The sequence below is a fragment of the Candidatus Polarisedimenticolia bacterium genome, from assembly GCA_036004685.1.
In the GTDB taxonomy this organism is placed as follows: Bacteria; Acidobacteriota; Polarisedimenticolia; order Gp22-AA2; family AA152; genus DASYRE01.
On the sequence record DASYRE010000011.1, the window covers coordinates 1 to 57,671 of the forward strand.

At 66.6% G+C, this 57,671-nt stretch carries 50 protein-coding genes and 6 tRNA genes (1 of these 56 running past the window's edge); 24 read left to right on the forward strand and 32 right to left on the reverse strand.

Translation table 11 applies throughout. The features are described from left to right. Positions 1–846: 846 nt before the first annotated feature. From VGR67_02750 to VGR67_02760, 3 genes are all read right to left on the reverse strand, one after another. Positions 847–1,899 (reverse strand): hypothetical protein, encoded by a 1,053-nt coding sequence (locus VGR67_02750; GenBank protein ID HEV8335320.1) that lies wholly within the window; start codon positions 1,897–1,899, stop codon positions 847–849. A 186-nt stretch (positions 1,900–2,085) separates the two neighbouring features. Continuing rightward, positions 2,086–2,427 (reverse strand): transcription initiation protein, encoded by a 342-nt coding sequence (locus VGR67_02755; protein ID HEV8335321.1) that lies wholly within the window; start codon positions 2,425–2,427, stop codon positions 2,086–2,088. A 120-nt stretch (positions 2,428–2,547) separates the two neighbouring features. Continuing rightward, positions 2,548–3,369, reverse strand: coding sequence for a hypothetical protein (locus VGR67_02760; protein HEV8335322.1), 822 nt, complete (start codon positions 3,367–3,369; stop codon positions 2,548–2,550). Positions 3,370–3,995: 626 nt separating this feature from the next. Here VGR67_02760 and VGR67_02765 point away from each other — a divergent pair. Next, positions 3,996–5,102, forward strand: a complete 1,107-nt coding sequence (locus VGR67_02765) for a hypothetical protein (GenBank protein ID HEV8335323.1) — start codon at positions 3,996–3,998, stop codon at positions 5,100–5,102. A 132-nt stretch (positions 5,103–5,234) separates the two neighbouring features. Here VGR67_02765 and VGR67_02770 read toward each other — a convergent pair whose 3' ends face one another. The 12 genes from VGR67_02770 to VGR67_02825 all read right to left on the reverse strand — a co-directional run bounded on the left by VGR67_02770 (position 5,235) and on the right by VGR67_02825 (position 13,990). Next, the gene (locus tag VGR67_02770) at positions 5,235–6,986 is read right to left on the reverse strand and encodes a sulfatase-like hydrolase/transferase (GenBank protein HEV8335324.1); all 1,752 of its coding nucleotides are present in this window, start codon (positions 6,984–6,986) and stop codon (positions 5,235–5,237) included. Continuing rightward, the gene (locus VGR67_02775) at positions 6,983–7,912 is read right to left on the reverse strand and encodes a PLP-dependent cysteine synthase family protein (GenBank protein HEV8335325.1); all 930 of its coding nucleotides are present in this window, start codon (positions 7,910–7,912) and stop codon (positions 6,983–6,985) included. Before VGR67_02775 ends, VGR67_02770 begins: the two co-directional genes overlap by 4 nt. Before the next feature lie 14 nt (positions 7,913–7,926). Further along, positions 7,927–9,378, reverse strand: a complete 1,452-nt coding sequence (gene moeB, locus VGR67_02780; protein HEV8335326.1) for a molybdopterin-synthase adenylyltransferase MoeB — start codon at positions 9,376–9,378, stop codon at positions 7,927–7,929. 24 nt (positions 9,379–9,402) lie between these two features. After that, a complete protein-coding gene (locus VGR67_02785) occupies positions 9,403–9,867 on the reverse strand; it encodes a M67 family metallopeptidase (protein HEV8335327.1) in 465 nt (154 codons plus the stop codon). 124 nt (positions 9,868–9,991) lie between these two features. Beyond that, positions 9,992–10,067: transfer RNA gene (locus VGR67_02790), tRNA-Lys, on the reverse strand. Between the two features lie 87 nt (positions 10,068–10,154). Then, positions 10,155–10,229: transfer RNA gene (locus VGR67_02795), tRNA-His, on the reverse strand. A 23-nt stretch (positions 10,230–10,252) separates the two neighbouring features. Beyond that, positions 10,253–10,330, reverse strand: a tRNA-Arg gene (locus VGR67_02800). Between the two features lie 48 nt (positions 10,331–10,378). Further along, positions 10,379–11,068 (reverse strand): metal-dependent hydrolase, encoded by a 690-nt coding sequence (locus VGR67_02805; protein ID HEV8335328.1) that lies wholly within the window; start codon positions 11,066–11,068, stop codon positions 10,379–10,381. Between the two features lie 27 nt (positions 11,069–11,095). Then, positions 11,096–13,084 carry an ABC-F family ATP-binding cassette domain-containing protein gene (locus tag VGR67_02810; GenBank protein ID HEV8335329.1) on the reverse strand — a complete coding sequence of 663 codons (1,989 nt, stop codon included), beginning with the start codon at positions 13,082–13,084 and terminating at the stop codon, positions 11,096–11,098. A 48-nt stretch (positions 13,085–13,132) separates the two neighbouring features. Continuing rightward, positions 13,133–13,209, reverse strand: a tRNA-Arg gene (locus VGR67_02815). A 33-nt stretch (positions 13,210–13,242) separates the two neighbouring features. Then, positions 13,243–13,319: transfer RNA gene (locus VGR67_02820), tRNA-Pro, on the reverse strand. A 74-nt stretch (positions 13,320–13,393) separates the two neighbouring features. Next, positions 13,394–13,990, reverse strand: a complete 597-nt coding sequence (locus VGR67_02825) for a YqgE/AlgH family protein (protein HEV8335330.1) — start codon at positions 13,988–13,990, stop codon at positions 13,394–13,396. A 390-nt stretch (positions 13,991–14,380) separates the two neighbouring features. Between VGR67_02825 and ychF the strand changes: the two genes are divergently transcribed. Next, positions 14,381–15,466 carry a redox-regulated ATPase YchF gene (gene ychF / locus VGR67_02830; protein ID HEV8335331.1) on the forward strand — a complete coding sequence of 362 codons (1,086 nt, stop codon included), beginning with the start codon at positions 14,381–14,383 and terminating at the stop codon, positions 15,464–15,466. Here ychF and selA read toward each other — a convergent pair whose 3' ends face one another. Next, on the reverse strand, positions 15,467–16,891 hold the full coding sequence (gene selA / locus VGR67_02835) for an L-seryl-tRNA(Sec) selenium transferase (protein ID HEV8335332.1): 1,425 nt from the start codon (positions 16,889–16,891) through the stop codon (positions 15,467–15,469). It abuts the gene before it with no gap. Between the two features lie 180 nt (positions 16,892–17,071). Between selA and VGR67_02840 the strand changes: the two genes are divergently transcribed. The 5 genes from VGR67_02840 to VGR67_02860 all read left to right on the forward strand — a co-directional run bounded on the left by VGR67_02840 (position 17,072) and on the right by VGR67_02860 (position 22,286). Further along, entirely contained in the window at positions 17,072–17,728 is a 657-nt protein-coding gene (locus VGR67_02840; GenBank protein HEV8335333.1) for an MXAN_5187 C-terminal domain-containing protein, read from the forward strand. Next, positions 17,725–18,435 carry a tetratricopeptide repeat protein gene (locus VGR67_02845; protein ID HEV8335334.1) on the forward strand — a complete coding sequence of 237 codons (711 nt, stop codon included), beginning with the start codon at positions 17,725–17,727 and terminating at the stop codon, positions 18,433–18,435. Before VGR67_02840 ends, VGR67_02845 begins: the two co-directional genes overlap by 4 nt. A 69-nt stretch (positions 18,436–18,504) precedes the next feature. Further along, a complete protein-coding gene (locus tag VGR67_02850; protein HEV8335335.1) occupies positions 18,505–19,323 on the forward strand; it encodes a hypothetical protein in 819 nt (272 codons plus the stop codon). Further along, complete coding sequence (purH, locus tag VGR67_02855; protein ID HEV8335336.1) at positions 19,277–20,833, forward strand: bifunctional phosphoribosylaminoimidazolecarboxamide formyltransferase/IMP cyclohydrolase; 1,557 nt, start codon at positions 19,277–19,279, stop codon at positions 20,831–20,833. Before VGR67_02850 ends, purH begins: the two co-directional genes overlap by 47 nt. Positions 20,834–20,858: 25 nt before the next feature. Continuing rightward, complete coding sequence (locus tag VGR67_02860; GenBank protein ID HEV8335337.1) at positions 20,859–22,286, forward strand: Glu/Leu/Phe/Val dehydrogenase; 1,428 nt, start codon at positions 20,859–20,861, stop codon at positions 22,284–22,286. A gap of 18 nt (positions 22,287–22,304) precedes the next feature. On the opposite strand, the gene VGR67_02865 is transcribed toward VGR67_02860, so the two are convergent. The 6 genes from VGR67_02865 to VGR67_02890 form a co-directional block, all read right to left on the reverse strand. Continuing rightward, a complete protein-coding gene (locus tag VGR67_02865; protein ID HEV8335338.1) occupies positions 22,305–24,203 on the reverse strand; it encodes a hypothetical protein in 1,899 nt (632 codons plus the stop codon). Positions 24,204–24,331: 128 nt separating this feature from the next. Continuing rightward, a complete protein-coding gene (locus tag VGR67_02870) occupies positions 24,332–25,357 on the reverse strand; it encodes an alcohol dehydrogenase catalytic domain-containing protein (protein ID HEV8335339.1) in 1,026 nt (341 codons plus the stop codon). 3 nt (positions 25,358–25,360) lie between these two features. After that, positions 25,361–26,182 (reverse strand): 3-hydroxy-5-phosphonooxypentane-2,4-dione thiolase, encoded by an 822-nt coding sequence (gene lsrF / locus VGR67_02875; protein ID HEV8335340.1) that lies wholly within the window; start codon positions 26,180–26,182, stop codon positions 25,361–25,363. Between the two features lie 22 nt (positions 26,183–26,204). After that, a complete protein-coding gene (locus tag VGR67_02880; GenBank protein ID HEV8335341.1) occupies positions 26,205–27,932 on the reverse strand; it encodes a DUF885 domain-containing protein in 1,728 nt (575 codons plus the stop codon). Between the two features lie 137 nt (positions 27,933–28,069). After that, positions 28,070–29,605: a FumA C-terminus/TtdB family hydratase beta subunit gene (locus VGR67_02885; GenBank protein ID HEV8335342.1), complete on the reverse strand. Its 1,536-nt coding sequence runs from the start codon at positions 29,603–29,605 to the stop codon at positions 28,070–28,072. 14 nt (positions 29,606–29,619) lie between these two features. Next, complete coding sequence (locus VGR67_02890; protein ID HEV8335343.1) at positions 29,620–30,273, reverse strand: tetratricopeptide repeat protein; 654 nt, start codon at positions 30,271–30,273, stop codon at positions 29,620–29,622. A 145-nt stretch (positions 30,274–30,418) separates the two neighbouring features. On the opposite strand from VGR67_02890, the gene VGR67_02895 reads away from it, so the two are divergent. The 6 genes from VGR67_02895 (at position 30,419) to VGR67_02920 (ending at position 36,228) form a co-directional block, all read left to right on the forward strand. Further along, positions 30,419–31,303, forward strand: a complete 885-nt coding sequence (locus VGR67_02895; protein ID HEV8335344.1) for an ABC transporter permease — start codon at positions 30,419–30,421, stop codon at positions 31,301–31,303. Positions 31,304–31,343: 40 nt separating this feature from the next. Next, complete coding sequence (locus tag VGR67_02900) at positions 31,344–33,014, forward strand: ABC transporter substrate-binding protein (protein ID HEV8335345.1); 1,671 nt, start codon at positions 31,344–31,346, stop codon at positions 33,012–33,014. Further along, positions 33,011–33,982: an ABC transporter permease gene (locus tag VGR67_02905; protein ID HEV8335346.1), complete on the forward strand. Its 972-nt coding sequence runs from the start codon at positions 33,011–33,013 to the stop codon at positions 33,980–33,982. The genes VGR67_02900 and VGR67_02905 overlap by 4 nt, the downstream gene beginning before the upstream one ends. Before the next feature lie 12 nt (positions 33,983–33,994). Then, positions 33,995–35,065: a 23S rRNA (adenine(2503)-C(2))-methyltransferase RlmN gene (gene rlmN / locus VGR67_02910; protein ID HEV8335347.1), complete on the forward strand. Its 1,071-nt coding sequence runs from the start codon at positions 33,995–33,997 to the stop codon at positions 35,063–35,065. After that, entirely contained in the window at positions 35,062–35,817 is a 756-nt protein-coding gene (locus VGR67_02915) for a 3-oxoacyl-ACP reductase family protein (protein HEV8335348.1), read from the forward strand. The genes rlmN and VGR67_02915 overlap by 4 nt, the downstream gene beginning before the upstream one ends. A 99-nt stretch (positions 35,818–35,916) precedes the next feature. Then, entirely contained in the window at positions 35,917–36,228 is a 312-nt protein-coding gene (locus VGR67_02920; protein HEV8335349.1) for a ferredoxin family protein, read from the forward strand. Positions 36,229–36,273: 45 nt separating this feature from the next. Here the strand turns inward: VGR67_02920 and thiE are convergent, their stop codons facing one another. From thiE to VGR67_02935, 3 genes are read right to left on the reverse strand one after another with little or no spacing between them, the layout of a single operon-like run. Next, positions 36,274–36,885: a thiamine phosphate synthase gene (thiE, locus tag VGR67_02925; protein HEV8335350.1), complete on the reverse strand. Its 612-nt coding sequence runs from the start codon at positions 36,883–36,885 to the stop codon at positions 36,274–36,276. An 11-nt stretch (positions 36,886–36,896) separates the two neighbouring features. Further along, positions 36,897–37,136 carry a hypothetical protein gene (locus VGR67_02930; protein ID HEV8335351.1) on the reverse strand — a complete coding sequence of 80 codons (240 nt, stop codon included), beginning with the start codon at positions 37,134–37,136 and terminating at the stop codon, positions 36,897–36,899. Positions 37,137–37,147: 11 nt separating this feature from the next. Continuing rightward, positions 37,148–39,586, reverse strand: coding sequence for an ATP-binding protein (locus VGR67_02935; protein ID HEV8335352.1), 2,439 nt, complete (start codon positions 39,584–39,586; stop codon positions 37,148–37,150). A gap of 151 nt (positions 39,587–39,737) precedes the next feature. Here VGR67_02935 and VGR67_02940 point away from each other — a divergent pair, with 151 nt between their 5' ends. The 6 genes from VGR67_02940 (at position 39,738) to VGR67_02965 (ending at position 46,458) form a co-directional block, all read left to right on the forward strand. After that, entirely contained in the window at positions 39,738–40,571 is an 834-nt protein-coding gene (locus VGR67_02940; protein HEV8335353.1) for a menaquinone biosynthesis protein, read from the forward strand. Beyond that, entirely contained in the window at positions 40,568–41,740 is a 1,173-nt protein-coding gene (gene mqnC / locus VGR67_02945) for a cyclic dehypoxanthinyl futalosine synthase (protein ID HEV8335354.1), read from the forward strand. Before VGR67_02940 ends, mqnC begins: the two co-directional genes overlap by 4 nt. Positions 41,741–41,844: 104 nt before the next feature. Then, positions 41,845–43,278: an ATP-binding protein gene (locus VGR67_02950; GenBank protein ID HEV8335355.1), complete on the forward strand. Its 1,434-nt coding sequence runs from the start codon at positions 41,845–41,847 to the stop codon at positions 43,276–43,278. Positions 43,279–43,287: 9 nt separating this feature from the next. Next, a complete protein-coding gene (locus tag VGR67_02955) occupies positions 43,288–44,721 on the forward strand; it encodes a sigma-54 dependent transcriptional regulator (GenBank protein HEV8335356.1) in 1,434 nt (477 codons plus the stop codon). Positions 44,722–44,838: 117 nt separating this feature from the next. Beyond that, positions 44,839–45,216: a DUF5666 domain-containing protein gene (locus tag VGR67_02960; GenBank protein ID HEV8335357.1), complete on the forward strand. Its 378-nt coding sequence runs from the start codon at positions 44,839–44,841 to the stop codon at positions 45,214–45,216. 102 nt (positions 45,217–45,318) lie between these two features. After that, positions 45,319–46,458: a DegT/DnrJ/EryC1/StrS family aminotransferase gene (locus VGR67_02965; protein ID HEV8335358.1), complete on the forward strand. Its 1,140-nt coding sequence runs from the start codon at positions 45,319–45,321 to the stop codon at positions 46,456–46,458. 66 nt (positions 46,459–46,524) lie between these two features. On the opposite strand, the gene VGR67_02970 is transcribed toward VGR67_02965, so the two are convergent. Genes VGR67_02970 through VGR67_02985 form a run of 4 tightly spaced genes read right to left on the reverse strand, consistent with a single transcriptional unit; the run spans position 46,525 to position 50,953 of the window. Next, positions 46,525–47,850: a TldD/PmbA family protein gene (locus VGR67_02970; protein ID HEV8335359.1), complete on the reverse strand. Its 1,326-nt coding sequence runs from the start codon at positions 47,848–47,850 to the stop codon at positions 46,525–46,527. Further along, positions 47,847–49,301: a TldD/PmbA family protein gene (locus VGR67_02975; GenBank protein HEV8335360.1), complete on the reverse strand. Its 1,455-nt coding sequence runs from the start codon at positions 49,299–49,301 to the stop codon at positions 47,847–47,849. The genes VGR67_02970 and VGR67_02975 overlap by 4 nt, the downstream gene beginning before the upstream one ends. After that, a complete protein-coding gene (locus tag VGR67_02980) occupies positions 49,298–49,588 on the reverse strand; it encodes a hypothetical protein (protein HEV8335361.1) in 291 nt (96 codons plus the stop codon). The genes VGR67_02975 and VGR67_02980 overlap by 4 nt, the downstream gene beginning before the upstream one ends. Positions 49,589–49,636: 48 nt before the next feature. Continuing rightward, positions 49,637–50,953, reverse strand: a complete 1,317-nt coding sequence (locus VGR67_02985) for a cation:proton antiporter (GenBank protein HEV8335362.1) — start codon at positions 50,951–50,953, stop codon at positions 49,637–49,639. A 260-nt stretch (positions 50,954–51,213) separates the two neighbouring features. Here VGR67_02985 and VGR67_02990 point away from each other — a divergent pair, with 260 nt between their 5' ends. The 5 genes from VGR67_02990 to VGR67_03010 all read left to right on the forward strand — a co-directional run bounded on the left by VGR67_02990 (position 51,214) and on the right by VGR67_03010 (position 55,622). Next, positions 51,214–52,569, forward strand: a complete 1,356-nt coding sequence (locus VGR67_02990) for a glycosyltransferase (GenBank protein HEV8335363.1) — start codon at positions 51,214–51,216, stop codon at positions 52,567–52,569. Positions 52,570–52,683: 114 nt separating this feature from the next. After that, positions 52,684–53,280 (forward strand): sigma-70 family RNA polymerase sigma factor, encoded by a 597-nt coding sequence (locus VGR67_02995; GenBank protein HEV8335364.1) that lies wholly within the window; start codon positions 52,684–52,686, stop codon positions 53,278–53,280. Beyond that, positions 53,277–53,537: a zf-HC2 domain-containing protein gene (locus VGR67_03000; protein ID HEV8335365.1), complete on the forward strand. Its 261-nt coding sequence runs from the start codon at positions 53,277–53,279 to the stop codon at positions 53,535–53,537. The genes VGR67_02995 and VGR67_03000 overlap by 4 nt, the downstream gene beginning before the upstream one ends. A gap of 113 nt (positions 53,538–53,650) precedes the next feature. Next, positions 53,651–54,247, forward strand: a complete 597-nt coding sequence (locus VGR67_03005; protein HEV8335366.1) for a helix-turn-helix transcriptional regulator — start codon at positions 53,651–53,653, stop codon at positions 54,245–54,247. Between the two features lie 97 nt (positions 54,248–54,344). After that, positions 54,345–55,622 (forward strand): replication-associated recombination protein A, encoded by a 1,278-nt coding sequence (locus VGR67_03010; protein HEV8335367.1) that lies wholly within the window; start codon positions 54,345–54,347, stop codon positions 55,620–55,622. On the opposite strand, the gene VGR67_03015 is transcribed toward VGR67_03010, so the two are convergent. The 3 genes from VGR67_03015 to VGR67_03025 form a co-directional block, all read right to left on the reverse strand. Then, positions 55,606–55,791: a hypothetical protein gene (locus VGR67_03015; protein HEV8335368.1), complete on the reverse strand. Its 186-nt coding sequence runs from the start codon at positions 55,789–55,791 to the stop codon at positions 55,606–55,608. The two genes, VGR67_03010 and VGR67_03015, sit on opposite strands and share 17 nt — an antisense overlap. An 815-nt stretch (positions 55,792–56,606) precedes the next feature. Beyond that, positions 56,607–56,692: transfer RNA gene (locus tag VGR67_03020), tRNA-Leu, on the reverse strand. Positions 56,693–56,747: 55 nt separating this feature from the next. Continuing rightward, positions 56,748–57,671, reverse strand: the end of a protein-coding gene (locus VGR67_03025) for a carboxypeptidase regulatory-like domain-containing protein (GenBank protein HEV8335369.1). It continues 2,733 nt past the right edge of the window; only the last 924 of its 3,657 coding nucleotides appear in the window; its start codon lies beyond the right edge, outside the window; its stop codon occupies positions 56,748–56,750.

Consider the following 57,671-nt stretch of genomic DNA (forward strand, 5'->3'; position numbering starts at 1 on the left):
AGGCTTTGTCCCCCAGGATGCCGACGCGGTACACCTTCCCGGCCGGCTGCGCGCCGGCGGCGAGGGGCGCGGTGAGCATTAGGAGGGCGAGAACGGTGCTGAGCCTAGCGACACCTGGTTTCATATTGTCCTTTATGGACCGCCAGTAGTCTGCCCAACGACCCGCGGTTGAGCGGCCGGCGACCACCGCCGCTCGCATGAAGCAGCCCGGTTGCTCGCCGGTCCGCTCCAACCGCTTGTTAGGCGTCACGCCGATATCGTTGAGAGGGTCCAACGTAGCAGCGAGTCTGGATATCTCGCGATCATCGTCTCCATGACGTAAACGTCGTTCCTCAAGACTTCGCCGTTCCAGGTATCCGTATCTACGTACCGCCATTACTGGGCTCGAACGGACCCGGTTCGGCGAAGCCCTCGATCGATTCGACCTTTGCGTAGTTCTCGGCGATGCTCTCGGGTGTCAGACGTGCATCGTAGAAGCCAGGTCCCATGACGATAGCGATACGCTGGATTACGCCGGAAGGCTTCAACCGGTGGCGTAGCGCGTGCCAGCCCGACTGTCAGGACTCCGATCCGGACGGCCTTTGCTGGCGGCTGCGCATCCGAGGCGAGCGGCAGAGCGAACAGGAGGACTACGACGGCGGTAGCGAGCTTGGTCACGGCGAACCTCACAACCATCCCTCCCGGGGAAGCACTCTACCGAACACTACCTCAATGATCGCTTCAGTCCTCATCGGTGGTCGGCTCCACTTGTCTGCCGAACGTCGGCGCTGAGCGGTCGGGGCGAGCAACGCGAGCCCCGGTCCGCTCCAGCGGCTTGTTCGCCGCCTCACGAGCGCGCGGACGCGACTACTGTCGTGGGGTGACATTCGCGGCAACCAGACGCGGCCGGAACGTGAACACGTTCGGATCGCTGGCGTCAACCGTGACGTGGACCCAGTGGTGATACGGAGAACCAAACGTCTCGACGCGCGTAAAGTTTTCGAGTGCCGGAGTCACCACGGTGCCACGCACAGGTCTCGGACTCAGCGGCTTGTCAATCCTGAAGAAGTGGCTGTCCCCGTGGACCAGCACCACCGGCTTGCCGAAAGCCGCGGCCTCATTCTGAAGATTCAAACGGAGATCGGCATAGCCACTGGGATTCTGCGGCGTACCCGGAAATGGTGGAAACTCAGGAAAGGGGTTCGCCTGTTGCAGGATCATGATGGCTCGGCTGTGGCTAGCCCTTGCATGATCGAAACCCTGCCGCTGCCAGGCGACATTGGCCCGGGTGCGCTCGGCGTATTCCGCGTCGCCCTCGGGAGTGCGCCCGAGCCCGTTGTTGCTGCCTGTGACGTGCAACGTGAGAAAGGTCACGCCGCCCATATCCCAGCGGACGTTCTCTCGGTACTTGGCGAATGCGGCATCCGGACCCTGACTTTGTCGGGTCAGCGCGAACGTGCGTTGGCCGAGCGTGTGATTGCCGTCGAAGAAGACCGTCCTCAACTTGGCGAGGCGCTCGATCGGATCGCCGCCGGGGACAGCCGGCTCGTGGCAGTCGGTCCATTCGTTGTCGCCTGGGGTGTACACGAGTGGGTGGATCGACGCGCGGAACTGCGCCAAGCGTCGGGCCCAGAACTCATTCGTGCAGCTGTATCGCGGCGAGGACAGATCGCCAACATGAACGATGAACGCGAGCCCAGTGTTCCGATTCAGATCAGCGAACACGTTCTCGAGCCATGGTTCCTCCCGGGGGAAGTAGCCAAGGTCCCCGATGAGCGCGAACGTGAACCCAGGGCCAAGAGCGGCCGGAGCCTGGCTCCGCGCCAGCGTGGACGCCGTGACGACGAATCCGACGGCGACCGCGACCACGGCGACGACGAACAGAGTCGCTCGCACGCCTCCTGGCTTCAAGGTCTTCATGAGCCGTCTCCCGTACTTCGCAATCGGAATGGTCCTCGAACTGGGGTTGAGCGTTGCGACCTCGATAAGGGCTCCACGTATCAGACACTCCCCGGCGGCGAACGCCTGAATTAAGCCGCGCCGCGAAGCGGCGTCGGCTTGAATGAATTGTTAGGCCGCACTTGCCGCGCCATTTCAGTGTCGCCCTTAGGATTGTGGGTCGAACCCGAAGACGCGCAGTTCTTGGTCGCACCGACAGGCCTTGGCGATACGCGCCGCCCACGCGATGGCCTCGTCGCGCGAAGGCAGTTCCAACACGGTGAAGCCGCCGTCGAGCGTGGGCGCCCAAGGATAGCCACCCATTGCAACCGTGCCGTCAGCCGAGACGAGCACGGGCGGTACGTCTTCGTCGATTCCGCCGCCGAAGACGTAAACACCGGCGGCTTTCGCCTCATCAATCACAGCGTGCGCGTCGCGGCCTACCGCTCCCCATTCGCTATCGGGCACAACCATTGCCGCGCTTGGAAAAGAGATCAGGTATTTGGCCATGGTGCTCCTCCTGGGAATTGACGGCGGTCGTGAAACGTATGTGCGGCCTAACGCATAGCCGTTAACCCGCGGGCGCGCCCTTCGCGACCGTCGGGTTCAAGGGCTGGTTCGGCTGCGTGCTCATGGCGTGTCGCTGCTAATTCGAATTTCAAGTACAACTTTCGTCTCAGCCCCACGGTCAAACGACTTTTTCCGATGACGCTGGAGTACGTAGTCAATTTCGACCCGTCGTCCGGGAGCGTAATTGCGAGCGAGATTTACAGAATTGGCTTCGCGAGTCCATTGCGAAAGCTCACCCTCCCCAGACAGAACCTCGAACTCGGGCCAATCATTCATGCTGCCCATGTAAACGCGTTCGATAATGCCGGAGGTAGTGTGTACGGGAAGATCGCCGTTATCGATCTTGCCCCACCACTCAGCCGAGCCTATGAGTCCATGAGTGGGCTCGATCCCGAATTCCTGAGTGGTGAGCGTCGCCTGCCGAATCGTTCCCAGCCTGTCTGGATCGTCCTTCAGGCAGTAAATGGTCTTCATAGGGCCAGCTACCGGTCGCGGCAAGGGAAGATTTGTGACCGGGTCGATGGTTCCCATGAACGCCGGACCCGGATAGGCTGCCACGACGCGAATAGACCCGACGATACTCCCGTTGAGACCAAGAAGGTGTTCGGCCGGCACCCACAACTCCCGATGAGAACTTCCACCGACAGTGCGCACAGGATATTTCTGAGCGAACGTGTCCTTCAGCTCGAATTCAGTCACGAACCCCGCAAATCCTGAAAATTCGTCCCTCGTGTTCCAATCGCGGGCGATTTGCTCCGCGTACGATCGTTCTAGAACCGGGTAGAACACTTCCTGTCCGGCGAGGCGGGGCGGGAAAGCGCGAAACCTGCTCCCCATAATCAAATGAAGTTCTGATAGACCCACGGGTCTAAAGAGGATCACCTATTACCTCGTTCGCCGAACTAGTCTTGTGCCGATCTCCGATATTTTGTAGTCGCGCAAGCCTGCAGCATCTGCCGGGTATTCCACGGGACGGGTCCGGAGCCCAAGGGAATGATGATACAGGCGTTCGTGGGAAGGATGCGGCGATAAAAAAATAGGGACGGACGATAGAGCCTGTCTCGAATAGATTTTGGGGCTGACGGGCGTGTTGAAAAAGGCGAAGGGCATCGGGAGCGCGGAGGAGTGTCCAGTTCCCGGACTATGGCTGAACATGGGGGTAAATGGAGCCTCTCCAGTGAAGGCTGGGTGAACGGCTCCGATCCGTGGGTGCTGAGGAAACTATAGTCCGGGGAGGGGCGGGGCGCAAGAAGTGGTGCTGGAAGGGCGCAGCAGGCTTCAACAGGAGAGGCCGCGAATCCTCTCCCACATTAAAAGTCGCACGGCCGTATCCGCACCGGGCTCTCGCGGCTCCGCCGCCTGGCCCGGGGCACGGTGCCCTTGGGACACTTGGGACGTTCGGCTCCTACCTCGGCAGTGGCGGCTGGGGAAATGCGGGTTGGGACGGGTGCATTTACTACATCCCCGAAAGTGAGATCAGCTGCAGTGGACGCCCCGACCTCGGAGTCGTGGATTACGTGATCGCCGGAATCGATCCCGAGTCTCCCAACGTGGCCAGGATGGCGGCGGTCTCGGTGGACTTCAACGAGTTGTTGGATGCGTACGTTCTCGACAACGCCGGTGCGCAGCCGGTGGATGGAGACCCTTGCGGAGGGGACGCTGTGTCCAGCATCTCAGGTCCCGTGAACTGCATACCGATCCCGGTACCGGCCATCGTCGCATCGACCGGCGGCGAGGCGCCCACCCTCACGCTGGGAATCGGGGAGGTGTCTGGAATTCCGCTCCTCGATGACTGCCTCATCGCCGAGACCCGCGCCACGAACTGCCCGAGGAACCTCTATGCGGCTCGCGTCCTCATGTACCAGCGCGCTTCCTGCGCCACCGGAACCGGCGCCGGGCTCGACCTGAGGGCCTTTCTTTACCTCCCGCCTCCGCCGGCGGGCACCCTCGCGGTGCTGGCGAACTGGCGAGTATTCAGCGTGGAGGACCAGAACCTGAACCAGGCTCTGGACGCCGGCGAGGACGGATCGAACGGCGGCGAGGTCGACGGCCTGTTGGACCCGTTGCTCATTGGAGGGACCGCGGCCACCGAGGTCACTGTTTCGCTCCCGACCATGCCGGGCGCCACGGACTGTCTCTACTTCGCCCTCGCCATCGGTCTGGACAACAACCGCCTGTTCGTCGATCAACCGACCAACACCATCGTCGGCGAGATGGTCTTCAGCCCGATGGTCTCCGTCAACCCCACCCCGATAGCCCTCAATGTCCCGCCCCCGTCCGACACGGTACTCTCGATCACCGCCCGCAAATCCGGCGGCACAGTCACCGTCGCCTGGACCAGCGGGAACGAGCTGGCCACGGCGGGGTTCAACGTCATCGGGGTCGGCAAGAACGGCAGTGAGAGGAGACTCAATGCCAGCTTGATCCCGGCCAAGGAGGGAACGACCGGGCTGGGCGCCGATTATGGTGTGACCTTCGAGACGGCCCGGCTCAAGGGCTCCAGCGCCGTCATCGTCGAGCTGGTCAAGTTCGACGGTTCCACTCAGCGCTTCGGGCCGGTCCTCGTATCGGGCAGGGCCGCCTGCGACGGCCGCTGCCCCGGGCCATCGGACTAAGGACGCCGCGGGCACTCCCATGCCGCGAAGCTACGGCGCCCGCGGTCATCATTCTACCGTCGGCTCTCCGAAATCTCGCCATGCGGCGGGTTGACCCGCGGCGGGACTTCCGCCGTCGGGTCCAAACCGCTCCTAATTCTTCGGCTTCGCCGGGGCCGCCGCCGGGGACTTCCCGGCCGGAGCCTTCGGCGGATCCCCCTTGCCGGAGCCGGACGCGACGTCGGGGGCGAGACCCTGAAGGTATCCGAGGGATCTCAGCACCTCGCGCAACCGGGGATCGGGGGAGGGAGCGCCGGCGTCGGGGACGAGCTGCGGCTTCCCTTTGACGAGCCGCCATCCCTCCAGGAAGTCCCTTCTCTTTTGCGCCAGGATGGGAGCGGCCATGTAGACGCTCCGCTTCTCCCACCCCGTCGGATCGTTGGCGCGGAAGAACTCCGCCTCCGGCCGGGCATAACCTTGCGGCGCCTCTTCGTAGAGGATCAGCTTGGTGGGCATCTCGCAGATCATCGAGGCGCGCCCGGTCGGCAGCGCCCCGGCGGGGGAAGTCTCGGCGAAGGCGGGCCGCTGCGTCTCCTTGCGGGTGGCAACCGTCGGCTCGACGTTGCGCTGGATCCCCTGGAGGCCGGATGGCACGGGGAGGCCCATCATGCTCAGGAGCGTCGGAAAGAGGTCGACCGTGTCGCAGGTCCGGCGCATCTGGTCCGCCCTCGCCAGGATTGCCGGGTAGCTCATGACGACGGGGACGCGGAGCGCCGAGTCGTACAGGGAGGCGCCGTGCCCGAACAGCCCGCGCTCGCCGAAATCCTCCCCGTGCGTCGACGTCACGACGAACAGCGCCTTCTTCCAGTAGCCGCGCGAGTTGAGCGCGTCCCGCAGCGAGCGCAGTTGGGCGTCGTTGTAATAAAGGGCCCCGTCGTAGACGTTGCGGGCGGCGCGGGCGAACCGATCGGGGTCGGCCTTCAGCGCTTTCAGGTCCGCGACGGTCGTCATGCCGAGGTTGCCCGGTCGGATCCGCAGGAGCCTGGCGCGGACTTCCGAGTACCACTTGTATTCGGCGTCGTCGGTGAAGCGGCGCCCTTCCGGGGCGGGGGCGCCGAACGGTTCGAGCGGATCGCCGGAAAGGACCACGACGAAGACGGGGGCCGGAGAATTCCGCCGGTCGAGCCAGGCCAGGATGCTCCGGTTGAGCGTCGCGGAGGTCTCGCCGGGACCCCGGGGCGGCGCCGGACCGAAGGGTCCCGGGATCTCCTCGATCCAGTCGAAGCCCTGGTCGAGTCCGCTGAGCGCCCCGACAAGCGGATGGGCCGAGAAAAGGGCGGTTTGGTAGCCGTTTTCCCTCATCACTTCGGCCAGGGTCTTGGCGGACGCGGGCAGGCGATCGCCCGCTTTCTGGAGGCCGTGCGCGGACGGGTAGAGGGAAGTGAGAATCGACGCCACCGACGTCACGGTCCAGGGCGAGACGGAGTAGGCGGCGAGATAGGTCATCCCTTCCCCCATCAGCGTCGAGACATTCGTCATGGTCATCCGATCGTAGCCGTGGGCCGGGAGCTCGAACGCGCCCAGACCGTCGATCAGGTAGAGGAAGAGATGGTGCCTCGAGCCGGGCGGCGCGGCGAGACGCTCCCCTTGGGGCCGGGGAGGGGGCGCTGCGATTTTCTTTCCCTCTTGATCCAGGAGAACGGGGGGCGCGGGGTCCGCGCCGTTCGCAGAGCCTTGGGCCGCGGCGGACAAGGGAGCTTCGCCCGGCGTCGCCGCCGGCTCGCGGGACGGGCTGGGAGCTTTCGCAGGGGACGCCGCCTTTCCGGCCCCCGCGGGGAGCGCCATGACGATGACGAGAAGCAGCGCCGGCGGAAGGCGCAGACGGCGACGAGGGACGGCCCTCACAGATCCCACAGCCTCGTGCTGAAGTAGCGCTCCCCCAGATCGGAGAAGACGGTGACGATCCGCGCCCCGGGGGCGTCCCGGGCCACGGTCAAAGCCGCGCTGAGATAGGCTCCCGAAGATTGTCCCACGAACAGGCCGCGCCGGGCGAGACTGTGGCACAGCGCGTAGGCCTCCTCGATGGTCACTCGGATCCGCCGGTCGATCACGCCGGCATCGAGAATCTTCGGCACGATGTCTTCCGGCCTCTCCAAGGGCTTGAGCCCTTCGATGCCGGGAAAGGACTCGGGGACGACGCAGACGACCTGGATCTTCGGGTCGTGGGACTTGAGGCGGCGGCCGACCCCGGTGATCGTCCCGCCGGTGCCGATGCCGGCGACGAAGTGGGTGATCCGGCCGCCGCTCTGCTCCAGGATCTCCTCCGCCGTCGTCTCGTAGTGCGCTCTCCAGTTCTGCTCGTTGGCGTACTGGTCCGGCATGAAGTAGCGGGGGGGATCCGATTCGGCGATCCGGTGCGCCTCCCGCAGCGCCGCGTCGTACCCCTCCACCGGATCGGTCTCGACCAACTGCGCCCCGTGGGACAGGATTCGCTTCTTCCGCTCGACCGAAGCGTTGCCGGGGACGACCAGCTTCACGTCGAGACCCATCATCGAGCCGATCATGGCGTAGGCGATTCCGGCGTTGCCGCTGGAGGAATCGATCAGCGTCCGGCCGGGGGTGAGCTCGCCGGAGAGCGCGGCCTGCAGAAGCATGAACAGGACGGGGCGATCCTTGATCGAGCCGCCGGGGTTCGTCCATTCCGCTTTGGCGAGGACCTCGGAGCCGTTCCGGGGGAGCTCCGGCACCTCGACGCGGAAGAGGCGCGTTCCCCCAATCAGGGCGAGGGACGGATATTTCTCGAGGAACGGGCGGAAGCGCTCGGGAAGCATCGCCCCGGCGCCCCTCAGCGCGCCGCGCCGGCGGGAGCGGCGCAGAAGGCCTCGTAGTCGATGAAGCCGGGGAATCGCGCGCCGTCGCCGCAATAGGCGCAGCCCGGATCGCGGCGCAGCCGCAACGTCCGGAACTCCGCCTTGAGCGCGTCGTAATGGATCAGGCGCCCGATGAGGGGATCGCCCGCGCCGAGGAGCAGCTTCACCGTCTCCACCGCTTCGAGCAGCCCGATCACGCCGGGCAGCACGCCCAGGACGCCGGCGTCGGCGCAGGAGGGGGCCAGATCGGCGGGGGGCGGCTCCGGGTAGAGGCAGCGGTAACAAGGCCCTTCCGGCGGCTTGAAGATCGTCACCTGGCCCTCGAAGCGATAGACGCTGCCGTGGACGTTCGGCTTCTTCAGGAGGACACAGGCGTCGTTGACCAGGTAGCGAGTGGGGAAGTTGTCGCTGCCGTCGACAATCAGGTCGTAATCCCTGAAGATCTCCTCGACGTTGGCGCTGCTCAGACGCGCCTCGATGGCGTTCACCTTGATGCCGGGGTTCAGGCCCAGGATCGTCTTGCGCGCCGATTCGGTCTTGGGCATTCCGACCCGATCCACCGCGTGCAGAATCTGCCTCTGGAGATTGCTCTCGTCCACGACGTCGAAATCGACGATGCCGAGCGTCCCGACGCCCGCGGCGGCCAGATAGTAGGCCGCCGGCGAGCCGAGTCCCCCGGCGCCGACGAGGAGAACCTTCGCGGCGAGCAGCTTGAGCTGTCCCGTCTCCCCCACCTCCGGGATCATCAGGTGACGGCTGTAGCGCCGGCGGTCCGCCTCGGAAAGGGTCCGGGGGACGACCACCTCGTTTCCCTCGTTGCGCCACTGGTTGAACCCGCCCGACATCGAGGCGACGTTCTCGTACCCGAGGCGCTGCAGGCTCTCGGCCGCGAGGAGGGAGCGATTCCCGCCGGCGCAATAGGCGACGATCGGGGTCTTCCGGTCGGGGACCAGCCCTTCGATCCGCATCTCGAGAAAGCCGCGCGGGATGGGGACGGCGCCCGGGAGGTGGCCTTGCTCCACTTCGTCCTTCTCGCGCACGTCCAGCAGCACGAAGGGCTCCCGGCGCTGCCGGCGGGACTTCACCTCGGAAGGCACGACCTCCTTGACGGTCTTGCGGATCTGGTTCATGAGATCCCGGATGGTCGGGGCCGCCCCGCCGGCGATCGCCGGCACGATCGCCAGCACGTCGCCGTCCTTCACCTCGGAGTCGAGTCCCTTGAGATGGCGGATCTCCTCCTCGTTCAGGAAAAGGTTCACGAAACGCCGGAGCTCCCCTCGATCGTCGCAGAGCCGGGCGCGGATTCCGGCGCATTCCTCCTCGAGGCTCGCCAGGACCTCCCGGACGGTGCGGCCCGCGACGCGCACCTCGTCCCGGCCCTGGGTCAGGGGACGCAGCGGCGTGGGAATCTTGACCTGAATCGACATATCCGCTTTCCTCCTTGCTGCGATTTACGACCCGGCGATCCGGGACGGCTCCTCGTGAAAGATCCCGTCTCGGAGCACCCACGAGCGCCAGGAGGCCACGCGGCCCGCCGCGACTTCGAGGATGACGTAGGACCAGGACTCGGAGGCCTGCCAGATCTCCTCGGCGCGCTGCCGGTCGGTCTCAGAGGGCCGCGAGGGATGATCGGGATGCGAATGGTAGACGCCGACCACCTCCAGCCGGCGAGCCTGGGCCTGGCGCTCGATCCGGATGTAGTCGAGGGGATCGAGATCGTAGCGATCCGCGGCGCGCTCGCGGTTCAGGTTGCGGGCGGGGTGAATCTCGAGGACGTTGCGGACGCTCCTTCCCTCCTCGTAGCTGCCGATGAGGAGGCCGCACACCTCGTGCGGATAGCCTTCTTCGCCGTGACGCTTCAACCGATCGAGCCCCCGCGCTTCCAGGATCAACACGTCCGCCTCACCGCCGCGCACGCAACTATCCAGAAATGCTTGAGAAGCGAGTATAGCACAGGCGTTTCGGCGCCCTCTTGGAATGGAAAAGGGGCAGGCTTGCGCCTGCCCCGTCCCGACTCCGCAATGCCGGAGCGATGAATCCTGGTGAGCCGTGGAGGACTCGAACCTCCGACCCGCTGATTAAGAGTCAGCTGCTCTACCAACTGAGCTAACGGCCCGTCTCTTCGAAAAAGGGGCGCATTCTATTACGCCCGCGAAAGCGGCGTCAACGGCTTCCAGTGAGAAGACCGCTCTGGAGATAAGGTTGGGGTGAGTGGAGGGTTTCGAACCCTCAACCCCCTGGGCCACAGCCAGGTGCTCTGCCGTTGAGCTACACCCACCGCACTGAGGAACGATCGCATTCTGGCGCGCCTGGAGGGATTTGAACCCCCGGCCAACGGCTTAGAAGGCCGTTGCTCTATCCGGGCTGAGCTACAGGCGCCTGAGGCTGAGACCCCCAACTCTACCACGCGCGCGCAGCGAGTGTAAATCACGGCGCGGACCGACTGAAGCGCTTCCCATCGCCGGGGAGCTGGACGATCTCGCGATGCGCGTCGAACCAGCCCGCCCAGAAAGGAAACAGCCAGGTGGCGGCGCCGACGAGGGCGAGCGCCCGCACGCCGGGCGGCGGGGTGCCCTGCGCGGCCCCGGCATAGGCGGCCGTCAGGAAGAGGACCAGGGACCAAAAGCCATAGGTTCCCGCCCGGTCGCGCGGGCGCGTCACCGACGCGTAGAGCCAAACTGCGGCGGCGAACATGGCGCTCTCCACGAGAACGGTTCCGGCGATCGAGTTCCAGAGACCCAGGCCGACGCGCGGCCCGCCGGGGTAAAGCGGCATGTCGGGACGGTGCATCACGACGTCGAGAAACCAGTGGCTGAGGACTCCGGCGGCGATCACGACGGCGCCTTCGCGGTATCGGGAGAAGGCGAAGTATCCAAGCGCGAAAGCGGCCGCCCACCCCGCCGCCGCCAGAAGGCTGTGCGACCAGGGATAGCTGACGAATTCCAGCGGCGTGAACCGCGTGTCGCCGGGAGCGATTCGGACGCGCTCCCAGCCCGCCAGCACGAACAGAGGCCAGAGGAGATCGAGAAGCAGCGGCGCCGCCATCAGAGGCCCGAGCGACGCCTTCGGGGCGATCTTCTTCGAGGCGAAGCCGACGGCGAAATGGCCGATGAACATACGGCGACTCTCCTCTCCGTGCCGGATTCAAGAGCTCCGCGAATCCTCACGCTGCAGATCCGAGGTCGCTTCGTCCCACTCGTCGTAGAGATGAGCCAGCTCGATCTCGATGCTCTTCTTCTCCTCGCCGAGGGCGCGGGCGACTCCGGGCTCCTTGTAGGTCTCGCCCGCGGAGAGAAGGGATTCGATCTCCTTGAGGCGCGTCTCGTGCGGCAGGATCTTCTCCTCGAGCCGGACGATCCGGTCGCGATAGATTTTCAGCTCGCGCCCGCGCCGGTTGCGCGCCTCGGCGTCGAGGCGGCGCTGTTCGCGCGCCGGAGGCGCGGAGGACGGCGCCTTCGACGCGCCTCGGGAGGGCGCGGTGGAGGCCGACCCCGTCGCCGCCGCGCGCGCCCTGGCCGAGGGCGGGACCGCCGCGGGAACCTGCGACGCGGCCAGGTAATCGTCGTACCCGCCCCGGGTCAGAAGGAGGCGGCCCGCCTGGAAGGCGGCGACGCGGGTCGCCACCTTGTTGATGAAATAGCGGTCGTGCGACACGAACAGCAGCGTTCCGCTGAATCCGGCGAGCGCCTCTTCGAGCGCTTCGCGCGTCGGCAGGTCGAGATGGTTCGTCGGCTCGTCGAGGAGCAGGAAATTCCCGGGATCCAGCGTCAGGCGCGCCAAAGCCAGGCGGTTCTTCTCGCCGCCGCTGAGGACTTCGACCTTCTTGAAGACCTCCACTCCCGAGAACTGGAAGATTCCCAGAAGGGAGCGAAGCTGACCCACGGTCTTCGAAGGCGCCCAGGCCTGCATCTCCTCCAGCACCGTCCGGCCGGGGGTCAGGCTCTCGAGGACGTGCTGCGCGAAGTAATGCAGGATCACCTTCTCGCCCAGCTCCAGCGTGCCGCCGTCGGGGCCGAGGCGCCCGGCGATGATCTGGAGCAGGGTGCTCTTGCCGCAGCCGTTCGGGCCCACCAGGGCGATCCGATCGCCCCGATGGATCTCCAGATCGACGCCGTCGAGGACCCGGTTGGCGCCGTAGGCCTTCCTGATTCCGGTGAGAATCGCCACGCGCTGCCCCGATCGCGCCACCGCCGGAAAATTGAACCGCCACGAGAACTCCTCCGACATCGTCTCGGTGCGCTCCATCTTCTCCAGCATCTTGATCCGGCTCTGGACCTGCCGGGCCTTCGTCGCCTTGTAGCGAAATCGCTCGATGAACCGCTCGATCTCGTCCACCCGATGGGCTTCCTGCGCCGCCTTCTTGGCGGCCAGCTCGCGGGCTTCCTCTTTCTGGAGGCGAAAGCGATCGTAGTTGCCGGCCCAGACGCGGACGCGTCCGCTGTCCACTTCCGCGATCGAGCCGGCCAAGCGGTTCAGGAAAGTCCGATCGTGCGAGACGATGATGAGCGCGGAGGGGGAATCGGACAGGAACGACTCGAGCCACCCGATCGCCTCGAGGTCGAGGTGGTTGGTGGGCTCGTCAAGCAAAAGGTAATCGGGACGCCGGAGCAGGAGCGCCCCCAGGGCGGCCCGCATCCGGTAGCCGCCGGAGAACTCCCTGAGAGGCCGGGCGTGATCCTCCGGCGCGAAGCCGAGACCGCCGAGGATGATCTTGGCGCGGATCTCCAAATCGAAGCCGCCGGCGACTTCGAAACGGTGCTGGACGTCCCCGGAGAGGCGGGTGAGGCTCTCGAGCCTCTCTCCCGTGGCGGTGGCCATTTCGTGATGCAGCCGCTCCAACTCCTTTTCGAGCGCCGCCACTTCGGCGAAAGGCTCTAGCAGGGCGTCGAGAAGCGTCCCTTCCGGAAGGCGCGCCCCCTCCTGGGGGAGATAGCCGAGCGCAAGATGGCGCGGGACGTCCACCTGTCCCTCGTCGGGCTCCTCGAGACCGGCAATCAGCCGGAGGAGCGTCGTCTTGCCGGCCCCGTTCGGGCCGACCAAGCCGACGCGCACCTGGACGGGAATCGACCAATCGACCCCTTTGAGGACCTCATGGACGCCGTAGTTGCGAGCGACCTTCTGCAGACGAATCATGGATCAGCTGCCGGATGTTCGGGTGGTTGTTGCCCGGTGAGGAGGAAGTGGCGCGCCCGAGAGGATTCGAACCTCCGACCCCCAGCTCCGGAGGCTGGTGCTCTATCCAGCTGAGCTACAGGCGCGCAATTCCGGACCGGCGGGAAAGACCTCAGGATTGGTCGGGGCGAGAGGATTCGAACCTCCGACCCCCTGCTCCCAAAGCAGGTGCGCTACCAGGCTGCGCCACACCCCGCAAAATCGTCAAAGCCCCGTGGAGCAGTGAATTATGTCGCAGGGTGCGGTTGAAGTCAACGCCGGCGGAAGAGGTCAGGCGACGGGACCCTGTCCGCCGGGGGCCCAGGTCGGAAGCGCGTCGGGGTTCACTCCCACCGCGCCGAGGGCGTGGGTCCAGACTCCGTCGGGCTCGGGAGAGAACAGGATCTCCTGGCGCGGCGGCGCGGTGAGCCAGTCGTTGCGCAGGATCTCCTGAAGGAGCTGTCCGGGCCCCCATCCCGCGTATCCCAGGAAAAGCCGGAAGAGGTCGGGGGGCCGCGCCGCGATCTGGGTCAAGTCGGTGATGCTCCGGGTGAGCCTCAATCCAGGCAGTCCCGGGATGATCGAGTCGCCCGGCCCGGCGTCGGCGGTGCCCGCCACGCTCACGTCGTACAGCACCGTTCCGAGGTGGGGATGGACCGGGCCGCCGAAGTAGACGGCGAGATCGGGCTTCCCCTTCCACTCGATCCCCATCTCCTTGAGCATCTCCCGGACGGGACTCCCCGTCCGCCGGTTGACAATGAATCCGAGGCTCCCCTCGGCGTCGTGGTGCACCAGAAGGATGACGCTGCGATGGAAAAAGGGGTCCTGGATCTGGGGCATGGCCAGCAGGACGAGGGGAGCGCTCAGCTCCGCGTGGCTAGCGGTCATCAGCGTCCCCCGTAGGCCGCGGGCCGAGCGCGCCGTCCGCCGCCCGACTCATGAGATTTCCGGCCATGCCGTACACCGTCGGCTTCATTATCTTGTCATGCTCCGCATAAGCCGCGGCTGGCGAGCCACGACGCCTCTCTTGCCAGGCGCGAACATACCGTACGCCGTAGGCTTCATGTGTATCACGCTCCGCATAAGCCGCGGCGGGCCAGCGACGATGCTTCCTGCCATTCGCGAGCGTAACGCACGCCGTCGGCTTCATGCGGTCTTTTATTGTACTGCAATCCCGCCGACTTCCTTCCCGCACAATGCGAAGTTTGACAGCTCCCGGACCGGTCCCTAGAATGCCTTGGTTTCCCTCCCTGCTCGCAGACTCCCCGGAGGAGCGCGGTGAAGATCGGCCTGCTGGGCTTTCCCAAGGTCGGCAAGACCAGCTTGTTCAACATCCTGACCGGCTCCACGCTTTCGGTCGAGAAGTTCTCGACCGGGAAGGCGGAGCCTCACCTGGGGATCGCCAAGGTCCCCGACGGAAGGCTCGACAGGCTCGCCGCGATGTTCAAGCCGCGCAAGCTCACCCCGGCGGCCGTGGAATACCTCGACGTCCAGGGTCTGGCGAAGGGGGAGACGAAGGATCCCCTTTTCCTGCGGGAGATGCGCAACGTCGACGCCATCGCCCACGTCGTCAGGGCGTTCGCGGACGAGGAGATTCCCCACCCCGAAGGATCGCTGGATCCGGCGCGCGACCTGGAGACGATGGAGACGGAGTTCCTCCTGTCGGATCTGGACGTCGCCTCCCGGCGCGTCGAGAGGCTGAATCAGAATCTGAAGAAGGCGAAAAGCCCGGAGGACGAGAAAGAGCTCGCGGTCCTGAGCCGCTGCCTCGAGGCGCTGGAGCGCGAGACGCCGATCCGCTCGCTGTCGTTCTCTCCGGAGGACGAGAAGCGCTTGCGAGGCTTCGCCTTCCTCACCGCGAAGCCGCTCTTGGGGGTCGTCAACATGGGAGAGGAGGACGCGTCGAGGATCGACGCGTTCCAGGGCCACTACGGTCTCGATGCCTTCGCCGCCAAGCCGAAGGTGGCGCTGTGCGCCGTCTCCGCCAAGATCGAGATGGAGATCGCTTCCCTTTCTCCGGAGGATGCCGCCGAATTCCTGCGGGATCTCGGGATGCGGGAGCCGTGCCTCGATCGCATCCTGCGGGCTTCCCACCGCCTCCTCGGGCTCTCGGTCTTCTTCACCGCCGGCGAGGACGAGGTCAAGGCGTGGTCGATCCCGGCGGGATGCCCGGCCCAGCGGGCCGCCGGGGCGATTCACTCCGACATCGAGCGGGGATTCATCCGGGCCGAGGTGGTGGCCTACGATCGGCTCATGGAAGCCGGCTCGCTGGCGATCGCCCGCGAGAAAGGCTGGTTCCGGCAGGAAGGCAAGGAATACCGCGTCGCCGACGGCGACGTGATCAACTTCAAGTTCAACGTTTAGCTAGCGCTCCGTCTCGCTCCCCAGCGCCGCCACTGCTTCCACCAGCTCGGCTTCCCGGTCCTCGGGCACCGTCCGCAGGTCGAGGACGAGCCGATCGGATTCGATCCGCCCGATGACGGCGGGGCGGCCCCGACGAAGGCCTTGTTCCAGAGCGTCGGACGAGCGCGACTCCGCTGAGAGCGCCAGGAGCCTCGTGGGGATTTTCGTCCCCGGCGCCGCCCCTCCGCCCATCACCGAGGCCCCCGGGACGACTTCCGCACGGATCGCGCCCCCGCTTCTTTGCTCGATAGCATCGGCGCATCTTTGGGCGCGCCGGCCCACGGAATCCTCCGACTCCTCCAGCATTCTGAGCAGGGGCAGGTCGCGCGAGGCGCGCCCGCGGAGATGGGAGGCGAGCGTCGCCTCCAGAGCGGCGAGGGTGATCTTGTCCGGGCGCAGCGCGCGGCTCAGGGGGTTCCGGGCGATCCGTTCGAGGAGGTCGCGCCTCCCGACGAGGATCCCCGCCTGCGGGCCCCCCAGGAGCTTGTCGCCGCTGAAAGTGACGAGATCGGCCCCGTCGGCGAGGAGGCGAGCCACGGAGGGCTCGTCTTCGATTCCGAAGGAGGCGAGATCGCTCAAGCATCCGCTCCCCTGATCCACCATCACCGGCAACCCCCGCCGCCGGCCGAGCTCCGCCAGCTCGGCGAGGGTGGGGCGGGCCGTGAACCCGACGATCCGATAATTGCTCGTGTGCACCTTGAGAAGAAGCCCCGTCGCCGCCCCGACCGCCTCCTCGTAATCGGCGATCCGGGTGCGATTCGTGGTCCCGACCTCCCGGAGGACCGCCTGGCTCTTGCGCATCACGTCCGGGATCCGGAAGCTGCCGCCGATCTCGACCAGCTCGCCGCGGGAGACGATCACTTCCTTTCCCTCGGCGAGGGTGTTCAGCGCCAGGAGGACCGCGGCGGCGTTGTTGTTGACCACGGCCGAGGAGGCTCCGGGGAACAGACGTCCGAGCAGCCGCTGCGCGTGCACCGAGCGGGAACCCCTCTCGCCGCGGGCGAGATCGTACTCCAGCGTGCTGTAGCCGGCCGTCACGGAATGGATCCGGCGCACCGCCTCCGCGGAGAGCGGGGACCGCCCTAGGTTCGTGTGGATGAGAACCCCGGTTGCGTTGATGACGGGAATGAGAAGCGACTCCAGGTCCGACTCGAGCCGCCGGCGGAGAGCCTCGCCCACTTCCCCGGTCCATCGGCCGATTCGATCCTCCGGGGCCTTCCCCGCGCCGATTTCGGCCCGCAGCTCCTCCACCATCTCCCGGAGGACGGCCGTGACCCGCTCCCTGCCGTGCTCGTCGGCGAGCGCCCCGACGGCCGGGAGTCGGAGGAGGAGGTCGATCTTGGGAAGCTGCCTAAGAAGATGGCTGGAACGCTCCGACGTCTTCAAGCAAGCCCCCTCCCAGGCCGTAAATGACAATAACCTTATGGTTTAAAAGAGGTTATTCCGTCACATTTGACCATTTCAGCCACGCTTTGTCAAAGGGAATCGGCGTTGAAGTCAGCAGCCTTTCGACCCTATATTCTCCGGATAGGATTTCGGGACCCCGGCCGCTTCAGGGTGGAGGCCATGACTCTCGAAGGCGAGATTGAAGCTCTCAATGCCCGGCTTCGCCAGCTGAAATCGCAGTTCAACCTCTTCTTTTCCGGGGCGCTTCCCAAGCCTCCGTTGGAAGTCCGCGATCTCCTCGACAAGGACGTCAAGAGGCTGGGAATGATCCGGGAAATGAAGCTGTCCCAGCGGTTCCTCTACAACAACTTCGTGAATCGCTGGAACCTCTACTCCGAGCTCTGGAACAAGAAGCTCCAGGAGCGGGAGGAAGGAGCCCGGACGTTGGTCCTGGCGCGCCGGCGCCTCGGAACCGAAGCCCCGCCGGGACCCGCGCTGCCCCCTCCCCAGGCGACCGCCCCCGCGAAGCGGCTCGTCGCCCGGGCGGCGATTCGCAACGCGGTCGACGACGCGGGCGCCGATCTGAAGGCGTTCTACAAGTCGTTTCTCGAGGCGAGGCAGGAGGCCGGCGGAGGAAAGGCGCCCAGCTTCGAGAAGTTCCGCCAGGAGATCGAGCGGCAGGCCAAGACCATCCGCGAAAAGACCTCCTGTGAGAAGGTGGACTTTCGTCTTTACCTGGAGGACAATAAGGTATCTTTGCGCGCCAAGCCGGTAAGCGAGTCAGTAAAGAAGTCAGCGGAGAACGATCCATCCGACGCCGAGGAGAATCGCACTTGATCCTTCCGCGGAAGCTCTCGTCCCTGGCGATCGCGATCGTGGCCTCCGCGGGCCTGGCGGGCGCCCAGGACGCTCCGGAGACCCAGCAGGCCCCGCCGCCCCCCGCGGCGCAGGAAGCTCCCGAACCCCAGCCGGTCCCGCCTCCCGAGGGCAGCGTCGTCGACGAGGTCGCTCCGGACAAGGCGGAGCCGCCGCCGCGCACCGTCGACGCGCAGACGGCCGCCGACGTCGCCTACTGGGAGGAGATGGCGGCGGCCACCCCGAAGGACGTCACCGTCCGTCTCGCCCTGGGGAACGCCTACGCTCTGAGCAACCGCTTTTCCGACGCGGTTCGCCAGTATCGACTGGTGCTTCACGACTACCCCCAGTACAAGGAAGCCTGGAACAACCTCGGCTCCGCCTACCGGGCGATGGGCAGGAAGAGCCGCGCCGTGGAGGCCTATCACAAGGCGCTGAAGATCGACCCGCGCTATGCGCTCGCCTACTACAACATCGGCGTGGTCTACGACAGCGCCGGTCATTACGAGAAGGCGATCGCCTATTACGGCGAAGCGGTGAAATACGATCCCAACCTGCTCGATCCCAGGAAGAACCCCCAGGTGGTCAAGAACCGCAAAGTGTTCGCCATCCTGCTGCACAATTACGTGAAGTCGTCGGGCGCCCTGGCCTTGCCGCTCGAGCCGGCCTATCCCGCGCCGGAGGAATAGGCCCGGGGCCGGAAGGCGCCCGGAACGCGGCGCAGCCTCTCTCTTCAGCATCTCCAATCGGTTTCCCCGATGCGTCTCCAGTCGATCGCGATCGCCCTCCTGCTGCTCCTCACCCCGCTTCATGCTCTCGCCTGGACCGACTCCGCCCGCCGGCGGATGGTCGACGATGCCATGAAGATGACCCCTCCCGCGCTGAATGCCATCCTCGAACGCTACCGCAGCGACTTGATCCACGGGATGCTCGATCCCTCCCGGGACGAAATGGGCGAAGAGCACCGCCAGAGAAGCTCCGGGGAATACGGCAAGGCGGCCTCGCTCCTCGCGGCGCGCGCCGGCCAGGCGGTCACGATCATCGGACAACCGGGCCGGCTCAGCCTCGCCGTCTACGCGATGGGCTCCGCGGCGCATTACGTGGCGGACGTCGATTTTCCGCTCAACGCCGGCGGGGGAGGCGGTCGCGATCCGATTTTCTACGCCTCCTACGACCGCTACGTCGAGAAGATGCTGGGAAGATTTCCGATCGTCCTGGATCGGAAACCGCTGCCGGAGCTGGTCGATTATCGCCTGGAGGATTTCGGCAAGGCGGCGGCGTTGCGCGCCTCGCACTTTATCGAACCCATCCGAAACGCTTATACTCCCGACGGCCGGCCCCGATCGGCCTCGGCGTTCGACGACCGCTCCCTGCCGTTCGGGGTCGCTTCGCTGAGCTTCTCGCAGTCGGTCAATGACATCGCCCGGGTCTGGACGTCGATCTGGCAACAGGCGGGCGGTGACGTGGGGGGCCTTCCCTTCCCGGCGAGCCCCGGCGAAACGGGGAAGAAGACCTCGAAGGTGAAGAAGCGTGCCAAGTCGGCATCGAAGGCTGGCGCTGCTGAGCGTCCACGATAAGGCCGGAATCATCGATCTGGCCCGCACCCTGGCCGCCTCCGGCTTCACGATCCTCTCCACCGGCGGCACCGCGCGGACGCTCTCCGAAGCGCAGATCGCGGTCACCGAGGTGTCGGATCACACCGGCTTCCCGGAGATGCTCGACGGCCGGGTGAAGACCCTGCATCCGCGCATCCATGGAGGGCTTCTGGCGCGCCGCGATCGGCCGGATCACCTCGCCGCCCTCCACGAGTCGGGGATCGAGCCGATCGAGCTGGTCGTCATCAACCTCTATCCGTTCGAGGCGACGGCGCTCCGCCCCGGCGCCAAGCGCGAGGAAATCATCGAGATGATCGACATCGGCGGCCCGGCGATGATCCGTTCCGCCGCCAAGAACCACCGCGACGTGGCGGTGGTCGTGGATCCCGCCGACTATGCGCGCGTCGGCGCCGCCTTGACGCAGCTCGGAGCGCTTCCGGACGACCTCCGGACGGAGCTGGCGGTGAAGGCGTTCGAACGGACCGCCGCTTACGACGCCGCCATCCACCGCTATCTCTCGGGGGCCGGGACGGAGACGACCGGCGACTTCCCGTCCGCCCTCGAGCTTTCCTTCGAGAAGATCGGCGCTCTGCGGTACGGCGAGAATCCCCATCAAGCGGCGGCGTTCTATCGCGAGACGGGAGCCCCGGCGGGGAGCCTGGCCCGCGCCGAGCAGATTCACGGCAAGGAGCTTTCATTCAACAATCTGCTCGACCTCGATTCGGGATGGCGGCTGGTCGGGGAGTTCTCCGGCACGGCGGCGGTGGTGATCAAGCACAACAACCCTTGCGGGGCGGCCCTCGGGGAGAGCGTGGCCGAAGCCTTCGCGCAGGCCCGCGACGCCGACCCCCTTTCCGCTTTCGGCGGGGTGGTGGCCTTGAACCGGCCGCTCGACGCCGCCGCGGCGCGGGAAATCGGCACGCTCTTCTTGGAGGCGATCATCGCGCCCTCGTTCGAGGACGCGGCGCTGGAGATCCTCAGGAGGAAGACGAACCTGAGACTGCTGCGCGCCGGGGCCGGCTCCGTCGCGCTGTCGGGCAGCGATTTCAAGCGGATCAGCGGCGGACTGCTCCTCCAGTCCTGGGATCGCGCCACGAAGCCCCCGGCCGCCGGCCAGGTCGTCACGAAGCGGGCGCCGGAGCCGAAGGAGATGGAGGATCTCGACTTCGCGTGGCGCGTCGCGAAGCACGTCCGGTCCAACGCCATCGTCTACGCGGCCGGCGGGCGGACGCTCGGAATTGGCGCGGGCCAGATGAGCCGCGTCGACTCGGCGCGCTTCGGCGCGCTGAAGGCATTGTCGCCTCTCGCGGGATCGGTCCTGGCGTCCGACGCCTTCTTTCCCTTCCGGGACGGGATCGACGCCGCCGCCGGGGCGGGCGTGGCGGCGGTGGTCCAGCCGGGGGGATCGATCCGCGATGCGGAAGTCATCGCCGCAGCCGACGAGCACGGCATGAGCATGGTGTTCACCGGCGAGCGCCATTTCCGACACTGAGGAGAAACCACCCATCATGCCCACGATGACCAAGACGGCGGGAGAGGACCTCAACCTCTGGCACACCGTCTGCCGTCTGTTCGACAAGGCGGCGGCCACCCTCGGGGTCCCTCAAGGGCTTCTCGAGCAGATCCGGGTCTGCAACGCCGTCTACTACGTGCAGTTCCCCGTCCGGATCGAGGGGCGCTACGAGATTTTCCAGGGATGGCGAGCGGAGCATTCCCAGCACCGGAAGCCGACGAAGGGGGGCATCCGCTACAGCAAGCACGTCACCCAGGACGAGATCATGGCCCTGGCGGCGCTGATGACCTACAAGTGCGCCCTGGTCGACGTCCCGTTCGGCGGCTCCAAAGGCGGGGTCGACGTCGATCCGCGGGACTACACGGCGGAGCAGCTGGAGAAGATCACGCGGCGCTACACGATGGAGCTGGTGCGGAAGAACTTCATCGGCCCCGGGATCAACGTCCCCGCCCCCGATCTGGGGACGGGAGAAAGGGAGATGGCCTGGATCGCCGACACGTACGACGCCCTCACCCCGGGGCAAATCGACTCCCTCGCCTGCGTGACGGGAAAGCCGGTCTCTCAGGGGGGGATCCGGGGAAGGCGCGAAGCCACGGGGCGGGGCGTCCAGTACGGCATCCGCGAAGCCTTCCGTTATCCCGAAGACCTGCGGGCGTGCGGCCTCGAAGGATCCCTCGAAGGCAAGCGGGTCGCCGTCCAGGGGTTCGGGAACGTCGGGTTCCACGCCGCCAAGTTCCTCTCCGAGGAGGATGGATGCCGGATCGTCGCCGTCGGGGACGTGGACGGCGGCGTGCTCGATCCCGAGGGGCTGAACATCGCCGCGCTGGCGGACTACCGGGCCAAGACGGGGTCCCTCCAAGGCTTCCCGGGATCGAAGCCGCTGAACGGATCCACCGAGGTGCTGGAGGTGGACTGCGATTTGCTGGTCCCCGCGGCGCTGGAGAACCAGGTCACCCTGGAGAACGCCGACCGGATCCGGGCGAAGCTCGTGGCCGAGGCGGCGAACGGCCCCACGACCCCCGGGGCGGACGAGAAGCTGCGGCGGCGCGGCGTGATGATCATCCCCGACCTCTACCTGAACGCCGGCGGGGTGACAGTCTCCTATTTCGAATGGACGAAGAACCTGTCACACATCCGGTACGGCCGGATGGAGAAGAGGCTCGACGAGATTTACAAGGGGAAGATGGTCACGGCCCTGGAGCAGGTCGCCGCCGGGCGGATCCCGGACAAGCTCCGGCGGGAGCTGATTCAAGCTCCGGACGAGGTCGACCTGGTCAATTCCGGGTTGGAAGGGACGATGCAGAACGCCTACCGGGAGATTCGCGAGCGGCTGCTCGAGGACCGGCGACTGGACGACCTGCGCACCGCCGCGTACGCGGTCGCGATCCGCAAAGTGGCGCGAGCCTACGAAGAGCTGGGGGTCTTCCCGTGAGAGGATGGGGCCGGGGTCTTATTTCTGGTTGAGCGTCCGGTAGGTGATCCGATCGGCGTAGGCGTAGAAGACCTTGTCCTTGGGCTTGTCCTTGTAGGTTTCCGCGACTTCCTGCAGCTTGGAAGCTTCCGAGTCGCCGGGGTCCACCGTGAGCGCCTCCTTCAGGCGGTTGAGCGCGTCCACGCAGTTGCCGCCTTTCATCGAAACCACCGCCCAGTTGTACCAGGCGTTCCGGATGAAGAGGTCGACCTCCCCGAGGTTGCGATCCCGCGGCAGGCGGTAGAATTTCCGCAAAGCGCTCTCGTAGTCCTTCTCCACGAAGAACTCCTTCGCCGTCTGCAGGTCCTCCTCGAGGCGCTTCTGCTCCAGGACCTTGCTCGCCGCCTGGTCTAGCTGCTCCTTGGCTTCGATATTCGCGGGATCGAGATCGAGCACGGCCGAAAAGGACCTCACGGCCTCCGGATATTTTCCCTTTTCCAGATAGGCCCGGCCCTCGCCGGTGAGCCGCGCGATCTCCCGGCGCGCGTCCTGAGCGGAAGGCTGCGGAGCCGGAGTGGACGGCTCGACGCCGGGGACCTCCACGCCGGCCGAGGCGGCGCCTCCCGAGCCGCGGCTGCCGCTGCTGCTCAGGCCGAGATTGGTGCGTCCCGGCGACGCGGCCCCCGCGCCGGGAGCCCCGGGGGAGGCGCGGCGCGGCGCGCGCACGGGAGGAGGAGCCGGAGGGTCTCCTCCGTGACCCGAGGAGGCGGGTTTCATCGCGAAATACCACCAGGCTGCGGTCCCGCCAATCAGGAGTCCCATCATCGGAAGCGCGAATTTCGCGACCGAGCTTCCCCCACGCGGGCGGAGCTCGGCGGGAGGAGTGCGCGGCGCCGGCCGCCGGCGGGGGGCCGCTTCCGGCTCCGGGGACATCTCGAGCCCTTCGCCCGCGAGCCCGGAGAGATCGAGGTCGGCCTCCGGTGAAACCGCCGCGGGGCCCGATCTTGGCGCCTCGGGCGCGGGCTCCGCGGCGGGCGCCCGGCTCGGCTCCTCCGAAAGATCCATAATCTCGAGCTTCTCGACCGGCTCTTCCGTTTTGCCGGTCGTCGCGGCGTCGGCGGGGGCGGCCGCGGGAGCCGAGGAAGTCCCCAGGTTCAGCTGCGCCAGCTCGGCTTCCCAATTCTCAGCCGGCGCCTCTTGATGCTCTTTGACGGCCGATTCCCCGCCCGCGGCCGGGGGCTCCGGCAGATCGAGCGTGTCGCCGAAATCGGGGGGCGCGCTCACGCGTTGCGTGGCGGAAGAATCCGGATGCGGGGGGTCGCTTGCCACGGAGGCAGGCGCGGCCGCGGGAGCCGGCTCGGAGAGCGCGGCCGCGGGGGCCCGCTTCTGCCGCAAGGTCTCGATCTTCGCTTGAAGCTTCTTGGCTTCCGCATGATTGGGATTCAGGAAGAAGACCTTGTGCAGCTCCGAATCGGCTTCCTCCAGCCGCTCCTGGACGAAGAGCTCGCGCGCGATCTCGAGGTGCTCGGCGATGAAGGGCTGGGCTTCGTAGGCCTCCCGGGCCTCGTCCACGATCTCGTGCACCGCCGCGGAGCGGGGCGCCAGCGCCAGCAGCGACTGGCAGATTTCCATCGCCTCGATGTGCTTGGAGGCGGCGAGGAGCTCCCGGACCTTCAGGATTCCCGTCCGGACCTTGGCGATCACCTCCAAGGACTCGGGAGCCGCGGCGGCCTCCCCGGCCGCCTGGCTGGCCGCGGCGGCGATTTGCGCCTCTTCCAGCAGCAGCGAGGCCATCCGAATGCCTTCTTTGGCTCTCTGATTGTTCGGCTCCGACGCCAGGACCTTTCGCCAGGCCTCGATCGCCTGCCGGTAGTTGCCGGAGTGATAGAGAGACGTGGCTTCCTGGAGGAGCTGCTGGAGGGAAGCGTTTTCGGGCATCGAACTCCCTGTCGGCGCAGCGCGGCCGCTACTTGCCCAAATCTATGCCTTTTGCGCAGGGAGTCAAACCGGCCGGAAGCTCGGGATCGGGAGTGTAACTTGCCTGCAATGAGTTATTTATGCTGAGTTCAGAGACGCGGGTCGAGGATGACCTTCAGGGAATCGGCGGCCCGCGCGACGAGATCGAAACCCTCCTGAGCGCGCGACAGCGGCAGGCGGTGAGTCACCATCGCCCCGACGTCCAGGCGCTTCGAGGCGATGAGATCAAGCGCCACCCGCATCTCGGCCGGCGGCCCAGCGTAAGAATGCACCAGGGCGATCCCGTCGCTCCAGAGATCGAGCAGCGGCATCGGAAACGTCTCGCCCGGAGAGGCCGGCGCGAAGAGCAGAATCGTGCCGCCGCGGTCCACGCACCGGAGCGCCTGCGCGATCGCGGGAAGCGCGCCGGTGCAAACCAGGACCTGCTCCGCCAGTCGGCCGCCGTTCGCGGCGCGGAGCTTCTCCGGCAGATCCTCGCCGGCGCCGAAGACGGCGTCAGCCCCCAGGCGGCGCGCCGCTTCCCGGCGGTAGGGGCTCGGATCGGCCGCGAAGATCGGTCCGGCGCCGAGCGCCTTCGCATGCTGGATGTGCAGGATTCCCGAGATGCCGCTGCCGATCACGAGGACGCTTTGGCCCGGCGCGACCCGGGCGACGCCGTGGGCGCGAACCACGCAGGCCAGCGGCTCGACGAAGGAGGCTTCCTCCGAAGTGACCGAATCGGGGAGCGGCAGCGTCCCGCGCTCCACGTGGATCGCCGGCAGGCGGATGAGCTCGGAAAAGCCGCCCGGATCGAAATGGGTGGCGCGCAGGGTCTCGCAGACGCTTTCCCGGCCCGTGAGGCAGTAGCGGCAGGTCCCGCAGGGAACGTGGTGCGTGGCGACGATGCGGTCCCCGGCCCGGAACCGGGAGACGCCCGGCCCCGTTTCCGCGACGACTCCCGCCACTTCGTGACCGAGGACGCAGGGGGCCTTGCGGATCCGGTACCATTCCATCACGTCCGAGCCACAGATCCCGCTCGCCTCGACCTTCATCAGGATCTCGCCCGGACCGGGAACGGGCCGGGAGCGCTCCTCGAGGCGCACGTCCCGGTTGCTGTAATAAACCGCGACGCGCACCCCTCAGCGCTCCTTCGCCTGGCGGTAGATCCCGGTCGCCTCCTCCACGGAGGCGTTCTCATGGACGACGGCGCGGACCGCCCGGATCATCCCCACGGGGCAGTCGGACTGGAAGATGTTCCGTCCCATGTCGACTCCCTTCGCCCCGGCGCGGATCGCGTTGAAGGCGAGCGCCACGGCGTCGCGCTCCGGGATTTTCTTGCCGCCGGCGATGACGAGCGGCACCGGCGTGCTGCGGACGACCTCCTCGAACCCTTCGCAGTAATAGGTCTTGACCATGTGGGCCCCCAGCTCCGCGCCGATCCGGCAGGCGAGCCCCAGGTAGCGCGCGTCGCGGGTCATCTCCTTCCCCACGGCCGTCACCGCGAGCACCGGGATCCCGTGCCTCTCCCCCTCGTCGACGAGGCGCGCCAGGTTCAGCAGCGATTCGCGCTCCCCCTCCGCACCGACGAAGATCGACAGGGTCACGGCGCTGGCGTTCAGGCGGATCGCGTCCTCCATCGCCACGGTGAGGCCTTCGTTCGAGAGCTCCTTCAGGACGCTCGTCCCGCCCGAGACGCGGAGCACGATCGGGACGCTGGCCTGCGGGGGGACGCTGGTCCGCAGGACACCGCGCGTCAGCATCAGCGAATCGGCGTGAGGCAGCAGAGGCTCCAGGGTCTTGCGCGGCTCCTCGAGCCCCGAAGTCGGGCCCAGAAAGTAGCCGTGATCCACGGCCAGCATGACGGTGCGTCCGGTGGCCGGCTGCAGAATCCGGCTCATGCGGTTAGCCAGTCCCCAATCCATGGTTTGCGACTCCTTTCCATCCGAGCCGGCATGGCTCAACGCGGCCCGCGCGGCCGGCGGCTCAGCGAAGCGCCTGGTTGAGGGTCGACGAATCATCCAACAGCAGCCACTCCACGATCGAAAGAGGCAGACTTCCGTTCTTCAGCAGATCGTCGTGGAACCTCCCCAGGCGGAAATCGGCCTCGGCACGATCGCGATAGCGGCCCAGCAAGCGCAGGATCTGCCACTTCCCGACGATGTAGGTGATCTTCTGGGTCGGATCGGAGGCGGCGCCGGCGGCCTCGCCTTCGGCCGCCTCCCGATCGAGCCCCCCGGCCTCCATGAAGTAGCGGACCGCCTGGTCGAACGTCCAGCGGCCGGTGTGGAGGTTCACGTCCACGCCGATGCGCGCGGCGCGGTACCGGGAGAGCCGCAGCACCTGCCCGTAGGCGGCGGAATTCTCCGGGTAGAGGCCGGAGCGCATCAGCATCTCCTCGGTGTACAGCGCCCATCCCTCGACGAACACGCCGTCCTGATGCTCCCGGCGGATCTCGTTGGTCAGGTGGTTGGCGATCGATATCTGCAGGAAGTGCCCCGGGATCCCCTCGTGCCCCAGGATGGGCCGCGGATCCTCGATGGCGGCCCGGATGTAGAAGTTCGAGCTGTGGGGATCGTAGGTGGGAATGAAGTAGAAGCCGCCGCTGTCCCGATCGTAGAGTCCCGGGGCGTTCATGAACCCGCCGGGGCTGGTGGGCTTGAAGGCTTCCGGCAGCTGGCGGATTCGGAACGCGCCGAGATAGTCGGGCAGCGACAGCAGGCCCTTGGCGCGGAGGAACTCGATCAGCTCCTGCTGCCGTCCTTCGTAGGCCCGCAGGAAGGCCTCTTGATCCCGGGGAATGCTCGCGCTGCGGCGTGGATCCGGCGAGGCGAGCGAGGGGTCGGGAAGCAGCGACTCCAGCGCCCGGTAGCGCGCCAGCTCCACCTCGCCGAGCATCGCCACCTGCCCGGCATCGAGGGGCAGCAGGTAGACGCGCTTGAGCAGCTCGTTGTAGTTCTTCTCTCCCATCGGCGTGAAAGCCACCATCCCGGGAAGGCGTTGCTCCAGATGATCCGCGAAGCCGTGGACGGCCCGGAGCGCCGCGTCGCGCGCCGCGACGAGCTCCTTTCTCTCGGCGCCGGGGAGGCCGGCCGCCAGCGTCATCAGGCTGTCGTTGAACAGGCCGTCGATCGAGCGCGCCGCGCCGATCGCCAGCTCGGCATAGAGCCTCACGGGGCGCACGAGGTTCTTCTTGCCCTGATCGAGAAGCCCGGGCATCTTCCGCAGCCTCGCCGCGGCGGCAAGGGCGCGGCGGCGGGGAGTGTCGTAATCCTTCTTCAGGAGGGAGAAAATCCCGTTGCTGCACTCATTGACGTAGAGCTGGGGGTCGCTCCCCTCCGGACGCATCACCCGGCCGAAGAAAGAGGCGCGCTCCAGATCGGAGCGCAGGAGCAGGAAATCGACACGATCGTCGCGGCTCCAGGTCTGGGCCGGCATCGCCCGGATCTCGGAGAGGAGCTGCTCGACCTTCGCGCGGCGTGCCGCGACCGCGGCGCCCGAGAAATCGGTCAAGCGATCGTCCCAGCGGTGGAGCCCTTGATCGCTGGTGGCGACCGGGTTCTGCTCGTTGCGCCAGAGGAAATAGTCGTGGGCGAGCGATCGGAGCCGCTTGGGCGAGTCTTTCTCCTCAATCTCGCGCGCCAGCGCCGTCCCGGGCAGGAGGCCCAGCAGGGAGATCAGAGCCCAGGCGGGGATCAGATCGCCTTCCAGCATTCCCTCTCTCCCTTGACAACCGCTGCGCTGCGGAGCGCCGCGGCCGGCCGGAGCGCGCCGCGCCGCATGGCCGGATGGTCCAGTCCGATTACCGGGGCTTCCCGCTCCAGCTCGAGCGCCGCGTCGCCGGCGCGACGTCAGGCGAAGACGGGCGCCGCCAGGGTCCGGAGGATGGCGGCGGAGGAATCCTCCACCTCGGCATGAAGCGAATTCCCGGAGGCGTCCATGGTGACGATCGCCGGAAAATCCTTCACCCGGAGGTGCCACATCGCCTCCGGAATTCCCAGATCCAGGAGGTCCACCCCCTCCACCTTCTCGATGCAGCGGGCGTAGTACTGCGCCGCTCCGCCGATGGCGTTGAGGTAGACGGCGCCGTGCTCCTTCAAGGCCTTCAGCGTCCTAGGGCCCATGCCCCCCTTTCCCATGACGGCCCGCAGGCCGAAGCGCGCGATCACGTCGGCCTCGTACTGCTCCTCGCGGATGCTGGTGGTGGGCCCGGCGGCCGTGACGCGCCATCCGCCGGCGTCCTTCAAGGCGACCGGCCCGCAGTGATACAGAATCTGACCGCGGAGATCGACGGGCGGATCGTGCGCCGTGAGGTGATGATGAACGGCGTCGCGCCCCGTGTACAGCAGTCCGCTGATCCGCACCGCGTCCCCCACGCGGAGATCGCGCGCCTGCGCTTCGGTCAGCGGCGGCTCCAGGACCTTCTCCTTCCCCGTCCGGACCGGCCCGGCCGCTTTCCCGCCGCCGGCGGGGGCCGCGAGAGGCTCCTCGGCCTTGTAAAGCCACCTCTTGATCGCGCCGCTCGCGGCGTCCAGCACGACCCCCAGGCGCCGGAAGGCCCAGCAGTCGTAGGCGACCGAAACAAAGAACGAGGCTGGGAGCCGGTTGATCACGCCGATCTTGCAGCCGATCAGAGTCGTCGCCCCTCCGAAGCCCATCGTGCCGATTCCGAGAGCATTGGCCGTCTTGACGGTGTAATCCTCCAGCTCCGCGAGCCTCGGATCGGGATTCGAGTCGTCCAGGAGTCTGAAGAGCTGGAGCTTGGCGTGCTCGTAGCCGCTGGCGCGATCGCCGCCCACGCAAACGCCGAGGGCCCCCGCGCTGCATCCGTGCCCCTGGGCCTGCCAGACGGCGTGCAAGAGACATTTCCGGACGCCGTCGAGGTCGCGATCGGCGCGCCCGAGATGCGGAATCTCGGCCGGCAGCGAATACTGGATGTTCTTGTTCTCGCAGCCTCCCCCTTTCAGCAACAGCTTGACTTCGATCTCTCCCCGATTCTCCCACGGGTGGAAGTGGATGCTGGGAGTGCCCGGGCCCAGATTGTCGCCGCTGTTCTTCCCGGTCAGCGAGTCGACCGAGTTCGGGCGGAGCTTGCCGCGGCGCGTGGCTTCGACGAGCGCGGCGCGGATCGCCTCCTCGATCCGGATCGCGTCGACTCCCGACGGACTCCGGATGATGAAGGTCGGCCATCCCGTGTCCTGGCAGAGCGGCCCTTCGCAGCCCGCCGCCATGCCGATGTTGGAGGAGATGATGTCCAGGGCCTGGGCCGAGCGGCTTTCCTCGTCTTCCGATTCCACCGCCCGGGCGATGGCGCGGCGCACGTCGGGGGGAAGCCGGGTGGAGGTTTCCGTCACCAGGGCGAGCAGGCTTGCCGTGAGCTGCTCCATGTCTCGGTCCTTTCTCACATCCGCGCGCCGCTCTTGGCCTGGTCGAGAGCCTGCTGGAGCTGCGGAAGTCCTTGGAAGCCGGGATTCAGCGCGCGCACCTTCGCGAACGCCTCTTCCGCCGTCTTCGTGTCGTTCTTGTCGAAGAGGGAGACGATTCCGAGGTTCAGCCAGGACTGCCAGTGATTCGGATCGATCGCGATCGACTCCCGGAACCGGCGGAGAGCCTCATCGGCCTGGCCGAGGCGCTGGAAGCAGATGCCCAGGTCGGTGCTGATGTTCGGGTTCTTCGGATCGCTCGCCAGCGATTGGGTATAGAAGTCGCGCGCCTTGTCGAACATCTCGGCATCGTAGTAGAGATCGCCCATCCGGCCGAGGACCGCGGCGTCCTTGGGATTGGACTCCAGGGCCTTCTTCAGCGCGGCCATTTCCCGCTGAACCCTCTGCATCGTCTGCTCGGCGGACTGGCCCCCGCCCCCCGCGGGGGGCGGCCCGGCCGCCTCGGCCGCGCCCGCCGAGCCGCTCGGATCCGAAGGGTTGGTTGGAGCGGCCATCCCCTCGGAGAATCCCGCCGGCGCCGGGGACTTGAGGAATTGGTGCGCGAAGAGGGTTCCCATGATGAAGCCGAAGAGAATCCCTCCGAGCAGGAAGCTGGCGTTCTCGCGCTTCATTCGAGCGATTTCCCCGAGAAATCGGGCCGGCGGGCCGGCGTGAGTCCTACGTGTCGCGAAGGGCTGGAAAATAACACGCCGCATCCGGCAAGTCAAGGCTGGGCAGCGTGTTGCGGGCCGCAAGGGGGTGTGCTATAGAGAGTCCGTGCTGATTCTCCCGACGCCCGCGAGCCGGATCGGACTGTGGATCATCCTGCTCCTCGCCCTGGTGGCCGCGGCTGCCCCGTTCCTTTCCCGGCACGTCATCGGTTGCGGTCCCTACGATCCCGTCGTTCCGGCGGGCCTAGTGCCGCCCACCCCTCCCGACGGGAGGCACCTGCTCGGCACCGACGCGCTGGGGCGCGATCTTCTGGCCCGGATCGTCCATGGGGCCAGGATCTCGCTGACGGTGGGGATACTCTCGGAAGCGGTGGCGCTGCTCCTCGGCCTGGCGATCGGATCGGCCGCCGGGTATTTCGGCGGCAAGGTGGATGGCGCGCTGATGCGGCTCGCCGACGTCTTCTTGTCCCTTCCCGCGCCCCTAGTGGCCCTGGCGGTCATCGCCGCCTTCCCCGACCCCGAGACCCTTCCGGGCCTGCGCTCCCTGCCCTCGCCGAGCCTCGTCCTGGTCTTCCTGGTTCTCGGCCTCATCGGGTGGGCGGGCATCGCCCGGCTGGTGCGCGCCCAAATCCTGGTCGTGCGGGAGATGGAATATAGCTCGGCGGCGAAGGCCCTCGGCTCGGGCGATCTCCGGGTCGTGCTGCGTCATCTCCTTCCCAACGCTCTGTCGCCCGTCGTCGTCGCCGCAACACTCGGAATCGCCGGGAACATCCTGGCCGAGTCCTGGCTGTCGTTCCTGGGACTCGGCGCCAGGCCGCCGCTGCCATCTTGGGGAACGATGATCACCGAAGGGCAGAGCTATCTCACGACTCGCCCATGGGTATGCGTCTATCCGGGGCTGGCGCTGCTGGTCACCGTGCTCGCATTCAACCTCCTGGGGGATGGACTCCGCGAAGCACTCGACCCCCGGGGGAGAGCTCCTCTCCGCTGACCCGCCCGAACCCGGGCCAACTTTCGAGGGCTGGACGCCGATGACACCACGATGGATCGTCCGCACCGGATCCCGGTCCGCCGCCCCGGCGCTGCTTCTCGGGGCGATGCTGCTGTCGCTGTGCTCCTGGGCGGGCTGTTCGGTGGCCGAGCCGACCCGGCCGCGGCCGGAGCAGGTCCTGCGCGTCCGGATGCGCGAGGATCCTCCCGACACCGATCCGGCCCAGTCATCCGACTCGCTGTCGGATCGCCTCAACCTCGAGGTCCATGACGGGCTGGTCGACTTCGAGCCTCTGACCCTGGAGATCATCTCCGCCGTGGCCGAAGCCTGGGAGGTCACGGCGGACGGGCGGCGCTACACGTTCCACCTCCGGCCCGGAGTCCGGTTCCAGAACGGCCGCGCCCTCACGTCCGACGACGTCCTTTACTCCTTCCGGCGGATCCTCGATCCGAAGGTCCATTCGCAGCGCAGCGAGATTCTCTCCGGCGTGCAGGGGGCGAAGGAGTTCCTCGCGGGAAAGAGCTCGCGGTTGGAGGGGCTCGAGGCCGTGGATCCGCTCACCGTCCGGATCACCCTGACGCATCCGATTCCCTACTTCCTGCAGCTGCTGGCCACGCCCGCCGCCGCGATCGTGCCGCGGGAGGTGTACGACGACCCGCGCAAGGGGTTCCTCGAGCACCCGGTCGGCTGCGGCCCGTTCAAGGTCGCCCGGTGGGAGCGCTCCAACTACCTCGAGCTCGCCGCTTTCGGAGACTACTACCGCGGGCGCCCGAAGCTGGACCGGGTGGTGATCCGCTTCATCGAGAACCCGGCCAGCGCCATGGAAGAATACAAGGCTGGAGGGCTGGAATGGATGGACGAGATGGCGGGAAGCGAGACGGAAATCGCCCGGAGCCTGCCGCAGGACTACCGGAAGGGGCCGTACCTGGCGACCTATTACTACGGAATGAACCTGGCGCGCGCCCCTTTCCGCGGCAACGTCAACCTCCGTAAAGCGTTCAACTACGCGGTGAACCGCGCGGCGATCTGCACGCAGCTGTTCGAAGGCACCCATACCGTCGCCCACGGAATTCTCCCGCCCGGAACGCCGGGATTCAACCCCGACCTCAGGGGCTTCGAATACGATCCGGAGAAGGCGCGAGAGTATCTGGCCAAGGCGGGATACCCCGGCGGCAAGGGGCTGTCGCCGATCGATCTCTGGGTCAACAACAACGAGAAAATGCTTCAGGTCGCCCAAAAGGTCCAGGCCGACCTCAAGGCGGTGGATGTGCCGGTCCGGATCCAGGCGGTCGACTTCGCCCATTTCCTCCAGGCGGTCCGGGGAACTCCGGAGACGCCGGGCGAGGCGCTCTTCTACAAGTTCGGCTGGCAGGCCGATTATCCCGATCCCGACGCGTTTCTCTATTGGCTCCTCCATTCCCGCAACGCCGGTCCGGCGGGGAACATGGCCCGCTATTCGAACCCGAAGGTGGACGAGCTGCTGGATCGCGCCCGCGGCCTGCTCCGGATGGAGGAGAGGATCCCCCTCTACCGCGAGGCCGAGCGGATCGCCGTGGAGGAGGACGCCGCCTGGCTCTTCGTGTCGAATTACACCGAGCGGTTCCTGGTGAAACCTTACGTCAAGGGCGTGGTCCTCTCCCCCCTCGGCATGAGCCGGACCCCGTTCGACCGGATGTGGCTCGAAGGATCCCCTGCGTCGGAGCGCCGGTGATCTCGTACGTCCTGCGGCGGTTGCTGAGCCTGCTCCCCGTCCTATGGGCCGTGGTCACGATCATCTGGGTTTGCGTCTTCCTCCTGCCCGGCGATCCGGCGAGTCTCCTGGCGGGCGGGCAGCGCTCCGACCCGCGCGTGATCGCCCGGATCCGCTCGGAATGGGGGCTGGACGATCCGGCGGGAAAGCAGTACCTGCGATACCTGGCCCGCCTGGCGCGCGGCGATCTCGGGACTTCGTACCTCCAGGGCCGGCCCGTCGCCCGCGTGATCGGAGAGGCTTTCCCCCCGACCGCCTTCCTCGCCGTGTCGGCGATGCTCCTGGCATCCCTCGGGGGGATCGGCCTCGGGCTCCTCTCCGCCGCCCACGCGCGGCGCTGGCTGGATGACCTGCTGACCTTTCTCTCGCTCGTGTTCGTCTCGCTTCCCGCCTTCTGGCTGGGACTGATGCTCATCCTTCTGTTCGCCTCGCGCCTGGGGTGGCTGCCGGTCCTCGGCTACGGGATGGAGGGGTTGCGGATCCCGGGGACGGGAATCCGCCTCCCCGAGCTGAGGCACCTGGTCCTTCCCGCGTTCACCCTCGGCCTGATCTCCATGGGAACGGTCGCCCGGATCACGCGGGCCGCCCTGCTGGACGTCCTCGGCAGCGACTTCATCCGCAGCTCCGCCGCCCGGGGGAGCGCCCCCACCGTCCTCTACCTGCGTCATGCGCTGCGCAACGCCCTGATCCCCGTCGTGACGGTCATCGGAATCGATTTCGCCGCGCTGCTCGGCGGGGCGGTCGCCACCGAGTTCGTCTTCGCGTGGCCCGGCCTCGGGAAGGCCATCGTCCGGGGCATCGCCGATCGGGACCTCCCCCTCGTGGAAGGCGGGGTCCTCTGCCTGAGCCTCGCGTTCATCCTCGTGAACCTGGCGGTCGATCTCTGCTATCTGGCCGTGGATCCGCGGGTCCGGCTCCGAAACTCCTGATAGAATAAGGTCATGCACCGAAATCTCTACGGCAGCAGCCGGGAGGATCTCCGGGAGATCCTCTCGCCTCTCTCCGACAAGCCCTTTCATGCCGGGCAGATCTACCGCTGGATGCACGCGCGCGGCGAGCGCGATTTCGCCCGCATGAGCAATCTTCCACGCTCCCTGCGCGCGGGGCTCTCGGAGCGTTATCGCGTCGGGCTGCCGGAGGTGGAGCAGCGCCTCCGATCCTCCGACGGGACGATCAAGTACCTTCTGCGGCTGGACGACGGCAAGGCCGTGGAGTCGGTATACATCCCGGAGCGTGAGCGCCTCACCTTCTGCATCTCCTCCCAGATCGGCTGCCCCCTGGCGTGCACTTTCTGCCTGACCGGAAGGATGGGGCTCGTGCGCCAGCTCTCCGCCGGAGAGATCGCGGGACAGGTTGCCGTGCTCGCCGGCGATCACCGCCTCGCCGCCAACGACTACAACCTGGTCTTCATGGGGATGGGGGAGCCGCTCAACAATTATGAGAACGTCCTGGCGGCGTTCCGCCTCCTGACGGATCCGGAGGGGTTCGGCATCGCGCCGAGGCACGTCACCCTTTCCACCGCGGGAGTCCTGCCGGGACTGCGGCGGCTGGCGGGGGAGAGCCCGCGGCCCCGGATCGCCGTGTCGCTGTCGGCCACGACCGACGCGCTTCGGAACGAGCTGATGCCGATCAACAAGGCCTATCCTCTCGCCGCGCTCTTCGAGGCGCTGCGGGCCATCCCGCTCGCGCCGCGCGAGCGGATCACACTCGAATACGTCCTGCTGCAGGGGATCAACGATTCCCTCGCCGACGCCCTTCGCCTGGCCGCGCTCGCCGGCCAGCTGCCGGTCAAGATCAATCTGATCCCCTACAACGAGGCGTCGGTCGACGGATACGCCGCTTCGGCGCCGCCGGCGGCCCGGGCGTTCCGCGACCTGCTCATGAGCCGCGGACTGCGCGCCTCGATCCGCCGGCGCCGGGGCGCCGACGTCTCCGCCGCCTGCGGACAGCTGGCGATCCTCGACGCGAACACTCTCCAACGTCCCGTCCGGGCATTCGAGGAGCTGCGATGATCGATCTGACGGGGAAGAAGGCAGTCGTGACCGGGGGCTCCCGCGGCATCGGGCGGGCCGCCTGCCGGCTGCTGGCGCGCGCGGGAGCCGACGTGACGCTCGGATATCGCCGGGACGGCGAAGCGGCCGCCGGCGCGGCGGCGGAGATCCGGAAGATGGGAAGAGCGGCGCTGGCCGTCGCCGGCGATCTCTCCCGGCCGAAGGACGCCGAGACGCTCATCGGGGCCGCGCTGGAAGCCATGGGCCGCGTCGACATCCTGGTCAACAACCATGGGATCTGGAAGGACGGGCCGATCGACTCCATGACCGAGGAGGACTGGGACGAGACGCTCGAAGTCAACCTGAAGGGGATCTTCCTTTGCACGCGCGCCGTCCTGCCCGCGATGTTCCGCCAGGGCTCGGGCCGGATCATCAACATCGCCTCCACGGCCGGGCAGCGCGGCGAGGCGGGACATTCCCATTACGCCGCTTCGAAAGGGGGCGTCATCTCCTTCACCAAAAGCCTCGGCCCGGAGCTGTGCGGGCGCGGCATCTTGGTGAATTGCGTGGCCCCGGGCTGGGTCGACACCGACATGAGCGCCGCGGCGCTGGCAGGTCCCGAACGGGAGAAGATCCTCGCCACGATCCCGATGCGCCGGGCCGGCAGCGCCGAGGAGATCGCCGGCGGGATTCTCTTCTTCGCCTCCGATCTCTCGACCTATTGCTGCGGCGAGGTCCTGAACATCAACGGCGCTTCGGTGCTGTGCGGTTGACAAAAGAGCCCTGTTTCAGGCATAAATTCCCCCACACACCGGCGGCATCGGATGGATGCCCCTCCCGGGGCCCGCGGCCGCTTTGAGGAGAACGAAGCAATGGCTTACGTCATCACCGAGAAATGCCTGGGAGAGCGTTACGCCACCTGCGTGGCGGTCTGCCCGGTCGACTGCATCTATCCCGGGGACTATCAGGGACAGGAATTCATGGTGATCGATCCGGTCGTGTGCATCGACTGCGGCGCTTGCCTTCCCGAGTGCCCCATTGAGGCGATCGTCGAAACCCCCGAGGAGGATCCCGAGTACGCGAAGATCAACGCCGACCTTTCCCCGCAGTGCAAGGGGAACTCTCCGGTGACGCCGCGTCCCTCCAACGACCCGCCGCGCAAGCCGACCAACAAGCTGGCGTAGTCCTCTCACCGACCCAGGCCCTTCCGGCAATCCGGAAGGGCCTTTTCATTCCCAGGAACGTCCGTGGACGAGCCGGATCAGCTCCGGAACGCTCGCGGCCCGCACGAAGGCCGCGATCATGGCCACCCCGATGAGGGGCAGCCCCCGCAGCTGCCTTAGGTTATCGGGGCCGATCCCCCCGATGGCGTAGACGGGAATCCGCACCCTCCGGAGGACCGCCTCCAGCCCGGCGATCCCCACGGGCGGGCCGAACTCCGCTTTCGACGGGGTCGGGAAGACGGGACCGAAGAAGAGGTAATCCGCCCCCTCCTCTTGGGCTTCCATCGCTTCCTCCAGGGTATGGGCGGAAGCTCCCAGGACGAGGTCCTCCCCGCCCCATCGTCGCACGGCCCCCAGGGGAAGCCCCGACCTCCCGAGATGCAGGCCCGGGGCCGAGGCGGCGAGAGCGACATCCAGCCGGTCATTCACGAAGACGGTGGCCCGGGTGTCGCGGGCCGCCTCCATGGCGTCCCGCGCCAGGTGAAGCAGCGCCCGGCCGCCCAGGTCCTTCTCGCGGACTTGAATCCTGTCCACGCCCGCGGCCGCCGCCTCCCGGACGAGGCGAGGCAGGAAGCTCTCCGAGGCAAGGCGCCGGTCGGTGACCAGATAGGCTTCCACGCGCGGGCTCGCTAACGTCGTTCCATCCGGATGAATCCCACCGAATCGATCACGCCCACGAGAAGGTGCAGCAGGCCGACGCCCGAGACGGCGCCGCGGGTGAAGGGGCTCAGGCAGAGGGCGCGGACGGCGGGGAGCTTCGCCACGAAGTAGTTCCCCTCCCAAAGGGAGGACCAGGGAACGAGGAGGAGGAAGAGGCCCGCTTCGAAAAGATAGAAGAGATAGACGAGCGCGCCGATTCGCTCCTTCATCCCCGCCCGCCTCAGTCCGACGGCGGCGGGGCGAAGTTCCGGATCTTCTGGGCGAGATCGAGCAGGCGGCGATTGACCCGGAAGTTGACCGATTCCTCCGGATAGCCCCCGCCGGGCAGCGGCTCCCCCGCCTGGACTCCGCTGAGAAGGGTGATCCCCTCGTCGACGTTGCGGTGGGCGTAGATGTGGAACTTCCCCTCCTCCACCGCCTTCGTGACGTCGTGCCGGAGCATGAGGTCCGGGACGTTGCGGTCGGGAATCAGGACGCCTTGAGTTCCGCTGATACCGCGCGCCCGGCAGGCGTCGAAGAACCCCTCCACTTTTTCGTTGACGCCGCCGATGGGCTGGATCTCCCCCGCCTGGTTGATCGAGCCGGTGACCGCGAGGTCCTGGCGGATCGGCAGCTGGGCGAGAGCCGAGAGGATCGCGTAGGCCTCGGCAGAGGAGGCCGAATCGCCGTCGACGCCCGAGTAATTCTGCTCGAAGGCGAGCGAGGCGGTCATCGTGAGCGGCTTGTCCTGGGCGTATTTTCGGCGCAGGTAGCCCGACAGGATGAGAACCCCCTTGTCGTGGGTGGCCCCCGAGAGCCGGGCCTCCCTCTCGATGTTGACGACCCCCGACCGGCCCATCGCCACGGTGGCGCTGACGCGCGCCGGGATGCCGAACGTGTGGTCCCCCAGGTCGTACAGGGCGAGAGCGTTGACCTGGCCGATTTTCTTTCCGGAGACGTCGAGCAGGATCGTCCCCTGCGCGATGCGCTCCTGGATCCGGTTCTCGATCAGGTTGGTGCGATAGACCTGGTGCTCGAGGGCCTGGGCTACGTGGCGGCGCTCCACGAGCTTCTTTCCCTCCTGCACGGCCCAGAAGGAGGACTCGCGAACGAGATCGGCCAGGTCGTCGAAGCGGGTGGAGATCTTCCCCGTCCGCCCCGACATCCGCATGGCCGTCTCGATGATCTCCTCGAGCGCCTCCCGCTCGAACGGCAGGAGCCCGTCGTCATTGCACTTCTTCTTCACGTAGCAGATCACGTTCATCAGGTTCTCGTCGTTGAGCTCGATGGCGTTGTCGAACTCCGCCTTGACCTTGAAGACCTTGGCGAAGTCCTCGTCCCGCAGCAGGAGCAGGCGATAGATCGACTCCGTGCCGATCAGCACCACCTTCACGGACAGCGGAATCGGCTCCGGCTTCAAGGTCGTCGTCGGGCCCAGGATCCACTCCTGGCTCTGAATCTCCGTGACCTTGTTGCGGAGGTTCCGCTTGAGCGTATGGTAGACTCCGGGCTCCGCCAGGACATCCATCGCGTTGAGAACGAGGAACCCGCCGTTGGCGTGCAGGAGAGAGCCCGCCCGGATCTGGGTGAAGTTCGTGTGCTCCACGCCGCGGAGGTCGCGGAACCGCTCCACCATCCCGAAAAGGTTCTTGTAGCTGGGCGAGGTCTCGAAGATGACCGGGGATCCCTTCAACTCCGAGTTGTCGACGATGACGTTGACCTGGTATTCGAGGAATTCGTCCTTGCTCCGCTCGCCCGTCAGCTCCTGCAAGGGGCTGGGCGGCTCGGCGGGCGGCTCGCGGAAGCGATCGAGCTCCTCGAGGATCGACTCGGCCGCCTCGTCCAGGTATTCGGAGACGTTCTCCTCGGGAAAGTCCTTCCGCACCTCGTCCACCGTCTCCTTGATGAGGGGCATCGTCGCGTTTCGATCGAGACGGTCGATTTCCTCGCGAATCCGGCGCTCCACCTTGCGGACGTCCCGGGAGAGGTTCTCCATCTCGACCTGGAGGGTGCCGAGGGTCTCCCGGATCCTCTTGAGGTCCTCCGCCTTGAACTTCCCCGCCTCCACGAGGTTCTCGAGCTGATCGATTTCGATGGCGTTGCCGGCGACCAGGGGCATGAGAACGGGGCGGGGGATGGGGCCGGCCTGGACCTGGACCAGGGCGAAGCCGCTGCTCTCGACCTTCTTCTCGAACTGCTTGATGCGCTCCCGCTCCTCCTCCTTGAGCTTCTCGATCGTCTGCTTCCGGCGCTCGCGGTAATCGGGAGCTTCGAAGATCTGCGGGAGATTGCGCTTCAGGTTGACCACCACCTCTTCCATCGCGTCCCGGAAGGCGCAGCCGCGGCCCGCCGGGAAGACCAGCAGCCGCGGGCGATCCGGCTCCCGGAAGTTGTTGAGGTAGCAGAGATCCTCGGGGGGTTTCCCGCGCCCGCGGCGCTCCTCCAGCAGCCGCCGGACCGCGGTGGTGCGGCCGACCCCGACCTCCCCGGAGACGAAGATGTTGTATCCCGTCTCGCGAACCCCGAAGCCGAGCTTCAGGGAGGAAAGCGCCCGATCCTGCCCGATCAGGACCTGGCAGGGATCGACGTCGTCGGTCGTCTTGAACCCGAACCGCGAGAGATCGCAGCGCCAGCGCACCTCGTCGGAACCGAGCTCGTGCGGATCGCGCTCCTTGGCCATCAGGTCTCCTGCCGCATCATTCTCGAAAGAGCGCTGCGATGATAACATCCCCTTGAATTCCACTGCAAAAGTCGGGCACGCCGGTGGCGGCCCGGCGTTTGACACCCCGGCCTCACCTGCTAGAATGCGGCTTCCTTCTCGGTCCAAAGACGTGAGCCCACTGCGAATCGCGACCGTCTCCTATCTCAACGCGAAACCGCTGACGCGGGGCCTCCGGACGCGCGCGCTCGGAGGGGACTACGCCGTCACAGAGTCTTCCCCCGCTCTCTGCGCCCGCGACCTCGCTTCCGGCAAAGTCGACGTGGCGCTTATCCCGAGCATCGAGTACCAGCGGATCCAGGGCCTCCGCGTGCTTCCCGGGATGGCGATCGCCTCGCGGCGCCGGGCGCGCTCGGTTCTGCTCCTTTCCAAGGTCGCGGCCCCGGAGATCCGCCGCCTGGCCCTGGACGCCTCCTCCAGAACCTCGGCGGTCCTGGCGAGAATCTGGCTGGATCGCCGCGCCCGGAATCGCGTCGAATACCTCGAGGCGCCGCCGCGGCTGGGAGCAATGCTGGAGCGCTCGGACGCCGCCCTGCTCATCGGCGACGCCGCCTTGCAGGCCGACACCGCGGGGCTGCGGGTCTACGATCTCGCCGCGGAGTGGTTCGAGATGACGGGGCTCCCCTTCGTCTTCGCCTTCTGGGCGGTGCGGGCCGGGGTCCGCCTGCCGGAGGGAATCGAGCCGTTCACCGCGTCCCTGGCGCTCGGGCTGGGCTCGCTGTCCGCCATCATCGAAGAGGAAGCGGAGCGGCTGGAGCTGCCGCGGGACCTCCTGGAGAGCTACTTCCGCCAGAACATCCATTACGATCTGGGGGCGGAGGAGGCGCGCTCCTTCTGGCTCTTCAGCCGTCTGGCGCGCGAGGCGGGGGCGGTCGAATCGGTTCGCGAGCTCGCGTATCATGAGCCGGCCGCCGGGAGTCTCCGGCAGGCGGGGGAGAGCGGATGAGCGGGACCACGCCGCGAGCGAGAGCGATTCTGGAGCGGGCCGCCGACGGGGAGCGCCTGTCGACGGCGGAGGCACGGCAGCTTTTCGACGAGGCCAGCCTGATCGATTTGGGACTGGCCGCCGACGCGGCCCGGACGCGGCTGCATCCCGATCCGATTGTCACCTTCATCGTCGACCGGAACATCAACTACACGAACTTCTGCGTCACCAAATGCTCCTTCTGCGCCTTCTATCGCCTCCCCGGCGACACGGAGGAGGGATACCTGCACCCGAAGGAGACCCTTTACCGCAAGATCGAGGAGACGATCGACCTCGGCGGAACCGGCATCCTGATGCAGGGCGGCCATCACCCCACCCTGCCGCTCGAGTGGTACGAGGATCTCCTCGCCTCGTTCAAGGAGCGCTATCCGATCCACATCCATGCTTTCTCCCCGCCGGAGATCCAGCACATCGTCCACGTGAGCAAGCGGCCGCTTCCGGAGGTCCTGGAGCGCCTCAAGAAGGCGGGGCTCGATTCGATCCCGGGCGGCGGCGCCGAGATTCTGGTGGACCGCGTCCGGGAGAGGATCGCGCCGCTCAAGCTGAAGTCCGAGGACTGGATGGCGGTGATGGACTGCGCCCACCGGCTGGGAATTCCGTCGACGGTGACCATGATGTTCGGCCACGTCGAATCGCTGGACGATCGGGTGGAGCATCTCCGCCGGGTCCGGGAGCAGCAGGATCGGACCGGAGGATTCACCGCCTTCATCGCCTGGACCTATAAGCCCGGCAACACGGAGATGGGAGGACGCGAGACGACCTCGGCCGATTACCTCCGCACGCAGGCAATCTCCCGGTTGTTCGTGGACAACATCATGAACATCCAATCCTCCTGGGTGACCCAGGGGACGGAGATCGGCCAGATCGCCCTGCGGTACGGAGCGAACGACATGGGATCGGTGATGATCGAGGAGAACGTCGTCCGGTCGGCCGGAAACACCTATTCCACGTCCCGGGAGGAGCTGGAGCGGCTGATCGTCGAAGCCGGCTTCCATCCCCGCCAGCGGGACACGCTCTACCGCCTCGTCGACTCCCGCGCCTGGCCGCCGGAAGGAAGCGCGCAGCCGGCCGCCAACCGGCGGGAGCCCGTGTTCCGTCTGCCGCGGGGCGGGGCGGAGGCCTCCGCCTGAACCGCCGCGCGGCCGGGCGTTGACTTGCCGGGATCCGGGGCCTAGAATCGCGCCCAATGACACATTTCCTGCGCGATCTTCGGATCCGTACGAAACTCGCCATCATGGTGCTGACGATGATGGCGCTCACCCTGGGAATCCTGTTTCTCATCTACGACCATTACGAGAGGGTGCTGGTCGACCTGGTCCTGGATCAAACCGAGGACCTTTCCAAGGCGCTCGAGATCAGCGTCCAGCAGCTCACCTCGAAGGGTCAGAGCGATCAGCAGCTTCTCCAGGATTACACCGGCCGCCTCTCGGCGCTCGGGGTCACGGAGATCTCGATCCTCAGCAGCGAGAGACAGGTGGTGGCCTCCTCCAACCAGGCCCGGATCGGGACGCGGGTCCATGCCCCGCGGCGTGCCGCGGCCGGACCGCTCATCATCACCGGCACCATCGGCGAGGACGCCGAAGACGCGCAGAAGAAGATCTCCTACAACCTGGACATCCCCATCATCGTGGACGACCAGAAACGAGGCTACGTGCGGCTGCATATCATCCTGGACGACTTCGCGGCGCTTCTGCGCTCCATCTACCTCAAGCGAAGCCTGGCCACCTCCGGGGTCTTTCTGGCGGGCGTCGGAGCTTCGCTGGCACTCGCCTACCGGATGACTTCGCCGCTCAAGCACCTCGCCGCCGCCGCGGAGCGGGTCGCCGGCGGCGATCTGGAGGTCACCGTCCCGGTGGAGCGGGGAGACGAGATCGGCAGGCTTCAGGGGAATTTCCGGCACATGCTGGAGGCCCTGCGGGAGAATCGCCGGCTCGAATCGCGGCTTCGCCGGGCCGAGCGGGCCGGCGCCATGGGCCGCCTCGCTTCGGCCGTCGCTCATGAAATCCGCAATCCCCTGAACTACATCAGCCTGAGCATGGATCATCTGCGAGCCGCCTCGAGGCCCAGCGAGCCGGCGCGCGCGCAGAAATTCGACGAGAGCATGGAGCAAATCCGGCAGGAGCTCCGCCGGGTGAACGCCCTGGTCACGGAGTTCCTGAACTTCGGCCGGCCGCCGCGCCTGAGGCTTCAGCCGTGCCGCGTGGAGGAGGTCCTCCAGGAAGTCGTCCGCTTCACCGCGGAAGGGGCCGGGCAGCGCAACGTGGCGGTCCAGGTCCGCATCGCGCCGGGTTTCCCGGCTTTGCGGGCCGACGCCGAAGGCTTGAGGACCTGCTTCCTGAACCTGGTCACCAACGCCATTCAGGCGATGCCCCACGGCGGGACCCTGGAGCTGCGCGCCGAAACCGACGAACCGGGCCTGGTCCGATTCGAAGCGAAGGACACCGGCGTCGGGATCGCCGAGCGCGATCTGGAGCGCATCTTCGAGCCCTACTTCTCGACGAAGGAGGCGGGGGTCGGCCTGGGACTGGCCATCAGCCAGCGGATCGTCCAGGACCACGACGGCCGGATCGAGGTGTCGAGCCGTCCGGGCGAGGGGACGGAATTCCGGATCGTCCTGCCGGTGGATGGTCCGGCGGAGCTGCGGGAGGGGGCGCCCGCTCGGGCGTAAAGGAGAGTCATGAGTCGAGGCACGGTGCTGGTGGTGGACGACGAGCCCCGGCAGCTGGAGATCCTGCGGACCATTCTGATCGACGAGGGATACGAGGCCGAAACCTGTCTCACCGGCGAGGAAGCGGTCCGTATCCTCCGGACCTCGCCGCCGCAGGTCCTGCTGACCGATCTGAAGATGCCGGGAATGGACGGAATCGCCCTCTTGGAGGAGGCGCAACGGGAGGCGCCCGGCTGCTCCTCCATCGTCATGACGGCCCATGGGGCGGTCGACACCGCCGTCGAGGCGATGAAGAAAGGGGCTTTCGACTACCTGACGAAGCCGCTCGAAGCCGACCGCCTCCTTCTGGTGCTCGAGAGGGCCATGGAGACGGTGCTGTTGCGAGGCGAGAACCGGAGCCTCCGGGCTCAGCTCCGGGATCGGTTCCGGCTGGAGAACATCGTCGGCCAGCACGGCTCGATGCAGGAGGTGTTCCGGCTCGTCCAGAAAGTGGCCCCGTCGCCCGCCACGGTGATCATCTACGGCGAGAGCGGCACCGGCAAGGAGCTGATCGCCAGGGCCCTGCACTACAATTCTCCGCGCGCTTCCCGCCCGTTCCTCGCGGTGAACTGCTCCGCCATCCCCGAGCCCCTGCTCGAATCGGAGCTCTTCGGCCATGAAAAGGGCTCGTTCACGGGAGCGGTCGCCCGCAAGCTGGGACTGTTCGAGCAGGCCCATACCGGCACGCTCCTTCTGGACGAGGTGGGCGAGCTCCCGTCTTCCATGCAGGCCAAGATCCTGCGGGTCCTGCAGGAAAAGGAGATCCGCCGCGTGGGCGGCGCCTCGACGATTCCGGTGGATGTCCGGATCGTCGCGGCGACGAACCGCAACCTGGGGCGCGAGATGAAGGAGGGCCGATTCCGGGAGGACCTCTATTACCGTCTCAACGTCCTGCCGATCTTTCTGCCGCCGCTCCGCGAGCGGGCCACCGACATCCCCGGACTCGCCGAGCACTTTCTCGCGCGTTACGCGCGCGAATCGGGGAAAAAGGCGCCGCGGCTGCCCGCCGAGACACTTTCCATGCTGATGCGTTATCGATGGCCGGGGAACGTCCGCGAGCTGGAGTCGGCCCTGGAGCGCGCCGTCCTCCTGGCGGAGGCGGACGAGATCTCCCCCGATCTCCTGCCGCCGGAGGTCCGGGAGAACCTTTCCGCCTCGTTCCCGGCTCTCGGGATCGATCTTCCCGACGAAGGGATCTCTCTCGAGTCGCTGGAGCGCGAACTGCTGGAGAAGGCGGTGAGAAAGGCGGGCGGCACGCTCACGCGGGCGGCCCGACTGCTCGGCATATCATACCGGACGCTGCAGTACCGGCTCGAGAAGTTCGGCATCTCGCGCGACGTCGCCGCACCATTTGGGGAGGCGGGTGAACCAAATGGTGCACCTCCCGCGAAACCGGAGTCCTAGGCTCTTCCTCCCTGGCGCAAGAAAAGCCTTCATCGGCCGCCCGTTAGACCCCGATTGAGGGATTCCTCCGCGCTGGCACAATGGTTGCTGAGTGCTTCCGGCAGGAGGTGTTACCCCATGAAGAAGTCGTTGATGGTTCTGTTCGTCGCGCTGTTCGTCCTGTCCTGCGTTTCGGTGTTCGCCGGCGAGGCCCGCAAGGCCTCTTCCGGAAAGGCCCGCTCCAGCCACGTGATGGGCGAGGTGGTCTCCGTCGATTCCGCCACCAGCACCTTCGTGGTCCGCGAGACCCTGAAGGACAAGAGCACCAAGGAGATCACGATCACGACGGAGCCCGGAACCAAGATCCAGCAGGCCGGCAAGATGGTCACTTTGACCGACCTGGCCGCCGGAGACACCGTGACCGTGTCCTACAATCCCAGCGCCGATGGGAAGAACATGGCGCGCACGGTGTCGATTTCCAAGCCGAAGACGGCCGAGCCCCCGAGCAAGAGCTAGTCGGACTTCTCGCATTCCGCCGGAGGCGCCCGTCCGAGCCGGGCCCTCCGGCGTTGCCGCCCTGCTCCCCCCTTGTCCCGCCGCCTCTGATAAGATTCGCGCATGGCCGTGCCTCTTCTCGATCTGAAGGCGCAGTACCCCCCTCTCCAGGGCGCGATCCGCGCCGCGCTCGATCGGGTGCTCGACTCGCAGCAGTTCATTTTGGGAGAAGAGGTCGCCGCCTTCGAGCGCGAGATCGGCGGCTGGCTGGACGGTGGGGAGGCGATCGGCGTGGCCTCGGGCACCGACGCGCTCCTGCTCGCCTTGATGGCCCTGGAGATCGGCGAGGGGGACGAGGTCGTCACGACCCCTTATTCCTTTTTCGCCACTGCCGGAGCGATTCACCGGGTCGGAGCCCGCCCCGTCTTCGCCGACATCGATCCGCGGACCTTCCTCATGCGCCCGGAGCTGGCGGCTCGGGCGATCACCCGGCGCACCCGGGCCCTTCTTCCCGTCCACCTCTTCGGACAGATGGTAGAGATGGAGCCGCTGCTCGAGATCGCCCGCGCGCGAAACCTCAGCGTGATTGAGGATGCGGCGCAGGCGATCGGCGCGACCACCGGATTCGAGGGGAAGACCGGGCAGGCCGGAACGCTGGGAACGATCGGCTGTTTTTCCTTCTTCCCTTCCAAGAACCTGGGAGGCGCGGGCGACGGAGGGCTGGTCGTGACGCGGGACGCGGGACTGGCCGACCGGATCCGCTCGCTCCGGCGGCACGGCGAGGAGGCTGCCTACGTCCATACCCGGGTGGGGCTGAACAGCCGGCTCGACGCCCTCCAGGCGGCCGTTCTGCGCGTCAAGCTCCCCCACCTCGACCGATGGAGCGCCGCCCGGGCCGCGAACGCCCAGCGCTACGGGCGTCTTTTCTCAGGCGCCGGCCTCGCGGGGCCCGACTCGCCGCTGATCCTGCCCGAGACGCGCCCCGGAGCGCGGCACATCTTCCACCAGTACGTCGTCCGGGCGCGGCGGCGAGATGACCTGCTCTCGCACCTCCGCGCCGCTTCGATCGGCTGCGCCGTCTACTATCCTATTCCCCTCCACCTGCAGCGCTGCTTCGCCGGGCTGCATCACCACCCGGGCGATTTTCCGGTCGCTGAAAGCGCCTCGGCCTCGAGCCTTGCCCTTCCCATCTACCCCGAGCTGACGGCGGCGATGCAGGAGGAGGTCGTCGGCGTCATCCGGGAGTTCTATTCCTCGGAATGAATGAGGCGGAAATCGGGAGAGCGCCGGAACGGCCGCCGAGGTTGAGGGGATTTCCGAGACGCCGCCCTAGACCGCCTGGCTGACGCTGCTGAAGGTGAACTCGCGCGATCGGAGGGCGGGCATGGCCATGGGGATCGGACCGCCGGCCACCTGGCGGGGCGCGGAGATCATCTCCACGTTCTTCAGCACCGTGATCGGGCTCTCGTTGAACCGGAAATTCCTCACGGCATGGGCGATCTTGCCGTGCTCGACCAGGAAGGTGCCGTCCCGCGTGATGCCCGTCAGGAGAAGGGTCTGGGGATCGACGAACCGGATGTACCAGAACCGCGTGACCAGGATGGCGCGCTCGGCGGTTCGAACCATCTCCTCGACCGTGTCGGTGCCGCCCGGCAGGATGAGATTCGCCACCGGTCCGGTCGACCGGTTCGCCGTCTTGCGGGCCCAGTAGCGCGACATCTGAAGGTGACGCAGCACTCCCCGGTCGAACCAGGTGATCCGCTGGGCCGGCAGGCCGTCCTCGTCGAAAAGGACCCCGGAAAGGCCGGCGGCCGTCGGATCCGAGATCAGGTCCACTTTCTCACTCAGCATCTTCTCGCCAATCCGCGTTCCGCCGCCGGGCCGGGAGAAGACGGAGCGCCCTTCGTCCGCGCTGCGCGCCTCCAGGCTGAGGGCGAGGGAACCCAGCAGGTCGGCCACCGCCTGCGGCTCCAGGATCACGGTGTACTTCCCCGGCGGGAGCTCCTTCGGAGAAGCGGAGCGGGCGGCCTTCTCCATGGCGGAGCGCCCGAGCCGCTGCGCGTCCAAGTCGATCAGACGCCCGAAGTCGAGCCCGGCCCAGCCGCTGCCCGCTCCGTCGCGGGTCCGTGCAGTGGTGGAAAAGGACCCGTCGGTCCTGGCCGAATAGGCGAACAGGCTCGCGGAGCTGGCGAGCGCCGTGGCCGACGAGGAGTGCTCGAAAAAACCGGAGGAGAGCAGGCCTTTCGATTTCGACCGTTCCGTCAGGGCGGCGATTCGCGAGGCTCTCGCCTCCGGGCCGAGGTCGTCCAGGGCGGAATCGATGCCTTGCGTCTTGAGATAGGTTTGCGGCGGAAGGACCGGCATCCACTCCGGATCTTCCGGGGAAAGCCGGGCCAGCTCTTCGCTCCGCCGCACCACCCGCGCGAGCGACGCTTCGTCGGTGACGTTGGTCCGCGCCGCTCCGTGGCGCTTTCCGAAGACCGACACCACCGTGACGGTCAGATCCTCGGCCGAGCCGGCGGTGGTGATGCCATTGTTGGCGAAGCGGGTGTTCCCCCGCCGCTCGGCGCCGAGGCGCACGAGCGCCTCCTCGGCCCCCGAGAAGCCCAGGATCTTCGACGCCATGGCACGGAGCGCCTCGGCGGACGGGATCAAAGCTTCCTCTCCGTGCTCAGGACGTTGATCCCGCGGAAGCGCGCGACGGGGGAGGCGTGGCTGACGGCGTTGACCTGTCCGGGCTCGCCCTTGCCGTCGTAGAAGGTGCCGTGGGTCATCCAGGTTTCGGGCCCCCCGAGCCCGTCGCAGGCGTTCCAGAACTCGGTCGTGTTGGACTGATAGGCCAGATCGCGCAGCGCATCGCCCAGCTTCCCGTCCCTGATCTCCCGGAAGGACTGCCCGGAGAACTGGAAGTTGTAGCGCTGCTGATCGATGCTGTAGGAGCCGTCCCCGACGATGTAGATTCCGTCCTTCACCTCGGCGATCAGCTCCTCGGCGCTCCGCGCGGCGGTCCCGGGCAGCAGCGAGACGTTCGGCATGCGCTGGAACGGGATGGAGGCCCAGGAGTCGGCGTGGGCGCATCCCTTGCTGGAGTTCTGCCCGATCCACCGGGCCTGCTCGCGCGTCGTCTGGTAATCGACGAAGAGGCCGTCCTTGACCAGGTGCCATCGCCGCGCCTTCACGCCGTCGTCGTCGTAGCCCACCGTCGCCAGCCCGCCGGGGAGGATCCGGTCGGCGATGAAGTTCACCCGGGGGGAGCCGAACCGGAGCTTGCCCAGCTTGTCGGGCGTCGCGAAAGAGGTGCCGGCAAAATTCGCCTCGTATCCAAGGGCGCGATCCAGCTCGGTCGGGTGGCCGACCGACTCGTGGATCGTGAGCCAGAGATTGGAAGGATGCAGCACCAGGTCTTTGCGCCCCGCCCCGGCCGGGCGCGCCCGCAGCTTCTGCACCGCCTCCTCGGCGATTCGTCCCGCCGCGTCAGCCAGATGCGCCTCCTCGACGTACTCGTAGCCGTACGCCGCGGGCGGGATGTCGTGGGATCGCGTCGCGAATCTTCCCGTCTTTCCATCCACGGCCGTCACGGTGTAGGCCGGGTTGCAGCGGACCAGCGTCTGCGAAAGCAGCGTCCCGGCGGTCGACGCGAAACTCTTGTCTTCACGGACGAAATGGAGCGACGAGGAGCAGTATTTCGCCCCTTTCACCCGGAGGGCCTCGCGGTTGATGGCGAGCAGCAGCTCCACCTTGCGGTCGAGCGGCACCTCGAAGGGATCTTTGACGTAGGGGGTCTGCCAGACGTCCTCGTACCGCTCCACGGGGACGAGGCGGACCGCCTCGCTCCGGCCGGCGACGTTCGCTTTCGCGGTGGCCACCGCCAGCGCGGCGACCCTCGGCACTTCCTCCCGGGTGACCCGGCTGCTGGCCGCGAACCCCCAGGTCCCCTTGACGAGCACCCGGATCCCCATGCCGTACGATTCTTCGTCGGAGATCGCCGTGAGGTGGTCCTCGCGGGCGGCGAGCCGCTGGTTCCGGTACCGGTTGATACGCACGTCGGCGTATCCCGCCCCGGCGGAGCGCGCCGCCTCCAGCCCCAGGGCGGCCAGCTCGTTCATTCGGCGATCCCCAGGACGAGCCGGTCGCGCCAGGCATCGGGCATGCGGTGGTGAATCCAATCCTCCCGGATGAGAGCGGGATCGCGTCGGCCGCCGGCGGCCGCCACGGCGTCGCACGATTTGCGGTAGGGGGACCCGTACTCCACGAACTCAGGCGACGGGGATCCGGCGGTGGATTGCACGCGGCGGGCGTCCCGTGGGGCGGAGAACCCGGGAAGGGCGGGAAGCACGGCGCCGAGGGCCGCCACGAGATGAAGCGAGGACCTGAGGAAAGCGCGTCGATCCATGGGCCCTCCTCCCGGAGCCCGTACGGTATTCGAACCGCTTTCGGGCTGTCAACCCTTGCGCCGCTCCGGGGGGAGCCGTTCCGTCTCGACGTGAGAGATCGACTCGACCACGCGCGCCGTCGCCGGACCGCCCGCGCGGCCCGGGAAGACCAGCCGGAGCAGAATGGGCGTCACCATCGTCGTGGCGAGGACCATCACCACCATGACGGAGAACACCTCCCGCTCGATCACCCCCGCCGCCAGACCGTAGCCGGCGACGATCAATCCGACCTCGCCACGGGAGATCATGCCGATTCCGACCCGCAGCGATTCCCTGGGGCTGAATCCCGAGAGCCGGGCGAGCGCGCCGCAGCCGGCGATTTTCGAGAGAATCGCAACGGCCACGATCACCGACGCGAAAAAGATACCCCGCCCCGAAGCGGCGATCTCGCGGCCGTTGGCCTGCAAGCCGATGTCCACGAAGAAAATCGGCACGAAGAGGGAATAGGTGACGGAATGGATTCCCCGATCGATTTCCGCCTTGAAGCGGGTCTGGGCGAAGAGGAGGCCGGCCAGGTACGAGCCGGTAATCGCGGCGACGCGCCCCACGAACTCGGCGGCGAACGCGTACCCGAACGCGACGAGCAGCACGAACGCCATCAGCGGCTGGCTCGTGGGAAGGCGCCTGACGCGCTCGGTGATTCTCTCGAGGAAGCGGCGGCCGGCAAGCCACCCGAGCCCGAAGAAGAACGCCATCCGCACGCCGATCAGTAGGATATCCGTGATCCCGAACCGCTCCCCCGAGGCGGCGGCCCCGGCGCCCGTGAAGGCGATGACGAGCGACAGGACGAAGATCCCCATGACGTCGTCGATCACCGCGGCGCCGAGGATGGTGGTCCCTTCGCGGGTGCGCAGCGCCCCGAGCTCGAAGAGAGTCTGCGCCGAGATGCTCACGCTGGTCGCGGTGAGGACCGTCCCGACGAAGATGCACTCGACCCAGGGGCGTCCGAAGAGCCGCGCGGTGAGGATCCCCAGAAGGAACGGCAGGACGACTCCTCCGGCGGCGGACCAGAAGGCGGCCCGGCCGACCCGCCTCATCTCCTGCAAATCGGTCTCCATGCCGGCCACGAACATCAACAAGATGACCCCAATCTCCGCGAGATCGTGGACGATCCCCCCCAGAGCGGGATGAAGCGAATCTCCCATTCCGGACGGCGCGAAGATCCGGAGCCCCAGGACGTCGAAGAGAGTCGGGCCGAGAAGAAGCCCGGCGAGAATCTCGCCGAACACCGCCGGCAGCCCGAGCCGGCTGCTCAAGGAGCCCGCCCCTTTGGCGGCTACGAGAATCACGGCTAGGAATAGAAGGAGTTGAAGAAGATGGGTCAAGCGGCTCTCCGTCGCCGGACGACCCAGAAAGCCGTCCGGCGGCTACCTTATAAGTGGTCGAGCGACGTTCTGTCAAAGCCCCGCGCCGGCCCGCAATCCCAGCGGGGGTGCGAAATTGACTCTCCCCCCGAATCATGATAAAAACTCACGCCTTTTTCGTCAGATGCGTCACGCGTGCTTGCCGGGGATCGGAAGTGTTCCCCGTCCGGAGATCGAGGGCTCCGACCGCCTCCTGAACCCGGTTTTGGGATCGTCAGAACATGCTCGAACGAGTCGGTCGCCGCGAGGAATGGGTGGGCCCTCCGGCTCCGCTGGACCGCGTCCAAAGCACCGAAAAGCTCACCAAGACCGTCGTCTTCCTCGCCTTCAGCCTCATCCTGTTCTCCGCCTACATCAGCGGCTCGTTCGCTCGGGCGCATTACTGGTACAACATCAGCTTCGTCACGCGCTTCCTGTCGCTTCCGCTGCTCGCCTACAGCTGCCTGATCATGATTCATCTTCCCTACCGGGCCATCCTCTGCTTTCTGTACAAACCCTATCCCGTGCGGGACGACCTTCCGACGATCAGCTTCATCATTCCCGCCTTCAACGAGGGGGCGATGGTGGAGAAGGCGATCGAGTCCAGCGCCACCTCCAACTATCCCCGGGAGCGGATGGAGGTGGTCTGCATCGACGACGGCTCCACCGACGACACCTGGAAGTACATCCAGCGTGCGGCCGCCCGGCATCCGGGAATGGTCCAGGTGCTGCGCCATTCCCGCAATCGCGGCAAGCGCCAGGCGCTCGCCACCGGCTTCAACCACTCCAAGGGGGAGATCCTGATCACGCTGGATTCCGACAGCGTCATCGCGGCCGACGCCGCGCGCCATCTCGTGGCGCCGTTCGCGGATCCTCAGGTGGGCGCCACGACGGCGCGGGTGAAGGTCTACAACAAGGCGGAGAACCTGTTGACGCGCATGCTGGCCGTCCGGTACGTGATGGCCTTCGAGTTCTTCCGGGCCTCGACCTCGGTCTTCAAGACCGTCATGTGCTGCTCCGGGGTCCTGTCGGCCTACCGGCGCAAGGTCGTGAAGAGGTTTCAGCAGGCCTGGCTGGACCAGGAGTTCATCGGCCAAAGCTGCACGTACGGGGACGACCGGGCGCTCACGAATTTCATCCTGCGCGAAGGCTACCACACGATCTACCAAAGGACGGCCGAAGTGAAGACCCTCGCCCCCACGACGCTTCCGAAGCTCGCCCGGATGCTCACCCGGTGGCACAAGAGCTTCATTCGCGAGAGCATCATCTTCTCCACCTTCATGTTCACCCGGTATCGCGAGAAGTACCGGTTCCCGGCCGCCTTCGATTTCATCCTCACCACCTTGCTGATCCCGTTGCAGTTCTACGTGACGCTGTACTCCATCTACCACATCTTCGTCGACCCCATCCTAATCCTCCGGTTCCTGGCGCTCATCGTCATCATGGGAATCACCTACATGCTCTTTTACATACGGTTCGAGAAGAACACGGACTTTCTCTACGGGGTCCTTTACTCGTTCCTGCATGTCTTCTTCCTGATGTGGACCGTCCCCTACGCCCTCCTGACCTTCAAGAACAATTCCTGGCTGACGCGTTGATCGGGTCTCTCAGGAACCGGTCTGGCGGCGCCGGCTTGCCGCCTTTCAGGCCCCTATGCTAGGCTGCGGGCCGAATCGATCGATCACCCCATGGCATCTCAAGAAGCGGACCAATTGACGGGCGATCGGGACGCGGCTCTCGTCGAGCGCACCCGGCACGGGGATCCCTCCGCGTTCGACGCGTTGATGGAGCGGTATGAAGGAAAGGTCTATCGCCTGGCCCTGGGAATGATGAAGAACCGGGAGGACGCTCTGGATGCGGTCCAGGACGCTTTCCTCAGCGTTTTCCGCAAAATCGACTCCTTCAAGGGGGAATCGGCCTTCTCCACCTGGCTCTACCGGATCGCGCTCAATTCGGTCTACATGAAGCTGCGCTCCAAGAGCCGGCACGACAAGGCGATCCCCCTGGATGACGAGGAATCCTTCGATTCCGCGACCGGCCACGCCCGGGGCGCCATTCGCGATTGGAGCGAGCGGGCCGACGACGCGCTGCTGCGCCAGGAGCTCGGCGGCATCATTCGCGAGGCGGTGGCGGCCCTGCCGGAAGAGTACCGGGCGATCTTCACGCTGCGGGACGTCGAGGAGCTGTCGAACCAGGAGGTGGCGGAAATCCTGGGCCTGACGGTGGCGGCCACCAAGACGAGGCTTCACCGGGCGCGGATGTTTCTGCGAAACCGGCTCTCACGCCATCTTCAGGGGATTCCCCGATGAGCGACCCTCAGCGTCCCGCCGGACCGGGCTGCCGGGAAGTCTTCGGACTCCTCAGCGACTACGTGGACGGCGAGCTTTCCCCGGAGACCCGCGGGGCTCTGGAGGAGCATCTGGGAGCCTGTCCGCCGTGCGAGCGATTCCTGAAGACCTTTCAAAAAACGCGCGCCCTTTGCCGCGAGAACCTTCTGGAAGAGATGCCCGACGAGCTTCGCACCCGCCTCCACTCCTTCCTCAAGGACAGGATCCGCGGCAAGTAGGTTCTGCCGAAAGGCCCATAGGGCTTGTAGTTTCACCGCCCTCACGATAAAATGACCGCGGGTTTTCCCCGAAGAAACCATTCAAGCGTCGCCGCACGGCGGGAGCCTTTTTCATGGATCCTCTCAACAAGAAGGAAATCGGCAAGCGAATCAAGCGTTTGCGCAAGGAAAAAGACCTCAAGCAATGGCAGATGGCCGACATCCTCGGCGCCACCCAGCCGGCCATTCACAAATATGAAAATGGGATTCTTCCCGAAGTGAAGCGTCTCTTGGAGCTGGCGCGGGTGGGTAACACGACGGTGGAATGGATCCTGACCGGCCGGCACTGGGAGAACGGCTCGGAGGAGCGCGAGAAGATTCCCGTGGACGTCTACCGGCTGGCGGAGCGCTTTCATCGTTTCACGGATGGGCAGCGCCGAACTCTCACCTCCGCCCTCGACATGCTCGAGAAGGCCTGCCAGCGGATCCGCGAGAAGGCCCAGCGCGAGTTTTCCGATGCCGATCTTCAGGACGTGGGCCGGGTCCTCCGCGACTTCGATCTCGTGACCCGCAAAGCGATTGCCGCCGCCCTGGGAGTCCATGAAGCGGTCATGGAGTCCCTGGTCGATTCACAGGTCCGGGATTTCCAGACTCTCTCCTCGCCACCGGCCGTCGACCCCGACGAAGAAAAGGAGACGCGCCTGACCGGCGCCGCCGACGTCCAGGAGTAGCTTCGGGGTCCCGAGCTTTTTCCCCGGTCGTGCCATGGAACTCTTTCCCGAACCTGCCCCCGCCCGCGCCGCCCCGCTTCCGCCCCTGGCGGATCGCATGCGTCCCCGGACCCTCGACGAGATGGTGGGCCAGGAGGACCTGCTCGGGCCGGGCCGGCCGCTTCGCGTCGGCCTCGACAGCGGGGAAATCCACTCCCACATCCTCTGGGGCCCCCCGGGATCGGGGAAGACGACCCTGGCCCGCCTGATGGCTTCGGTCACCGGGGCGCCATTCGTTCCCTTCTCGGCGGTCCTTTCCGGGATTAAAGAGGTCCGGGAAGTCATGACCCGGGCGGAGCGGCATCTCCGGTCGACGGGCCGAAGGACCCTGGTTTTCGTGGACGAGATTCACCGGTTCAATCGCTCCCAGCAGGATGCCTTCCTGCCCTTCGTCGAATCCGGGGGGATTGTCCTGGTCGGGGCGACCACGGAGAACCCCTCATTCGAGATCAACGCCGCGCTGCTCTCACGCCTCAAAGTCTACGTTCTCACGCCCCTTGGCGAGGAGCCTCTCCTGGCGATCCTGAAGCGGGCCCTGCGGGACTCGAGGGGCCTCGGAGGAAGCGTCGAGATCGCGGAGGCGGAGGCTCGGCTCGTGGCCTCCATGGCCGCAGGGGACGCGCGGAGGATGCTGAACACGCTGGAGCTCGTCTCCCGGATGACCAAGCCGGATTCCGAGGGGCGGCGGCGCGTCTCCGGCGGGACGATTCGCCGGGCGGTCGAGAGAGAGCCGCTGGTGTACGACAAGTCGGGGGAGGAGCACTACAACGCCATCTCCGCGTTGCACAAGAGCCTGAGGAACTCCGACCCCCACGCCTCCGTGTACTGGCTGGCGAGAATGCTCGAGGCGGGCGAAGATCCACTCTACGTGGCGCGCCGCATGATCCGCTTCGCCAGCGAGGACGTCGGGAACGCCGATCCTCAGGCGCTGACGGTCGCCATGGCCGCCCAGCAGGCGGTGCACTTCCTCGGGATGCCGGAAGGATCCCTCGCCCTCGCGCAGGCCGCCGTCTACCTGGCCACCGCCCCCAAGAGCAACTCGATCTACGAGGCCTACGAAGAGGCCGTCGGCACGATTCGGGAAGGGCACACGGAGCCGGTTCCCCTGCACCTCCGAAATGCCGAAACGCCGCTCATGAAGAATCTTGGATACGGCCGGGACTACCGGTACGCCCACGATTTCGAAACCGGGGCGACGTCGATGGAATGTCTGCCGGAGAGCCTGCGCGGATCCCTGTTCTACCGCCCGAGCGCGGAGGGATACGAAAAGGTGATCGCGGAAAGGATGAAAGAGTGGGCTTTGAAGCGCCGGGCTCCGGTCAAGAAGCCTTCCTGAAGTGCCACGTGGTGTCCGGGTCCTTGCAGGTGGCGCACATCGGGAGGATCGAGTCCTTTTCCATCTGGATCTTCGTCTCCGTTCCGGAATACTTGCAGTTCAGGCACTCGTAGGTTCCGGAAAGACCCGCCTTCTCTCCAATCTTGCAGGTGCGGGAGCTGTTCGGCATCGCATCCTTCCTCTCGGCGGCCCGGGTCCTCGCGCGGCCGGCTTTCCGGCGACGCAAAGACTAGCACACCTTTCGGCCCCTTGTCCGGGCGGCCGCCCGGCAAAAAAATAGGGGTGATTGCTCACCCCTTTGAGTCGCTGAAGAAACGGCTCGAGCTTATCTCTTTTTCTTCGTAGCCTTCTTCTTCGCGGTCTTCTTAGCCTTCTTCTTGGCAGCTATGGTCACTCACCTCCTTTCCCGGATGATGGTGTGAGGATTCTTTCGTCAGCTTCTCGCGCATCCATCACAGGGGGAATGTAGCGTTCCCCATCTCGATGTCAAGTTCTGGCGAAACGGGCCGGCGGACGGATGATGGAGAAAGAAAGAAGAATGAATCCAGAGGAAGGAGGGGACGGACCTGAGGATCGTTCGGAGGTTCGAGTTTGGGTCTGACATCCGGGATCGTTTTTCACCGCTTCTGTTGCCCGGGTTCACTCTTCGTCGGGCCGAATCCTCTTTCTTCAGCCCTTCGATTCTGTTTCATCTCCTTCGAGTGAAGACCGGGATCAGAGTTCACGATCACGTTCGACATTTTTTATATCACGCACCTGATCACGTGTCAACGACTTTTCGGCGTCACGATCATATTTTTTGATCGCTCCTCATCGATCGACGACCCGCGATCGGCCGCCGGGAGTAACGCGGCCCGAGTCCCGACCGAGGACGCGCGGGCGATTTTCCCCCAGCACCGGGGAATCGAAGAGCGTCCGAGCTCGCGGGATCCGACCGGCGGCGGAACGCGGGAGCTGCGCCGGGATCGGCGCGCGGCGGGGAGATGCCGGGAGTCGGAATCGAACCGACATGGGGCTTGCGCCCCGAGGGATTTTAAGTCCCTTGCGTCTACCTGTTTCGCCATCCCGGCACGGCGTCATCTTGGAGGAGTTGCGAGGAGGCTGTCAAGACTTCGAGAAGAGACCTCAGAAGTCGAAGCGGATTCCGAACTGGTACCGACGGCCGAAGCGGCGCTGCTCGTCCGCCTGCAGGATGTCCCGGCTCGAGCTCAGGGAGGTGATGCGGAGATCGTCGCTGTTGAGGAGATTGAAGATCTCGAAGAAGGCCGCGGCCGAGGTTTTTCCGAAGACGAAGCTCTTCTCCGTCCTCGTGTTGAAGGTGTAGACGGAATGGTTGCGATGGCCGTTCCGGTGCTCCGTGAGGAAGCCCCCCTGCGTGTCCGGCGTCCCGAAACGGCGGCGCCGCTGAACGTAGCCGACGTTGTCGAGGGCGTTGAAGGTATCCTCCACGGAGTAGGGCAGGCCCGAAGCCCACTGGGCGGTCCCGCCGAGCTGCCAATCGCCCGGCAGGTAGGCCGCGGCGTTGATCTTGACGACGTGACGCTGGTCGTAGTCGAGGAACCCCGATTCGAATTCGGTGAGCGAGGGATCGTCCCCGCTCTCGGAAAGGAAGGTCTCGGCCGCGCCCTGGCTCCTCGAGTAGGTGTAGCTTCCCTCCATTTGCCATTTTCGGCTCAGACGCTTGACCAGTTCCAGCTCGACCCCCCGGTAGGTCTGGTCGTTGTAATTGCCCAGCCGGAAAACCCGGTTGAAGAAGATGTTCTCGATGAAGAGATCGGGGCGACCGTCGGGAACGGCCACGTCGGCGACCGTCGCGGTGCCCTCGTCCCCAAACCCCCCGACCACCTCCTGCCTGCCCAGATCGTCCCTGAATCTCCCCGTGAACGGGTCGATGCGGGTGCTGTGATTCAGATCGATGTCCTGGAGCTGATGACGGTAATCCCTCCGGACGTAAGTCACCGACAGGGAGCACTCGGGGGCGAGCTCCCTCTCGAAACCCACCGTGAGCTCGTCGGTATAGGGAGTGGCGAGCCGGCGATCGATCTGGAA

Bases quoted from the DNA above. Each gene is read 5' to 3' on its own strand.
- VGR67_02750 (HEV8335320.1), bottom strand. From the start codon at position 1,899: ATGAAGACCTTGAAGCCAGGAGGCGTGCGAGCGACTCTGTTCGTCGTC.
- VGR67_02755 (HEV8335321.1), bottom strand. From the start codon at position 2,427: ATGGCCAAATACCTGATCTCTTTTCCAAGCGCGGCAATGGTTGTGCCC.
- VGR67_02775 (HEV8335325.1), bottom strand. From the start codon at position 7,912: ATGCTTCCCGAGCGCTTCCGCCCGTTCCTCGAGAAATATCCGTCCCTC.
- moeB (HEV8335326.1), bottom strand. From the start codon at position 9,378: ATGTCGATTCAGGTCAAGATTCCCACGCCGCTGCGTCCCCTGACCCAG.
- VGR67_02805 (HEV8335328.1), bottom strand. From the start codon at position 11,068: ATGTTCATCGGCCATTTCGCCGTCGGCTTCGCCTCGAAGAAGATCGCC.
- VGR67_02810 (HEV8335329.1), bottom strand. From the start codon at position 13,084: ATGATTCGTCTGCAGAAGGTCGCTCGCAACTACGGCGTCCATGAGGTC.
- VGR67_02825 (HEV8335330.1), bottom strand. From the start codon at position 13,990: ATGACCGCTAGCCACGCGGAGCTGAGCGCTCCCCTCGTCCTGCTGGCC.
- VGR67_02840 (HEV8335333.1), top strand. From the start codon at position 17,072: ATGACTCTCGAAGGCGAGATTGAAGCTCTCAATGCCCGGCTTCGCCAG.
- VGR67_02850 (HEV8335335.1), top strand. From the start codon at position 18,505: ATGCGTCTCCAGTCGATCGCGATCGCCCTCCTGCTGCTCCTCACCCCG.
- VGR67_02860 (HEV8335337.1), top strand. From the start codon at position 20,859: ATGACCAAGACGGCGGGAGAGGACCTCAACCTCTGGCACACCGTCTGC.
- VGR67_02865 (HEV8335338.1), bottom strand. From the start codon at position 24,203: ATGCCCGAAAACGCTTCCCTCCAGCAGCTCCTCCAGGAAGCCACGTCT.
- VGR67_02880 (HEV8335341.1), bottom strand. From the start codon at position 27,932: ATGCTGGAAGGCGATCTGATCCCCGCCTGGGCTCTGATCTCCCTGCTG.
- VGR67_02885 (HEV8335342.1), bottom strand. From the start codon at position 29,605: ATGGAGCAGCTCACGGCAAGCCTGCTCGCCCTGGTGACGGAAACCTCC.
- VGR67_02890 (HEV8335343.1), bottom strand. From the start codon at position 30,273: ATGAAGCGCGAGAACGCCAGCTTCCTGCTCGGAGGGATTCTCTTCGGC.
- VGR67_02900 (HEV8335345.1), top strand. From the start codon at position 31,344: ATGACACCACGATGGATCGTCCGCACCGGATCCCGGTCCGCCGCCCCG.
- rlmN (HEV8335347.1), top strand. From the start codon at position 33,995: ATGCACCGAAATCTCTACGGCAGCAGCCGGGAGGATCTCCGGGAGATC.
- VGR67_02915 (HEV8335348.1), top strand. From the start codon at position 35,062: ATGATCGATCTGACGGGGAAGAAGGCAGTCGTGACCGGGGGCTCCCGC.
- VGR67_02920 (HEV8335349.1), top strand. From the start codon at position 35,917: ATGGCTTACGTCATCACCGAGAAATGCCTGGGAGAGCGTTACGCCACC.
- VGR67_02930 (HEV8335351.1), bottom strand. From the start codon at position 37,136: ATGAAGGAGCGAATCGGCGCGCTCGTCTATCTCTTCTATCTTTTCGAA.
- VGR67_02935 (HEV8335352.1), bottom strand. From the start codon at position 39,586: ATGGCCAAGGAGCGCGATCCGCACGAGCTCGGTTCCGACGAGGTGCGC.
- mqnC (HEV8335354.1), top strand. From the start codon at position 40,568: ATGAGCGGGACCACGCCGCGAGCGAGAGCGATTCTGGAGCGGGCCGCC.
- VGR67_02950 (HEV8335355.1), top strand. From the start codon at position 41,845: ATGGTGCTGACGATGATGGCGCTCACCCTGGGAATCCTGTTTCTCATC.
- VGR67_02955 (HEV8335356.1), top strand. From the start codon at position 43,288: ATGAGTCGAGGCACGGTGCTGGTGGTGGACGACGAGCCCCGGCAGCTG.
- VGR67_02960 (HEV8335357.1), top strand. From the start codon at position 44,839: ATGAAGAAGTCGTTGATGGTTCTGTTCGTCGCGCTGTTCGTCCTGTCC.
- VGR67_02965 (HEV8335358.1), top strand. From the start codon at position 45,319: ATGGCCGTGCCTCTTCTCGATCTGAAGGCGCAGTACCCCCCTCTCCAG.
- VGR67_02975 (HEV8335360.1), bottom strand. From the start codon at position 49,301: ATGAACGAGCTGGCCGCCCTGGGGCTGGAGGCGGCGCGCTCCGCCGGG.
- VGR67_02980 (HEV8335361.1), bottom strand. From the start codon at position 49,588: ATGGATCGACGCGCTTTCCTCAGGTCCTCGCTTCATCTCGTGGCGGCC.
- VGR67_02990 (HEV8335363.1), top strand. From the start codon at position 51,214: ATGCTCGAACGAGTCGGTCGCCGCGAGGAATGGGTGGGCCCTCCGGCT.
- VGR67_03000 (HEV8335365.1), top strand. From the start codon at position 53,277: ATGAGCGACCCTCAGCGTCCCGCCGGACCGGGCTGCCGGGAAGTCTTC.
- VGR67_03005 (HEV8335366.1), top strand. From the start codon at position 53,651: ATGGATCCTCTCAACAAGAAGGAAATCGGCAAGCGAATCAAGCGTTTG.
- VGR67_03010 (HEV8335367.1), top strand. From the start codon at position 54,345: ATGCGTCCCCGGACCCTCGACGAGATGGTGGGCCAGGAGGACCTGCTC.
- VGR67_03015 (HEV8335368.1), bottom strand. From the start codon at position 55,791: ATGCCGAACAGCTCCCGCACCTGCAAGATTGGAGAGAAGGCGGGTCTT.